Here is a 57,671-nt window from a genome sequence, read left to right as displayed (position 1 = left end):
TGATTGTATTTTCTATCTCATATATAAAAATTTTCCCATCCCCTGGTTCGCCTGTACGAAGTACCTTTTGAGCTGTTTCAACGACCTGTTCGACAGGTACTTCGCTTAGGACGATTTCAATCTTTAATCGTTCGTACACATTATTTTCCTTTTTGACGCCGCGGTATAGCTCTGTATGTCCCTTTTGTAAACCGCAGCCGTGTACATTCGAAAAGGTAATGGAAGTGACACCAATCTTTCCAAGCTCCACCTTTAATGTTTCAAAATTGGCTGGACGTGTGACAATCTCCACTTTATACATTTTGCTCATAGAGACACCCCTTTTTCATTAATCTTGATAAGCTTTTTCCCCATGCATGGTTAAATCAAGACCCACTGATTCTTCTTCTTCAGTTGCGCGAATTTTAAAGAAGAGATTGACCACTTTGATGATCACGTATGTCACAACAGCTACAAAGGCATAGGTGGCTACAATAGCAACAACTTGCTTCCAAAGTAAGCTGGGATCTCCGTAAAATAAGCCATTGGCTCCGCCGTCATTGACAGAGGTTGTTGCGAAAAGCCCTGTTGCAATTCCTCCCCAAGTCCCGCCAATTCCGTGAAGCCCGAATGCATCTAGTGCATCATCATAGCCAAATTTGGCTTTGAGTGAGAAGACTCCCCAGAAACACACGATGCCGCCGATGATTCCGATGATAATAGAAGCAAAAGGTGTGACAAAACCTGCGGCAGGTGTAATTGCCACAAGACCTGCGATGGCTCCAGAAATCGCGCCGAGCATGGTCGGTTTTTTGTTGATCATCCACTCGACTAACAGCCAGCCAATGATTCCCGCAGCAGCAGCTGTATTGGTGTTAATAAAGGCATACATTGCGACACTGTCTAAGGTAAGAGCACTTCCAACGTTAAAGCCAAACCATCCAAACCAAATGACAGCTCCGCCAAGAAGGGTATAAATCAAATTGTGAGGAGAAGAGCTTGCTGCTTCTTTACGCTTCCCGAGCACAATCGCTACGACTAGACCTGCAACACCTGATGAAATGTGAACCACGTTTCCTCCAGCGAAGTCGAGTGCACCCATTTCGCCAATCCAACCGCCGCCCCATACCCAGTGTGCGACTGGCGCGTATACAAATGTGACCCAAAGGAGTGTAAACACGACGACCGCTGAGTAACGAATTCGTTCAGCAAAGGCACCTGAGATGATGGCTGTTGTTAAGACGGCAAAGGTCATTTGGAACATCATGAACAATGAATGTGGAATGGTCTCACTGTAGGAACCAGGTTCAAAGCCAACGCCTTTTAGTCCAATCCAGTCTAAGCCTCCAATCCATGCATTGCCTGGCGCAAAAGCCAAGGAATAGCCGAACATGATCCATACGATAGAGACGATCGCTAGTGAAGTTAAGCTGTGCATGGTTGTACTTAAGACGTTTTTACTTCTCACGAGTCCTCCGTAGAATAAGGCTAAACCCGGTGTCATTAACCACACAAGTAGTGCGCAGAAGAACATAAATACTGTATCACCCATTTGCATGCTGCATTCCCCCTGAATCATTCAGAATTAATTGATTTCTTAATTCTTCATTATAGAGAGAAAAGTCATATATAACATATTCGTGTAAGTTAATCTTACATGGTTTTTGGTTATATTCAATATAAATGGATGAAAAGTTCGTGAAATATGAGAAAAAACGTGCATTGAGCACGAAAAACAAAGGGCGTTTGACCTATAAAATGGAACTGAGAAACAACTTGGTTCGTTCCTCTTGAGGAGAATCGAACAATTTTGATGGCGTGCCTTCTTCGACGATACGGCCTTCGTGCATATAGACGACACGATCGGCGACTTCTTTTGCAAAGCCCATTTCATGTGTGACGATAACCATCGTCATGCCTTCTTTTGCGAGACTTTTCATTGTTTGCAGTACCTCGCCTACAAGCTCTGGATCGAGGGCGGACGTAGGTTCGTCAAATAACATGACATCTGGTTTCATGGCAAGAGCTCTTGCAATAGCCACACGCTGCTTTTGACCGCCTGATAGTTTAGAAGGATATACGTTGGCTTTATCCGCAAGTCCGACCTTTTCTAACAGGACGTTGGCTTCTGATACAGCTTGAGTCTTTTTTGTTTTTTTTACCATAACAGGCGCCTCGATGATGTTTTCAAGCACAGTTTTATGCGGAAAGAGGTTAAAATGCTGAAACACCATGCCTATTTTTTGCCGCATCTCGTTTAATTGATCGCGTTTTGGATGAACAGGGCTGCCATCAATGATGATTTCTCCATCATTTTTGATTTCTAAAAAGTTCATACAGCGGAGCAAGGTGCTTTTTCCAGAGCCGCTGGCTCCAATTAAGACGACTACATCATTTTCATAAACAGTGAGGTCGATATCCTTTAAAACATGCAGTTCTCCGAAGTGTTTGTTTAGTTTTTCAACACGAATGAGTTCCTTTGATTCTGTCATGTTTCTCCTCCTAATGGTCACTGACTGATAGTTTCTTCTCAAAGGTTTGGACAGCGAACGTTAACAGCAGGACAAGAACTAAGTAATAGACGGCTACAACAAGTAAATAGGTCATATTGTCAAAGCTGTTTGAGCCTTGGGTCGTGGCGACGTTAAATAGTTCATTGACGCTAATAAAGGCGGCGAGTGATGAATCTTTTAAGCCGATAATGAACTGGTTGCCAAGAGGGGGGAGGGCGCGTCGCATCGCTTGCGGGAGAATGATGCGTCTCATTGTTAGAAAACGTCCCATGCCAAGAGAGCGTCCTGCCTCTTTTTGCCCCTGATCGATCGATTGGATGGCGCCTCTGAATATTTCTGCTATATACGCTCCATTATGAAAGGCGAGCGCAATGGAAGCGGCCCAGAAGTCGGGGATATTTAATTCTGTCAGTCCAAAATATAGGATGAAAATTTGAACAATCAGTGGTGTGCCGCGTACAAGGAAGATATAGGCGTTGGCGATATAACCGAAGACAGTCACGCGTGATATTTTCAATAAAGCAAAGAAGAGCCCGATGAACATGCCAATAAAGATGCTGATCACAGTGAGCTGTAACGTGAGTAGCATTCCTTCTAAAAAAATACCTCTTGAATCAATCAGCGTCTGAAAAAAATGTGATAGGCTAGGCAAAACAATCATCTCCATTTGAAGAAAGTGCGCCTAAAAAAGGCGCACAATCGTGGTTTTAATTTTGTTTGACCGTGATGTCTTCATCAAAGTATTTCTCGCTAATTTGTTTTAATGTTCCGTCCTTTTTTAATGCGTCAATCGCATCGTTGATCTCTTTTATGAGCTGTTCATTTTCTTTAGATACAGCAATTGCCTGCTCGCTTTGTCCGAGTCTTTCCTGCGCTTCGATCTTTAATTTTTTCTTCATGGCTTCTGCACCTGTGGCGAAATCCGTCACGACTGCATCGTGTTTTCCGTTGGCTAGTGCTTCTAAAGCGACTACATCACTGTCGTAATATTTTGGTTCCTGCCCGCTATGTTCCTTTGCAATATCAGCGTAGGACGAGCCTTTTGAAACAGCAATTTCTTTACCTTTTAAATCATCAGCATGTTGAATGTCTGCTTCAGGTCTTGTGAAAATTTGCGGACCAGAGTAGTAGTAGGGCTTAGAAAGAAGGACGTGTTTTTTTCGTTCCTCATTGATGGTATGACTTGCAACTGCCGCATCAAATTTTCCTGATTTCACACCTTCGACAATGCCTGCGAACTTATATTTCTTCTGTATAGGCTCAAGGCCTAGTTTGTCACTGATCGCATTGCCTACATCGATATCAAAGCCTGACATCTGATTCCCATCCATGTAACTGAACGGGTGAAATTCACCTGATGCTGCAAATATAAATTTTCCATCCTCCAAAATTGGCGACCCTTTCGCTGTAGAATTACGTTTATCTCCGTTCCCATTTGTTTCATTTGAACCACACGAAGACAGAAGTAATACTGCAACCGAGAAAAGGGCTGGGACCCAAAACCGTCTTTTCTTAATAATAAGCTTCTCCTCCTTTTCAGCCGTTCTCCATATAAGGAGAAAGTAGGCTTTTAAATATGTGTAGCATCTTACCATTTGTTCCTCATATTCTCAATTTTATATGTGTTTTTCCAACACTCGCCCTTTTTAAAATGTATGTCTTGCTTTTCCAAGAGAGAACTTGAATTGATCAGGGTAAAAAAGGGAAATGAATCTCATAATAACGGAAGGAAACATGCCAGAACATAAAGAGGGGGTCGGTGTATGAAGAAGTGGAGGGACAACCGAAAAGTCTTTTTAACTGCTATTGCCTTTGGGACGATGTTAAATCCGTTGAATTCCTCAATGATTTCTTTGGCCTTGCATCAAATCCAACATGAATTCGGTTTGTCATTTACGACTGTATCTTGGCTTATTTCGTCTTTTTATTTAGCTAGTGCGGTGACGCAGCCGGTGAGCGGCCGGATTGGGGATCATGTGATGAGCCGGAGAACATTATTTTTATTCGGACTGGGTCTTGTGGCGGTCTCAGCCATCTGTGCGCCGTTTGCCCCGACGTTTGCGGTGCTGATTGTGATCCGGCTATTGCAGGCAATTGGGAGCAGTGCCATTTATCCTTCTGGTGTCGGACTCATTCGGGATCATATTCAAGACAAGCAGGCATCGGCGTTAGCGGTATTGTCCATTTTTGCTTCAGCGATGACGGCGCTTGGACCGACACTTGGCGGCTTTTTGATGACAATCGGTGGCTGGCCGGCTATTTTTTTAGTGAATCTGCCTTTTATTTTGATCAGCTTCTTTCTTGGACTATCTTTGTTTCCAAAGGAGCAGAAAAAGAGAAAGCTACGTATAGGTGAAACGATACGGAAGCTCGATCTGCCAGGCATGCTGCTTTTTACAGTTTGTATTGTCCTTCTGCTTTCGTTTTTATTATCACTAGGTCATGGCATTCAATATGTACAGGGGATTCTTTGTCTCGTGAGTGCAGGCGCTTTTATTTGGTGGGAGTATCAGGTGGATGAACCGTTTATTCAAATTCGGATGTTCAGACAGGAGCAGCGGCTTTCACTCGTGTATGTGCAATTTATCATTTTAAATATCTTTTTCTATTGTCTTTTCTTTGGTTTGCCGAGCTATTTCCAAGATGAATTAGGCTGGCGTGTGGAAATGACGGGTCTTTTTATGCTTTGCATGTCTGGGGTGAGCATCATTATCTCTCCGCTGACGGGAAAGTGGGTGGACCGCGGGGATGAACGCCATCCCGTATTAGCCAGTGCGGTATTAATGCTGGCTGGGGCGTCTGCGATGACCTTCTTTTTTATTCCGGCACCATTATGGGGGAAAGGGCTGGTTCTAGCGCTGCTTGGACTTAGTTACGGGATTGGAAATGTTGCGCTGCAAGCTGCCATGCTCAAGGCAAGCCCTCAGCATATGATTGGCACGTCCTCTGGGCTTTTTCAAACATGCCGCTACCTTGGTTCCATTCTGTCATCTGCTGTTCTCGGTATGCTGTTTGGGGATGAAATTGCTGGTCCTCATTTTGAGCAGTTAGGCTGGACGTTGATCATGATTTCCCTTATCGGCATCGGTGTCAGTCTTTATTTTTCGAACAAGGTCAGAGGAGGACATTCAATAAAAAAAGCGGCGCGATAAGTGGAAGAAGATTCTTCATCACGTTATCGCAAGCCGCTTAAGAGTTAGACAGGTCAGAGCCCTGATCCTTTTGCTTCCTTCTGAATATTTTCCCTACAATTGTCTCATAGAAAGTGACGATGCGATCAATTGGAGAGTCAAAGAACTTCCATAATTTATTCATGATAAACACGACCACAATCGATACGATCAAGCTGCCTAAAACATCTAATGGATAATGGTGACCGACCCAGATGCGGGAGAATCCTGTGAGTAATCCAAAGACGAGCAAGATGTTGCCAAGCTTTTTATTACGAGATCGAATGGCAAGTGAAAGAGCCAGTGCACCTGTTGTATGGTCACTTGGGAAGGAAGCGTCTGCTGAGTGCGGAATGAGTGTGTCGACTTTATGCGCCACAAACGGTCGCTCCTCATAATGAAACAGTGTAATCGCAAAATTGACGATAAGTGCCGCGATGCCCGTTACACCGGAAAAGAAGACATGCTTCTTAAATTTGTGATTACCTAAAAACCAGCAAATCAATAAGACAAGGGCGTACACAAGAATGGCCTTTTTCGTAATGAAAATCATGGCCTGATCTAAAAACTCAGAATGATGAGCCATCCCGTGTATCACTTTAAACAGTTCGTAATTCAAAACATCACCTATACCTTCGCTTAATGCCAACTATTTGTCAAATAATCGTTTATTTGAAACATCCTATATTTTAGCATGTTTCCGTTGAAGTTTAAAATAGAATCCTATTCTGATAGGGAGACCTTCTGTGCTTTTGCTTCTTGGGGCTTTCGTTCGCTCCAATAAAAAACAATCATACTGAGCAAGACAACAATACCTGCAATGAGATATACATTTGAAAAGTCTGTGAAACTGACAAGAAGACCAAATACAAATGAGCCAGCAGCAATACCCGTATCATATAAAGTGAAGAAAGTAGCCGTCGCATAGCCTGTACGGTGAGCTGGTGAGTGCTGAATGGCAAGTGTTTGTAAACATGGTACTAGCGATCCATAGCCAAGTCCAATGACACCACCTGATAGAAGAAGCATTGTAGCTGAATGTGTAGCTGTCAGCATCCATAAACCAATCGCAAAAAGAGCAATCGAAGGATAGATCACAATGTGAGGACCTACTCGGTCAAAAAGTCTGCCTGTAAATGGACGTGATCCAAGCATCGCTGCCGCAAACACAATAAAGAAATAACTGCTTGCCCCCATCAAGTGAAGGGAATTGGCATAGACTGAAATAAATGAAATGATCGGAGAATAACAGAATGAAATAATGATGCCGACCGCCGCTGTTTTTAATGCACCTTTTTCAAACAGATGAGAAAAAGTAAATCGGAAGACGACACTACCCCCATCTTCAAGCTCTGGCTGTCTGATCAGCATCGTAAAAGCGGCACCAATGGTAACGATAATGGAAAAAAGAAGGAATAAGGAATGGGATCCTACTTTTCCTACTTGATTGAGTGCGATAAATGGACCGATAACCACAGCGAGGTTCATGGACATGACAAAGTAGCCGAGTCCTTCCCCGCGTTTATGTTTTGGAATCATATCTGCCGCAATGGCACTGGTTACTGTCGTCAAAATGCTAAAAAAGATGCCTTGCACGAAACGCAGCATGAGAAGCGTTTGGAATTGATCAATTGAGATGTATAAATAAGTGAGTAAGGCAAATGCCGTTGAGGAGAAAATCGCCATCCGTTTTTTACCGAATTTCTCAATAATGGCTCCAGAAAACGGTCTTGTCACAATGGCGGACAATAAGAAGACCGTCACAAGGAGACCGCCCTGTGATTCTGTTCCATTTAGTTCATCCATTGTGTAAATAGGCAGCAAGGTTAAAAGGGCATAAAAAGAGGTGAACGTAAATAAATTCACCAGGACAATCATGATAAAGTCTCTCGTCCAAATGCGTTCGTTCATGATGTATGTCACTTCCTATTCAGTTGATAATTTGTGTAAAAGTGTATGGAGGAGTTGTTTTTCTTCGTGGGTGAAATCTGAAAGACATTCTTCTTCAAATTGTTCCATCGTACGTTTGATTTCTTCAAATCGGGCCTTAGCATCATCTGTCATCACGATCAGATTTTCACGTTTGTCTTTTCCTTGTACACGTTGCACCCAGCCATTTGCTTCTAGACGGGTTACGGTTCGGGTAATGGTTGGGGCTTCGACGTTCAAATATGTCCAAATGTCTTTTTGGGTTTTCGGGCCGAATGTATCCAAACAAAAAAGTACAGTCCATTGGGACATGTACAAGTCATAAGCAGCAAGCGCTTCGTTCGCCTTTTTAGACAGCAGGCGTGCGCTTTGGTGTATTTGATGTAAACACTCTCTATTTAACGTATCCATATGCTCACCTTTATTCAATATTTAGCTAGGTAAATAAAATCACCTTTTCTATTTTACGTGCTCGACCCATTCTTGTAAAGTGAAAATTTTCGCCACTCGAAATGATTGCATTTTCTGATAAATCCCTTGTCCTATCTTCATTTTTAGCATATTCCCTATGCAATGCTAATACACTGTTACAAACCTGACAAAGAGAGTGTTTGAGGTGAGGGATCGTGTTTGGCATTTACTACCTAATGGATGAGAAATTAAGACGAACAAGCGCCTCTGAAAATGGATAATATTGATACGAATCTCATTTCACACTTCTCACATCCATTTTAGGGAGGTCGAGTGGTGTGCACGATTACATCAAAGAGCGAACAATCAAGATAGGAAAGTATATCGTGGAGACAAAGAAAACCGTTCGTGTAATTGCGAAAGAATTTGGAGTCTCTAAAAGTACTGTACACAAGGATCTAACAGAAAGACTGCCAGAAATTAATCCAGATCTGGCTAATGAAGTGAAGGAGATACTGGATTATCATAAATCAATCCGCCACTTGCGAGGGGGAGAAGCCACTAAATTAAAGTATAAAAAAGAAGAAATTTTAGAAGGCGAGCCTGTGAAACAATAAGCTTAGTTCTTTGTTCATAAACATGATATATATATCTTCCTCATATCGGTAGTTTCTAACCACAAAATTTGTAAAGACTTTTGTAAAGAAATATCTTTTTTTCTGCAAATTATGATAGAATATATAATTAGGGCAGAATGTGGTATTTGCTATGGAAACAGATTTTCAAGGAGGATATATATAGATGTTTGCTAGGGATATTGGAATTGATCTTGGTACTGCCAATGTACTGATTCATGTCAAAGGAAAAGGAATTGTGTTAAATGAACCATCTGTTGTAGCTCTTGACAAAAACAGCGGGAAAGTTTTGGCTGTTGGAGAAGAGGCTAGACGTATGGTTGGACGTACGCCTGGGAATATTGTTGCGATTCGTCCATTAAAAGATGGCGTAATTGCTGATTTTGAAGTAACTGAAGCGATGCTCAAGCATTTTATTAACTCATTAAATGTGAAAGGGCTATTCTCTAAGCCGCGTATGCTCATCTGCTGCCCAACAAACATTACATCTGTTGAGCAGAAGGCGATCAAAGAAGCTGCTGAAAAAAGCGGCGGTAAGCATGTATTTCTTGAAGAAGAGCCAAAAGTAGCAGCTATTGGTGCTGGTATGGATATTTTTCAGCCAAGTGGAAACATGGTCGTAGATATTGGAGGCGGAACGACAGATATCGCTGTCATCTCAATGGGTGACATTGTAACCGCCTCTTCTATTAAAATGGCTGGAGACAAATTTGATCTGGAAATTCTCAACTACATTAAAAAAGAGTACAAGCTGTTGATCGGTGAACGCACGGCTGAGGATATTAAGATCCAAGTTGCAACGGTATTCCCAGACGCACGTCACGAAGAGATTTCAATTCGTGGACGAGACATGGTGACAGGATTACCAAGAACGATTACCGTCACAAGCAAAGAAGTAGAAGAAGCATTGCGTGAATCTGTATCTGCGATTGTTCAGGCTGCGAAGCAAGTTCTTGAGAGAACACCGCCTGAATTATCAGCTGATATTATTGATCGCGGCGTCATCATTACAGGTGGCGGAGCTCTTCTAAACGGGCTTGATCAATTGCTTGCAGAAGAGCTGAAAGTACCAGTTTTCGTTGCTGAGAATCCGATGGATTGTGTAGCTGTTGGTACTGGCGTCATGCTTGATAATATGGACAAGCTGCCAAAGCGTAAACTCAGCTAATGATGTCCCTCATTCTTTTTCGAAAGAATGGGGGATTTTTATTAAAGAACCCTGCAAATATGCCGATATATTTCATAGAAGATTGTGTTTAGGTCATGTGAAAGAATTTTAATGAGGTGAGCACGTGTTAAAAGGACTATATACCGCAACATCTGCCATGATCGCTCAAGAGCGGCGGACAGAAATGCTTTCAAATAATATCGCAAATGCGAATACGCCAGGATATAAAGCGGATGAGGGGACCATGCGGGCATTTCCAGAAATGCTGCTAAGCCGAATGGAGTCAGGACGTTTCCAAACTTCCTCAGGCAAAGGTTTTAGTGTTCCGCAGCAAACGCCGATTGGCGGCATAAATACGGGGACCTATATGCAGGAACTGATCCCTCAATTTACACAAGGAACTTTAAAAACAACAGATCAAACAACGGATGTCGCACTAGTCGAAAATAATGTGCCGATCAACCCGGAGACCAATCAGAAATCAGCGCTCTTTTATGCGGTCAATACCCCAGAAGGCGTTCGTTATACGAAAAGCAGCTCGATTACAATGAACGCACAAAATCAGTTGACTATCAATGGACGTGCCCTTCTTTCTGTCACAGGTCAGCCAATTACGGTTCAGAGTGAGAATTTCAAAGTGAATGCAGATGGAACTGTGAGTGAAAATGGACAAAATCTCGGGCAAATTGATGTACGTGTTGCGATGGATACAAGGAATTTAGCGAGAGAAGGAAATGATTTATACCGTACAGCTGATAACCAGCCCCTGCCAAGCGCAGTCAATAACGGTCAAATGTCCTATACGTTAAGTCAAGGTGTATCGGAGCTATCGAACGTGGATGTGACGAAATCATATACAGAAATGACAACCGCCTATCGAGCATTTGAAACAAACCAAAAAGTGGTTCAGGCGTATGATAAAAGCTTAGAAAAAGCAGTGAATGAAATCGGCAGAGTGTACTAATCAAGAAATGAAAAAGAAAGGAGGATTCTCATGCTTAGAACGATGATCAATGCAGCTGTATCAATGAACGAAGTACAAAAGCAGCTTGATATTATCAGTAATAACATCGCGAACAGTGAAACAACAGGGTACCGTGCGAAAAATACCCGTTTCTCAGAGCTGATCAGACAACAGTTCAACCAAGTGGATGAAAAAAATGAGCAGGTGGCAAACAGTCGTCTGACACCTGATGGGCTAAGGCTTGGTACGGGTACGATGGTCAATGCGTCCATTAACTCGCTGCAAGGCTCGATTAAAGAAACAGGTCGTGATCTTGATGTTGCATTTGGAGCGCCATCTCAGTATATGCAGGTCAATGTCGGCGGTAATATTCGTTATACAAGAGACGGTTCTCTTTACTTACAGCCAGGCAATAATCGTAATCAAGTGCAGCTTGTCACTAGCGAAGGCCATCCGATTCTTGATGAAAACGGAAATGAAATCGTCTTAAATGCGAATTTCCGTGATATTTCAATTGATAAAAATGGACGTCTAACAGCCATTTCAAGAGACAATCAACCGAATCAGCAAGTGAATTTAGGGGTTGTACAAGTCAATAACTCTTCAGCACTTGTCTCTGAAGGAGATAATTTGTTCTCAGTTGACGGTACTTATCAAGGTGCATTAACGGCACTAAATGGAGCAAACCGCCAAGCGATTCAGCTTCAGCAAGGTGCACTTGAAACGTCGAATGTGGACATGTCTAAAGAATTAACGGATCTCATGACAACACAGCGCTCCTATCAGATGAATTCAAGAACGATTACGATGGGTGATCAAATGCTTGGATTAGTGAATACAATTCGATAACGAGCAGGCTGACATCAGCCTCTCATGATAAAAAAGGCGGCTCGCTCAAAGTCGCCCTTTTTTTTATAAAAATCTGAGACATCGGCAAGCAGATCCTCAAGATCAATCCAAGCTTCTTTTCGTTCAAGGCATGTGACGAGCCTTGCAATCTGCTCATCTGCCTTTGGCGTTTGGCTGTAGAGAAGAAATAAGATTTGGAACTTGATTCTTAATATATCAAATTGTGAAGCAACGGCTTCTTTTAATCCTTTTTGAATATACTTCATTCCTTCATCGGTTAAATTTTCTTTATAACAGGAACGCACAGTTTCATAGAGGCACGATACATAGGAGTGTGCGGACTTCCGGTATGCTGGGAGATGAAGTGCTTTTTTAAAGTATTCCAGCGCTTTCTTGTGACGGTTTTGTCTCGACTGAATAAAGCCAGCGTCATAATAAACGATACCGAGCAGTTCTTGATCATCAATGATTTTCACGTATTCGATGATCTCAATAAAAAGAGCTTCTGCTTCTTCATATTTTTTTTGATCGCTAAAGTTAAGTGCGAGGACAATTTTGCACCGATAAATGCTATGGATATCCCCGTGCTTTGCAAAGATATCCATGGCTTTTTCAACATGACGAATCGATAACAACGAATAGCGGTTGTTATAATAAACACCACTTGTACGAAAATGGAACTCGGCTTCCTCTAGCTCATCGTCTAGCAGCGGCAGTTTTTCTTCTGCTTTTTCAAGATAATGAATGGCATCATTTTGATCGCTTTTTAAAGATTCGTATAAACCGAGAAAGAAGTTAAAATAATATTGCAGTTGATCGTTCATTTGGTCTTTGTACTGCATCAGTTCATGTTTAATTTTTTCTAAGTCCTCTGTCTGATTCATCCAGAGCTGATGCCGAAAAAGCATCAGCTGATAATGTAAATAGAGTTCCTGTTTTTTTGATATTTTACGTTGATGTTTTAATAGAGTTATTTTGATTTCTTCAGCCTTCGAAAAATGTCGATGCTTTAGCATTGTATACCACGAATGGAGAAGTTTTTTAATGGATTTATCACTTATAAAATTCATTTTTACCCTCTTATTCAATCAATGATGTAATATATATTACCATATTTGTGAAAAAACAATGAGTGTAGTGTGGATTATATTTGATGACAATAGGTAATAGTAGATTCTATTTTTTACCATATATGTGGAGCGGACGTTGAAAAATACGAGCATTCATAATATACTTCTATAGGAATCAAATGAAGATCATCGATATAGAAAAAAGGAGAGATCAAGATATGCTTGATGCTCAGCAAATTCAAGACATTATTCCACACCGTTATCCATTCTTATTGGTCGACCGTATTTTAGAGGTTGAAGGAGAGAAGAGAGCGGTTGGGATTAAAAATGTCACAGTGAACGAAGAATTTTTTAATGGTCATTTCCCAGGATACCCAGTCATGCCGGGTGTGCTTATTGTAGAAGCACTTGCGCAGGTGTTTGGGGTCATTATGTTAGGCAAAGAAGAAAACAAAGGGAAAATTGGTTTGTTTGCAGGAATTGACGGATGCCGTTTCAAAAGACAGGTGAAGCCTGGCGATCAGCTTCGTTTAGAGGTGGAAGTGACGCGCCTTAGGGGTCCAGTTGCAAAAGGAAAAGCAGTAGCCACAGTAGATGGCGAAGTGGCATGTGAAGCAGAACTCACATTTTCTATAGGTCCTAAAGTATCATGATTTGCCTGGCGGTTCATCAAGGATGAATCGCTTTTTATATGGAAACAACTAGTCTGAACGGATCAGGACTTGCATTTTTGACAAAAAAACGTCATATTAGACAAAAAAGATGAAGGTGATAAAAGATGCTGAAAGAATTTAGAGAATTTGCAGTCAAGGGAAATGTCATTGACTTGGCTGTAGGTGTCATCATTGGGGGAGCATTTGGCAAAATTGTCACTTCTCTTGTGAATGATTTGATCATGCCGCTCGTCGGTATTATTATTGGCGGACATGATTTTAGCGGTCTATCTATTAAGATCGGATCTGCTCAAATTTTATATGGAAGCTTCATACAAACAGTGATTGATTTCTTGATTATCTCGTTTTCCATTTTTATCTTTATTCGTTATTTGAATAAATTAAAACGGAAAAAGGTAGAGGAAGAAGAGGTTGTAGAAACGCCGGATCAAACGGAAGTTTTACTAACTGAAATTAGAGATCTCTTGAAAAATCAAAGCCAATCGAAAGATGTGCAATAAAAAAAGAGCGGCTAACTCCGCTCTCAGCGTGTAGGCAAACCCTCGCATTCGTTGTCAGGTCTGTGCTCTGGTGCTCACGAATATTCAATTCGTTCCGCTCCAGTGCCCGCCCTTTCTGGACTGCAAAGGTTTTCTATCACGCTGAAAGGAAGACAAAGGGCTAAAATAAGATTCATTTTAGCCCTTCGTCAACTATCTAAGAGCGGCTAATCCCGCTCTTTTTATGTGTTTTGTTTAAATGCATCCAGCAGTTTTTCTCCGGAAAGCCCCTCTTTGACGAGGTCTTTAAGTACTTCTTCGGTTTCTGTTCTGTAACGATTTGTAATCATCTTACCATCGAGCAGCACAGAAATGTTTTCTTCTAAAGCAACAATGTTTTTGACTTGGACAGATAGATGAACAGGGCGGTTGTTTTCTTTTGTGATCGTCACAAGAATCTTCACTTCAGTGTGCTGCTGAAAGAGCACCTCAAACACCTGTCTATGTTTCTTTGGAATGAGTGCCTCGATCATCCAGTGATTTTCGCCATCTTCTTTATTAATGATTAAACCGTCACGAAGGGGAATGCTGGACATTTTATCTTGCTTTGGATCAAGTTCGATTTTTAAATCAATCAGCCTAAAGGTTTTCATATTTTTCACCTCACAAGCGTTCATTATTCGTAAGTATCATTATAGCATACAACATCTGTATAAATGAAACCGCTGCCTGCTTAAAGCGAGCTGCATATGAGTGAAAGGAGATGTTTTATGGAGTCTTATCAATTGCGAAACATACATATTGGCGAGGAGAAGGCAAAGAGCACAATGCGCGTTTATTCGTGGGGAGACATTCTTTCATTTTGTGATGTGTACATGGAAGAAGGTGAGTCACTCACGTTTCAATACGTCACCGAGGATCAAATGGACTACTTTGAATTTCAATTGTCGATTCATGACGGACAGCTTTGTTTTTATTGGTTTGCGTGGGACGGATCTGATTATATTCACATGCCTTCTAGTAATTGGATTCATTCAGACGTTTTTTATCAATTTATGAAAAATAAGTTTTTCATTAAACAAAACAAGATGATGTATTATACTCAAGCGGTAAAAAGCAGAAATTAAAGAGGTAATAGAGAATTTGAGGGGGGGATTTTGTCATTTTCATGTTTTGTCACATACAACCTTTCTCGGTAGACTAAGGGCAGTTGAAAGGAAAGGAGGTACGGTCTGAATCAAAAGGTAACGTCTAGCATCTGACAGCCCCCCTCTAGCTAAAGCTGATAGACGCTGCCTTGAGCATAAGAACACTGCGTAATAGAACCATCGCTTCTTTGTATAGGTCATGTGTCCCCTTAAATCCCCTTGTGTGTATCCGGTCATGTAGCGTGGCCGGGTACCCTTTTATTCAATGATAAACCGATCACCTCTTGATGATGGATTTTATCAGCGGTATGATAGCCAAAATGGAGACAAAAAGGAGAGAACGATGACAAACATTCAATTGATTGCAACGGATTTAGACGGAACGTTATTGAATAGTGAGCACAAAGTGAGTCGGGAAAATGAGCAGGCATTAAAGGAAGCAGTGGCGAATGGATTGGAAGTTGTCGTTTCAACAGGAAGAGCGTATTTTGATGTGAGGTCTATTTTTGATGGGCTTGGGATGAATACATGGGTGATTAGTGCCAATGGAGCTGTAATTCATGATCCGGCTGGACAAGTATATCATTCAGCTACTTTACAAGAAGAAAAGGCCAAACGCATATTGAAATGGCTTGAAGAACGTGATTATTATTATGAAGTTTTTACAAACGAAGCCATTTTCACACCGAATCGTGGTAGAGAGCTTCTTGCGATTGAAATGGATCGCTTAAAAAGTGCAAATCCAGAAGCGGACTTGAGTGTTTTAAAACAAGCGGCAGAAGTTCAATACAGTCAGTCGGGTTTTTCTTATATTGATACATATAAAGAGTTGTTTCGTGAGGATCGAAAGCTTTCATTCTACAACATCTTAGGTTTCTCTTTCTTTGAAGACAGATTGAAGGCAGGTTGGAATATGTTTGGTGATGATTCAGATGTCACAATGGTCAGTTCAGCCGATCATAACTTTGAAATTGGTTCAAAGGATGCATCTAAAGGCCAGGCATTAACAAGGCTGGCAGAACGACTTGGTATTCCTTTAAGCCAGACAGCGGCTGTAGGAGACAGTTTAAATGACGAATCGATGCTTCGAGCAGCTGGTGTTGGGGTTGCGATGGGCAATGCGAGACAGGATATGAAAGAAATCGCTGATCATGTCACGTTAACAAATGATGAACATGGTGTGGCGTATATGATTCGGCACCTGTTGAAATAGATGCATCGAATGTCGTTGTATAATCCACATAGGATAAAGCGCATTCTACAAAAGAGGAATTCAGAACTACTTCTATTTACACATGATGTGGAACATCATATAATTTAATGATGAACATAACCCGCTTGTAAGGAAATTAAGGAGAGTAAACGAATGGCGCTGGAATCTTATAAGTCCGAAAATCTGCATTTAATCAAGGAAGCCTTAGATTATACTCAGGTTGGCCTGACGGTGACGGACCCGTCTTTACCTGATAATCCTTTAATATATGTGAACAAGGGCTTTTTAGATATGACAGGCTATCAAGAACCCGAAGTATTGGGGAAGAATTGTCGTTTCCTTCAAGGAAATGAAACAGAGCCAATCTCTCTCCAACAAATTAGAACAGCTATTGAGAACAAAGAGGCTGTCACTGTTCAGCTGAAAAATTATAAAAAATCTGGACAGGTGTTTTGGAATGAGTTAAGTGTAGCTCCTCTTTGGATTGATGAAAATGAAGGGAAACGTCTTTATTTCGTTGGTCTGCAAAAAGATGTCACGAAAGAGAAGGAACAGCAGGAGCTTCTTGAGCAATCAATTGATGAAGTGCTGAACATTTCTGTTCCCATTGTTCCTGTGAAAGATGGTATTTCTGTGTTACCGATCATTGGTACGTTAACAGCGCCAAGATTTGATAAGATTATCTCCACAGTCTCCACCTATATCTCTCAATCCAAGGACGATTATTTTATTGTCGATCTGTCTGGTTTATTAGAAGTCGATTCATTTGTGGCAGATGCGATCTTTAAGCTGAATGATTTGATTTTAATGACAGGTACGGAACTCATCGTGACAGGAATTAAACCGAACCTTGCGATGAAAATGGGAGAAATGAGAGAAGACTTCCGTGAATTGAATACGTATATGAACGTGAAATCTGCATTGAAAAAACTGCACATTTAACCTATGTTCATATGAAATGAAAAAAGAGGACTTTTCATCATGTTGAGAAAGTCCTCTTTTTGCTTGGATTAAGATGATTGAGCGGCGGCACTTAATGTGAATAAATCTTCTAGTTCGTTTGTCGATAGCTCTGTAATCCAGCTTTCACTTTGGATAATTTGATCATTTAACGTTTGCTTTGTTTCGAGCATTTGATCGATTTTTTCCTCGATCGTGCCCGTTGTGATCATCTTATGGACGTGAACAAATCGTTTTTGTCCGATCCGATAAGCACGGTCGGTCGCTTGGTTTTCCACAGCAGGATTCCACCATCTGTCGTAGTGAATGACATGGTTTGCGGCGGTTAGGTTAAGTCCTGTTCCTCCTGCTTTTAAAGAGAGAATTAAGATGTTGAATTCTTTCTTCTGGAAGCGGTCCACCATTTTATCCCGCTCCTGTTTGGACAGACTGCCATTTAAAAATTGAACTGGTTCTCCAAACATCTTTTCCGCCAGCTGCTTGATCATGTTCCCCATTCCAATATACTGCGTAAAGATGAGGCAGCTTTCTCCTTGCTCGTGTATTGCTTTTAACAGCTCTGCAAGTTTATCCATTTTTAATGAACGTTTCAGCAGTTTCACATCGGTTCCACTCTCTTTTAAATAGAGAGCCGGGTGATCGCAAATCTGTTTGAGTCTGCCGAGCATACTTAAAATAATGGCTTTCCGCTGCATTCCTGTTAACGAAGCCATGTGTTCGAATGTATCCTTCACGAGCTGTTCATATAAAGAAGCCTGCTCAGCGGATAGCGGAATGAATTCTTTTTCTTCGAGTTTCTCAGGCAGGTTCAGGGCGACCTCTTCATCTTGCTTTGTTCGTCTTAATAGGAAAGGCTTAATCAGTTGCTGTAGCTGTTCAATTCTTTTTTCATCACGGTCTTTTTCAATCGGCAGAACGAATTTCTTATGAAAGCTCGTTAAGCTGCCGAGATATCCTTTGTTGACGAAGTCAAAAATGGACCAAAGCTCTGTTAAACGGTTTTCCATAGGTGTCCCGCTAAGGGCAATGTGATGCTGCCCTTTGAGCTGTCTGATCGCTCTCGATTGTTTCGTATGGGCATTCTTAATGTTTTGGGCTTCGTCTAAACAAATCGTATCCCACTTTGCTGACGTTAATTCATCACGATCAGAATGTGAGAGTCCATAAGACGTCAGGACAATATCTGTTGACTCGTATGCCTTTGTAAAGTGTTCCCCTTGAGGACGCGATGGCCCGTAATGCAAGGCAACATTCAAGTGTGGTGCGAAGATTTCAAGCTCTCGCTGCCAGTTTCCTAAAACAGAGGTCGGAGCAATGATGAGAGATGGAGCGGAATTTTGCTCCTGCTCCTTCAAATATGTGAAATACGCAATCATTTGAATCGTTTTTCCAAGCCCCATATCGTCTGCTAAACAAGCCCCAAATCCATGAGATCTTAAGAATAACAGCCAGTTGACACCATGCTGCTGATACGGCCTGAGTGTGCCTTTGAAGGACTCACTCATTTCGTATGAAGGCAGTTCATGCGTATCATTTAACTGATGGACAAGCCCTCTTAATTGAGACGAAAGTTCAAATTGAATATGTGCAAATGCTGAGCTTTCTAGCAGCTCTGGAATCGATTCAGAGGATGCTTCTTGATCTGCCAGTTCACGTGACAAAATATCAGACATGTGTAGCCCTTCATTTTCGGCACGCTCCATCCATTTTTTCATTTGCTGGATGAAGGTTGGATCGATTTTGATCCATTGTCCACGAATATTGACAAGGCGCCGTTTACTTTGGACAAGCTCGTTGAACTCATCTTCTGTCAGCTCGATGCCGTTTGTAGCGAAGCGCCAATTAAAGTCCATCAAGGCATCCATTCCGACATGTGACTCGCCTCTTGGGGTAGAGGAAATCCTTGCTTTTAGCATCATGGTGCTTTCTTTGACAATTTGCCACCACGATGGGAGTAGGATCTCAATGCCCATATTCACAAGTGTTTCACTTGCTTCAGATAGGAAGAGCCATGCTTCGTCTTCTGACATGAGCGTGGTGCCAGATGTGAAAGAGAGCCAAGGAACAATTTGACCGAATCGCTCCATCTCTCTTGAGATTTTATCTTGATACGGATGCCAAGACCTTTTCAATGAACGGATGCCTTCAAAAAAAAGAAGGTCGCTGTTTTTCTTATCACGCAAAAACAATTCGATTTTCCAATCATCTCCGTCGAAATCCGGTTCATTTAAACGCAAGCCGACAGTGAAAGGTGTGTCGTCATCAATCCAGCCAATCGTTTCCAAGAAATCCTGCTCATCTAAAAAATGTCCTTGGAAGGATGAGAGCGCAGGCGATTGTTCTGTCATGCGGTTCCATTTGTGCTGTAAGGCATCATCATATTGAATATAATCCTGTACGGCAAAGGAGAACCACTCAGCCGTATAGCCATCTAATAGTCCTTCTTTGTCTTTAAAACGAAGCACACCTTTTGTCCACGCCTCGTAATCGGGAATGAAATCTTCATCCTCGATGAATTCATAAATGGTGGAGGCTGTCTTCATCAGTGGTTCCGTTTCATCGGTTAGTGTCACATGACTAAAGGTATTAAACGAATTTTTTCCTAGCAGTTCGACGGTCATCCAAGGGCTTAGCAGGAAGGCAGGTGTGCCAATAAAGCTTACATCTTCTAAAAATGTTCCGTAAAATGACGATTCGTGCCATTGGAAAAGCTGCCTCTTCATTTCATTAAGCGGAACAGGGTGTCCGTCCTCTGCTTGCGCTGAAATGGTGAAAGAGAAATCTTCTGTTTGTTCTGCATGAATGACAATTTGTTTATGGCGTGTCATCAATTAATTTTCCTTTCTTCATTTCCTCTTGGAACGCACGCAGCCGTTTCGTTGAATCCTGTAGCTGCTTTACATATCTTTCCCAAATCGCAGTTTTTTTCGTTTTATGATAAAGCGTGCGCAGTTTTTTTAGCATTTTCACAGATTCTCGATAAGCACTTCGATTCTTTTGATCGAGAAGCTGTGAGATTTCACGGTGATATGATGGAATGAGCGCTTCAGGCTCCTCTTTTGCAATTTGTTTGATCAGATCCTTCTCCAGTTCACTGATGGAGAAACCAACAAGGCTGTGAATCTCAATCCATTCTGCATAACGCTGCTGTGCATATAAGAACTGACTATATTCAGTAAACGCATAGGGCATGCAGATTTGGAGGTAGCGTTCATATAAATGATGATCCTTTGTCTGCTTAAAGTATGCGTCTAAATAGAAGAAGAAATCACTAACGGCTCCTCGTAGTTCTCTGTAGGAAAGGTCGAGCTGGCAATATTCTTCTAAAATATAGGTGATCTCATGATACCAGAGCTTGAGCCGCTTCCAGTCCTTGCGGTTTGTCAGGTCCTTCAGCCAATTGAGCACATTTGGCAGCATATCTGCATTGAGCAGCTTTAATTGCTGAAAAAGGCTATCGTCTTCTTTCATTAAATAATCCATGTGCATCAGTCCGATGGTATGTTCAACCGTTTGCTCTTGCTGCTGAGCATTCTTTAGTAATTCTGTTTCTTTTTTAACCCATTTCCCTCTATTTAATATGGTGCCCCAAATCTCCATAAAGACCGCTACTCGTTCATGCTGGAAAGGTCCGTTTATTTGAAGAATTGTCCGAACGGCAGTTGGTGTGTTTTCAAGAAACGGATCGAGGGAAAAGGAAAGGGCGTATGTCTTCAAGTGATCCACTGAATCGAAAATGGTGTTCATGAGTTGTTCTACATATGGATTCATGGAATAAAAGTCCTTCTCGGCATCAAGCTGGCCAAGGTCGATTAATTCATGAATCCTTAACCACACATCGATTGACGTATGAATCGCATACAAACTCTTGAATTCAGGAGAATGAGGTGCGTGTTTTTTTAGGATCGATAAATAACCGTAATACAAATGCTGCGGTGTTTGCTGGTGCTTTGGTGTCCGTTTCAGCCAGAGGTTAAATTCCTCTTGGAAAAAATTCAACCAGCTTTGTAGTGATTGTTCGTCTGGGCGCTTCACTTGAAAGTGCTGGCGAATTAATTCTTTGCTGCGCTGTAATTCATCCTTTTCTGACCAATTTTCTGTAAATCCAGTCACACTCTCCACTTGAGCGTATAGCGAAAAGAAGACAGCGAGAATGTGTTTACAAAGTCCATCTGCCGGACATGAGCAGCTGCTTCTCACAGGAAACAGCACATGAAGATGGACTCTTGCTGCCACGACATCATGTACATAAGCTGACCATTCCGTATCAGATTCTTGCTTGAGACGATATACACTGTCCTGTCTATAAGTAATCAATGCTTTTTTGATGAGTTGTTTGTTTTCATCTGTTGCAGGAAGAAGTTCTTTGATCTGTTCGGCTGTTTGTTTGATTTCTTCCTCGTTGATGTTGTGCTGAAGCATTTGATCCGCTCCTAACCAAGTAAAAGATTCCAATTCTTTTATTATAGCTCAATGGTGATTTATAAAAAAGTTTTTCATGAAAATGGTCATAAATTTCAAAAGCTGTCGAATGATGTATTAGAGTATTGCATAAACCAACCATACAACATATAATAATGAAATTAGTGGAATCGAAAGGATACAGACATGGATAATAAGGGTTTGAATCAAGAAGAGTTTTTAAAAATTTTGATGTACGCTCATGATATTGGTGAGAATTCAAATGATGTCACCACAAAAGAAATGCTTGAAAATCTGATTGCTCATATTCGAAATGGTCTTGTTTCATAAAAGTGACCCCCTGCTAGTGATGGCAGGGGGTTTTTGTATGCATTTATGAATGGAACGAAAGCTCCCAGCATACGATGTCATTACAAGCATAAGGCGTATGGGGAGCTGATGGTGTCATGAATATTGCAATTGCAGGCTGTGGATATGTGGGACTGGTCACAGGTGTGTGTTTAGCGGAGTCAGGGCACAATGTAGCGTGTATTGATATTGACCGGAGAAAGGTCATGCAGCTGAAACAGGGACATCCACCAATGTATGAGCCGGGATTAAAAGAACTGCTGAAGCGCAATCTTGAGCAAGGACGAATTCAATTTCACATAAATGGAGCGGCAGCCTATCCGCGGGCTGATGTGTTAATGATTGCGGTCGGCACCCCGCAGCAGGCAGATGGCCAAGCTGATTTACAATATGTGTTTCAAGCTGCAAAGGAAATGGGCACAAAAGCGAAATCAGGTGCGGTTCTTGTGGTGAAAAGTACGGTGCCTGTTGGAACGGGTGATCAAATCGAACAGATGATTCATCAAGAATTAGGACGGAATGAGCCATTATCGATTGCATCTAACCCAGAGTTTTTACGAGAAGGCTCTGCCATTTCAGATACATTGAGGGCAGATCGGCTTGTCGTTGGGGCTGAAACAAAAGGTGTATTAGATCGGCTCGAGGAGATGTATGCTGATTTCCATTTGCCAGTGGTCAAGACAGACCGAAAAAGTGCAGAAATGATCAAGTATGCATCAAATGCTTTCCTTGCGACCAAAATCAGCTTTATGAATGAGATTGCCTCCATTTGTGAAAAAACAGGTGCTGATGTTGAATGGGTAGCGCAGGGAATGGGGCTCGATCAGCGGATCGGTTCTTCATTTCTCAAGGCGGGGATTGGCTACGGGGGCTCTTGTTTTCCAAAGGATACAAATGCACTTGTCCAAATCGCAGGGCATGTGTCGCATGATTTTGAGCTGCTAAAGGCTGTCATCAAAGTAAACAATGAGCAGCGAGCGGGTTTTATCCGAAGTATTCAAGAGAGACTGGGGGCAAATCTTGAAGGAAAGCGAATTGCACTTCTTGGCCTTGCTTTTAAACCGAATACAGACGATATGAGGGAGGCGCCGTCGGTTCCAATCGCTCATGAACTCCATCAATTAGGCGCGGAGCTTGTGGCGTATGATCCTGTTGCCGCACGCCATGCCGCTCGTGAGCTACCTGAAAAAGTCGTGTTTGCTCATACGATTGAAGAAGCGATAAAGGATGTCCATGCAGCTTGTATATTAACAGAGTGGACAGAGATTCAGACGTTTCCGCTCACGTCCTATAAGGAATGGATGAGACAGCCGCTTATTTTCGATGGGCGAAACTGCCATACGCTTGAAGCGGCAGAACAAGCAGGAGTCGAATATCATTCGATTGGGCGCAGACCGGTTTCTCCAATCTATATGTAAAAGAAAACCGATAACAGGTCATGTTATCGGTTTCAGCGTGTAGACAAACCCTCGCATTCGCCCGCAGGTCTGCGCGCTGGTGCTCACGAATGTTCAATTCGCTCCGCAAAAGTAGCTGCCCTTCCTAGACTGCAAAGGTTTTCTATCACGCTGAAAAGAAGACAAAGGGCTAAAATCAAGATCATTTTAGCCCTTTGTCAACAATCTAAAACCGATAACAGGTCATGTTATCGGTTTTTTTAATGCGGCAGGATGAATCCGCCATATAAAAAGGCAGCCACAATGAGAAAGGCGGGGTGCATTTTGAATTTAGTCATAAAGAAAAAGGAGATCGCGGCAATGGCGAGCGACTGCGCCCAGCCAATGGCTTTTACTGCATCTCCTCCGATTTCCCATGTTAATAAAAGCATCATCATCGCAATGACAGGCTGGACGGATAAGGTCATGCCTTTGACGACAGGGGATTGACGAAAGCGGTCAATCAGCTTGAGCAATAAAATCAATCCAATGGCTGATGGCAGTACAGTTGCAAGCAGTGCCACAATAAAGCCTGGCCAGCCCATGACGTCATAGCCGACATATGCCGCGATTTTCGTCGCAATTGGTCCCGGCAGTGCATTGGCTAAAGCAAGCATATTGGAAAATCCTTCGTTTGTCATCCAATGAAAATGGTTGACGATTTCTTCATAATTCAGCGGAATTGATGCAGGTCCTCCGCCATATCCTAATAGATTGGACAAGAAGAATGCCCAGAATAAAAAGAGAATCAGCATCATGAAGACACTCCTTTCTCTTTATTTGGTCGGTTCCAGCGTTGTTTCAGTTTGAAATGAAAAGCGCCATAGCATAAAAAGATGATAACAATGATTCCTGGATGAATGGACAGCACCTGCAGTCCGATAAAGGCCAGAAGGAACAGAGCGATCCCGAAGATCATTCCGAAGCCTTTCAGCGTTTTTTGTCCAAACTCGTATGCCATGATCCCGAGCAGCACGGCAATGACTGGTGTCACGGCGCCAATCATATTTTGAATGATTTGTGAGGAGCTTAAGACGCTGACAAGTGTGACGAGTGCCACCATGGCGAGACATGTCGGTAAAATATGGGCAACTGTTGAGACAATTGCGCCGGATACGCCCTTCAATCGATAGCCGAGATATGCTGACATTTTGGTCGCGATCGGACCTGGTAATGCGTTGGCGATGGCGAGTGTTTCTCCAAATTCGTCATCATTGATCCATTGATATTTCACTACCGCTTCATGGCGAATGAGTGGTATGACGGAAGGACCTCCGCCAAAACCGAGAATACCGGTTCGCACCATAGCGATGATGAGTTCGATATATGATTGCAAGTGCTTCAACTCCTGTCTACAATTTCATGCCCATTCGGCTTTTGTATCGTTTAATGAGCATTTGGCAGTCCACACTCACGACGCCTTCTAGCGGGTACAGTTTTTTTGTCAAGAATGTCTCCATTTCCTGTTCATTTTGAAAAATGCCATGCATATGTAGCTTGCTTGGCCCTGTCATGTGATAAAGGCTTGTGACAGCTGTTTCCTGCTCAAGCTGAAGGGCGACTGCTTCTAAAAATTTCGGCTCAACCTCTACATTAAAGAAGACAGAAACATGAATGCCGATCTTAGCAGGATTGATGACCGTTGTGAATCGTTCGATGACACCTGCTTCAATTAGCTGCTGAATACGGGCTTGCACAGCAACACGTGAAAGACCGACTTGTTTCCCGAGATCTGTATAGGACATACGCCCGTCCTCATGTAATAGGGATAAAATTTGTTTATCTCGTTCGTCTAATGTTAGGTTCGGAATGCTATAGTCGTTTGCCACCGTATGACCACCTTTCTTTTGTTGATATTTTAACATATTTTATTACGAATAGAATGAGTGAATCTCAATTTTATAACGAAATGAAATGTAATGAGGTGATGAGTGTTCTTTTTGCATAAAAAGACACCCCGGAAGCACCGGGGTGTCTTTATTTTATTGATCTGGGCTGCTTTCTGCACTGGCAATTTGCTGTGCGAGGTCAGCTCGATCAATGTCTGCTTGGAAGAATTCCTGCGTATTTGGCAGATGTAAATTCATATGACGTTTTTGAGAAATTCGGATGGTCACTTGATCAACGGTGTAATCAAATACGTGTCCGCCGACACTTCGATCGTCATCAATGAAATGAAGATGATATCCACTCACCGCAATGCCATGTGCGTACTGTGGTGTACGGAAACCGGCGATCGTTCCTTGAATATCCTCGAAATCGAAGATGGGCTGTGACTTGACAGCTTCCACCATCGGAACGTAAGGTTTTTCCTGTTTTTCAACCGTACGTGTTTGAACCTTTTTGAATGATCCATCAATGCGGATTGCATAAAACACATTCTTACTCGGTAAAATGCGGTCGATTTCTTCTTCTAGCTCTTTGCTCGTCATGGATGCATCAATTCGATGAACGATATCTGTTTCAAAGAATGCTAGAGAGCAGAAGGGTGAATAATCTTGATCTGTTACCGGTGTCGCTGTTCCATCTGAGCGCAGTCGATAAAATGCGCCGTCAAAGCCGATCAGCTCTCCATCTAATTGATTGAATGTACCAATGCCGAAATCACCGTGCTCGGGAATTTGTGAAAGGGAGAAATCTCCATCATATACGGCTTCCAGCAAAGAGGTCATCGTCGATACTTGATAGACCTCTTGCTGTTTGTCATGTTGTCTTGTGTCGTTTTGTTGATTCATTGGGTGCATCATACCCATATCCGCTCACTCCTTTGGTGTAATGTATGGACATCTTATCAGACGTTCAATGTGTGTTTTTCACGAAAGACTTCTGGCCATTTTTGACTGGCGAGGTCTGGGTTGTCTTGATAGTCAATCGGAATATCAATAATAACGGGTCCTTCTATGTTTATACCCTTTTGGAGGACAGTTGAAAGCTCTTCAGGTGAGTTAACCCGTAATCCAGTCGCTCCAAAGCTTTCCGCATATTTCACTAAGTCGATCTGTCCGAATTCAACGCAGGATGTGCGGTCATATTTCATTTCCTGCTGAAATGCCACCATGTCGTATGTGCTGTCATTCCAAACAAGGTGAACAAGATTTGTTTTCATGCGGACGGCTGTTTCTAGCTCCATTGCAGAGAAGAGAAAACCGCCATCACCAGAGACCGAAATGATCTTTTCATCTGGATTCAATATGGAAGCCGCAATGGCCCATGGTAATGCGACGCCTAATGTTTGCATTCCGTTGCTCACGAGGAATGTGTTCGGCTCATAGACGCGGAAGTGACGCGACATCCAAATCGCGTGAGACCCGATATCACATGTGACCTTCGTGTCATCAGGAATCAGGCGTCTTAATGTATGAATGACATCCAGCGGGTGAGATAGATGACTTTCTCTTTCTGGTGCTTTTTCAATGTCGCTTAACAGCTCCTGCAATTCAGTGACGAATTCAATTTGTTCTTTGCATAGAGAAAGTGGAACACTGTCATGGGCTAAATGTTTAACGGTTTCAGCTATATTGCCAACAAGCTCAAGCGCCGGCTCATAAAAATGGTCAATATCTGCCTGGATGTCATCGACATGGATGATCTGTCGCTGCTTCGGCTGAATATTCCAATGCTTCGGATCGTATTCAATTGGATCAAAGCCGATGGTTAAAAGGACATCTGCTTGTTCAATGAGAAGATCCCCCGGCTGATTTCGGAATAAACCGATTCTGCCTACATATTGAGACTCAAGCTCTCTTGAGAGAACGCCGGCTCCTTGGTACGTTTCGACAAATGGAATTCCAAGTGTTTTCAATAATGTTCTTGTAGCCTTTGCAGCAGCTGGACGACTTGCTTTCATTCCCACAATGGCAACAGGTAAGTGTGCATTTTGAATTTTGGCGATAGCCGAGCTGATGAGAGCATCCGGTGCAGGACCTAGTTCTGGAGAAGGGTGAGCAGACACTGGTATTTGTGTGGTGTGTTCGGTCACGACATCTTGTGGAAAGCTGATAAATGCTGCTCCAGCCTGCCCCTTTTGTGCCGCGCGAAAAGCATTTGTTAAGGCTTCGGGTATATTATGAACGTCTTGTACTTCAACACTGTATTTTGTGACTGGTTTGAATAATGCCGCATTGTCGAGTGATTGATGTGTTCGTTTCAGCCGATCCGCACGAATGACGTTTCCAGCGATTGCGACAACAGGATCACCTTCTGTATTGGCTGTTAATAGACCTGTTGCTAAATTAGATGCGCCAGGACCTGATGTGACGAGACAAACACCTGGTTTGCCGGTTAAGCGGCCGACAGCAGCTGCCATAAAGGCGGCATTTTGTTCGTGTCTGCATAGGACAAGCTCTGGACCTCTGTCTTTTAATACATCAAATACGGCGTCAATTTTGGCACCTGGAATTGCAAAAACATGGGTCACACCTTGAGCAATCAGCGTATCAACAATCAATTCTGCTCCTCGTCTTGTTAGGGGTTGTGCTTGAGAATTCATTTACCCCGCACTCCTTTCGGCAAGTAAAATTTTTTATGAAAATATATTTTCATGATATGATTTACTATACATTTCAAAATGGAAAATTTCCAATATCTGTTTAACGTGGTTTTAATATGTTTCACGAATAAGTGTGCGAGGGGTGAAAGGATGGAACTGAGACATTTGCAATACTTTGTCACAGTAGCAGAGGAGCTGCATTTTGGCAGAGCAGCCGCACGATTGAATATGACACAGCCTCCACTTAGTCAGCAAATTAAGCAATTTGAAGAAGAATTGGGGTTTCCTTTGTTTCACCGGTCGAAGCGAGTGGTGGAGCTAACAGCTGCTGGAAAGGTCTTTTTACATGAGGTGCGGGGTGTGCTGCATCAGCTTGATAAAGCCGTTGATCATGCCCGGCATACAGCAAGAGGAGAGCTGGGAAAAATCATCATAGGGTTTGTTGGAACAGCGACGTATGATATTCTGCCGCCAGTTGTACGCGAATTCAGAGAGCTGTATCCCTCTGTCAGTATTGAGCTGGAGCAGCTTTCTGTTCCGCAGCAGCTAGGAGCGCTTTTAAATGGGGAGATTGATATCGGTTTTTTACATCCTACATCTCCTCATGAAGAACTGGTCAGCCGTTTGATGAAGCAAAGTGAATGTATTTTTGCGATTCCGAAAAATCATCCGCTGGCGAAAAAAGAGGCGGTCACGATCGAAGATATTCGTCATGAGCCGATTATTTCTTTATCACAGGAATCATGGCCGTCCCTTTATCAACACTTTGTCCTGCTATGTGAAAAGTACGGGTTTTCTCCTAATATTGTGCAGGAAGCGGCGGAATATCAAATGGTGATTGGCCTTGTCACAGCTGGTATCGGCATTGCGGTCATTCCGAAATCAGCCCGGCGTTTATTTAATCTAGATGTTGTGTATCGGTCCATTGAAGGTGAACAGCTTCTGGCAGAATGGACGATTTCCTATAGACGAGAAAATCATAATCCTGCTTTATTTCATCTTGTCCACCATATCCTGCATCGCACCGAGCCTGAATCAGAGGCATAGAAAAAGAGGTATGGTATGATGTCGATACACCAAAAGGAGGCGTGTCTGAATTGATTACGTTGCAAATGGATCAGCTATCAAGAAAAGAAGCATATAAATTATTATCGGGTTCTATTGTTCCACGACCGATTGCGTTTATTACAAGTCTGTCTAAAGACGATGTTGTCAATGCCGCACCATTTAGTTTCTTTAATGTCATCAGCGGACACCCGCCGCTCCTTGCAGTTTCTATCGGACGACGCGAAGGTCAGTTGAAAGACACAGCGCAGCATATGATTGACAGGGGAGAATTTGTGGTCCATGTGAGTGATGAAGCGATAATAGAAGATATTAACGAAACAGCTGCTACGCTGCCACAGGATGAGAGTGAGCTGGATCGAACCGGTCTTCATCAAGTAAAGAGTCATGTCGTGTCAGTGCCGGGCATTCAGGAAGCGCGTATTCGCTTTGAATGTCAGCTTGAAAAGCATCTCACCTTTCAAAATGATGAAGGGGAGATCACGGTCGATCATATCATTGGCCGGGTTGTGTGTGCGCATTTAGATGAGGCTGTTTATGATGCGGAAAAAGGATATGTTTCGACTCATGAACTAAAGCCAGTCGCACGTTTAGCGGGAAATGATTATGCCCATTTAGGGACGTCATTTGTGCTAAAAAGACCAGAATGAAATGAAAAGAAGACAAAGGACTAAAGCCCTTTGTCAATAATCTGTACCCCCGAGGGAAATCGGGGGTTTTGTGTTTATTTTTTCTGTTCTAGTTTCAGTGGAGCTGCGATGTTCTTTTCTACTTTCTTCCCTTTTAAGACGTCGCTTGCAGCGCCGACTGCCAGTTTCCCGATCAGCTCTGGCTGCTGGGCGACTGTTGCGGATAGTTTTCCTGCTTTGATTGAGTTGAGAGCATCTTCATTTCCGTCAAAGCCAACGACGAGAATATCTTTTCCAGAGCTTTGAATCGCCTCTAAAGCGCCAAGTGCCATTTCATCATTGTGGGCAAAAACGGCTTTGATGTCAGGGTTTCCTTGAAGGAGGTTTTCCATGACGTTCAACCCTTTTGTTCGGTCGAAGTCAGCCGCTTGTTTTGCAGTCACTTTTAGATCTTTATCTGCTATTTGATGGAATCCTTTTCCGCGCTCACGTGTAGCGGAAGCGCCTGGTACACCTTCTAATTCAGCGACTTTTGCTCCTTTACCAACCTTGTCGATAATAAAGTTAGCTGCCATTTCGCCGCCTTTGACGTTATCTGAAGCAACCAGTGCTTCTACTTTTCCGCTTTCAGCTGAGCGGTCTAATGTGATGACAGGAATATCAGAAGCATTCGCTGATTCAACAGCAGTCGATATAGCAGACGAATCAGCTGGGTTGATGAGTAATGCGTCGACCCCTTGCTGAATTAAATCTTCTACGTCACTTGTTTGTTTCGCTGAATCATTTTGTGCATCTGCAATGACGACTTCGATGCCAAGCTTTTTCGCTTCTTTCGTCACCCCGTTTTTGAGAGAAACGAAGAATGGGTTGTTTAAAGTTGAGATCGAGAGACCGATTTTGATGTCTTTTTTCTTCCCATCTTTTGTTGATTTGGCCCACTCTGGCGGTTCTAGCGAGCAGGCAGAAAGCATGAATAATGAGAGAGTCAGAATGAGAATGAGATATTTTTTCATAGCAGCTGCCTCCTTAAGCAGATTTCTTTCTGTCTAGTAGGACTGCAATCAAGATGACAATCCCTTTCACAACAGATTGATAGAATGATGATACACCAAGTAAGTTCATACCATTGTTCAGGACACCGATGATGAGCACCCCGATCAGTGTGCCGACAATTCGTCCTCTTCCGCCAGACAGGCTTGTCCCGCCAAGTACAACAGCAGCAATCGCATCAAGCTCATAGGACGTACCAGCTGTTGGCTGAGCTGAGTTTAGGCGAGAGGTTAAAATGGCACCTGCTAAAGCAGACATGAAACCTGCCAATGAATAAATCATAATTTTTACGCGTGGTACTTTGATTCCTGAAATGAACGCAGCTTTTTCATTTCCGCCGATGGCATACGTTCTTCTGCCAAAAGGAGTTTTATGAAGAAGCACCCAAAGTACGATAAAGGTGAGAAGCATCGTGATCGCTGGAACAGGAATGCCTAAGAAATACCCGCGGCCGAATAACTGAAAGGCATAGTTAGAACCGAGTCCTGTAATCGGGTTTCCATCTGTATAAACAAGTGTTAACCCTCTGAAAATCGTCATCGTGGCAAGTGTTGCGATAAAAGGAGCCATTTTTCCTTTTGTGATTAAAAGACCGTTGACCATCCCAAGAATAGCGCCGATGATACAGCCAACGATAATAGCTAAAATCGGGTCCATACCAGACACGATAAATCCGGCAGTCAGTGCACTAGAAAGTGCTAAAATGGCCCCGACAGACAAATCAATTCCTCCGGTTAAAATAACAAACGTCATACCAAAGGCAATGAGGGCATTAATGGAGATTTGTCTCAGTAAGTTTAAGATGTTTAATGGCTCTAAAAAGGCCGGGTTTAAAATAGAAACAATGGCAACAAGGATGATGAGCCCTAAGAATGGCCCAAGCTTTTGCATGATGTTGTCAAATCGTCCATTTGAAGTAAGTGGTTTCATGTTACTTCCCTCCTGTAGCTAGTGTCATAATTCGTTCTTGTGTTGCGTCTGCTTTATTTAATTCGCCGCTGATGGTTCCTTCATGAATGACAAGCACTCGATCGCTCATCCCTAGAACTTCTGGGAGCTCAGAGGAGACCATTAAAATGGCGACACCTCGATCAGTCAGTTCATTCATTAACTGGTAGATTTCTCGTTTCGCTCCGACGTCGACACCTCTTGTCGGTTCATCTAAAATCAAGACCTTTGGCTGGATGCCGATCCATTTGGCGATGACGACTTTTTGCTGATTTCCACCAGAGAGACTTCGAGCAGAGATTTCAGAGGAAGCCGTTTTAATCGTCAATCTTTTGATGAGCAGGTCAACAAAATCCTGTTCGTTTTTCTTATCGATCAGTCCTTTTGGAGAGAAGCTTTCTAAGTTTGGCAGACCAATGTTTTCTCGAATGGATGCATCCAGCATAAGTCCTTCATCTTTGCGATCCTCTGTGATAAAGCCGATGCCAAGCTTGACGGCATCACTTGGTTTTTTAATGATAGCCTTTTTTCCATGAACCCAGATTTCACCTTGATCAAGAGGATCAAGACCAAACAGCGATCGCATCATTTCGGTCCTGCCAGCGCCCATTAAGCCTGCAACACCGACGATTTCTCCAGCTTTAACGGAGAAATTGATATCTTGAAATTGTCCTTTTCTTGTCGCTTGCTTCACCTCAAGGATAGTATCTCCTAGAGAAGGCGTTCTCTCAGGGTATCGATCTGTTAATTCGCGGCCGACCATTTTTTTGACCACCTCATGGAAATTCGTTTCAGGTATGGCTTTCGTATCGACCGTTTTCCCATCGCGCATGATGGTAATCCGGTCACAAATCGCAAAGATTTCCTCCATACGGTGAGAAATATAGACGATGGATACGCCTTCCTTTTTGAGAGATTCAATGACCTGAAAGAGCTTTTCAATCTCACGGTCCGTTAGAGCTGCTGTTGGCTCATCCATGATGATGACCTTCGCTTCCGTCATTAATGCCTTTGCAATCTCAATCATCTGTTTTTGTCCAACAGAGCAGCTGCCTGCCTCTTGATCAAGCGAGAGGTTCACAGACAATCGGTCCAGCTGGCTTTGGGCAAGAACCTTCATTTTCTTTGTGTCTAGCAATCCAAATTTCGTATTGATTTCTTTCCCGATGAATAGGTTTTCCAAGACGGTCATATCTGGCCATATGTTGAGCTCTTGATGAATAAAGGCGATACCGTGTTGTTCCGCTTCCTTCGGATTTTTGAAAGCGGTTTCTTTCCCGTCGATATGAATCGTTCCCTGGTCTAATGAATAAAGACCTGTGAGCAGGTTCATTAAAGTTGATTTTCCTGCGCCATTTTCACCCATGAGCGCGTGAACCTCACCTGTGACGAGGTCAAAGGAGACCCCGGAAAGAACGGTGTTTTTTCCAAAGGCCTTATGGATGTTATGCATCTCAATGTTCATATCTGGCTCCTCCTTTTAAAAGATGACACCGGCATGAAGAATGCAGTTTGCGTATGGGGTGGCTTCACCCGTGCGAATGACTGCTTTTGCCTGTTTGGTCATGTCTTTGAACGTCTCGTGGTCTACATCATGTAATGGGTGTGAGAACGCTTTCTTTAGAAATAGATGATCTCGCTCATTGGCTTCTTTGATTTCACTAGCTACAGTAATGTGTTCAACCGCCATTTCTTGAAGAAGGAGGGAGGTGACCTCCTGAAAGGACGGTGTGCCGATTGATAGTGCCAGGTCGATTTTGACTGGACCTTCTGGAATAGGCAGGCCGCAGTCTGCGATGACGATTGTATCTGTATGACCAAGGTCAGCAAGTACCTTGGCGATATGACTATTTAAGATGCCGTTTTTTTTCATTTTTTTCTCTCCAGTTCTTCTCTTGTTGGCATGCCGCCTTGTGCACCGAACTTGGTGACAGACATTGATGCTGCAAGGTTAGCGAATGCAAGTGCGTCATAGAGAGATTTGCCTTCTGTTAAGGCGACAGCCAAGGCTCCGTTAAAGGTATCGCCTGCTCCTGTTGTATCAACTGCTTCGACTGGAAATCCTGGGACTAGCACTTCTTTCAATCCGTCAAAATATCGAACCCCATTTTTCCCTTCTGTAATCAGTAATTTGTTAGGGTATTGACACAAGGCGTCTTCAATTGGGAGTCCATTAAACATGAGAACAGCCTCGTGCTCATTCGGTGTAATATAGGCAGCCTGGTCTAAAACTTGCTGCGATACTTTGCGGGCAGGTGCAGGGTTTAAAATCACAGGGATTTCTTTTTCACTGCAAATGGCGCAGACAGCTTCGACCGTTTCTTCAGGTATTTCCTGCTGAATGAGCACTATTCCAATATCATCTATTGTAGAAAGTGCTTCTCTTACATAGTTAGGAGTGACCTCGTCATTTGCCCCTTTGACCACGACAATGCTGTTATCACCTTCTGCTAAAATGATATGAGCCGTGCCGCTTTCCATTTCGGTAACCGGTTTCATATATGAGGTGCGAACCCCTTGATCTTGTAGATTGCTGAGAATATCTTGACCATAAGCGTCATCACCGACTCGGCCGACCATGTATACATCAGCACCGAGTCTGGCACTGGCGACTGCTTGATTGGCGCCTTTTCCGCCTGGGACGGTTTTAAATGATTCGCCTAACACTGTTTCACCGGCATTTGGTCTTTTATTCGAAGTGACGACTAAATCCATTGAACAGCTTCCTACTACGACAATATGACTCATTGTGAATCCACCTTTCTTGTGGTCTCTCGTTCAATAAAAGAGACGGGCATTTGGATAACTGGTTGATCTATAGGTTGTTTCTGAATCGCTTTGATTAACAGCTGTGCCGCTTCTTTTCCCATCTCATAGGCAGGCTGCCTAATCGTCGATAGGGAAGGGAAGAGCAGCTCGCTTTGCGGAATATCATCAAACCCAATGATTTGAACATCCTCTGGAACGGCTTTTCCGATCCGAAGTGCTTCGTGAATGACCGCTGTTGCGACGATGTCGTTACTGGCAATGATGCCATCTGTTTCAGGGTACAGCTGGAAAAGAGCCTTGGCACTCTTACGGGCTTCTTGAAAAGAAAATGAAGCATTAGACATCACATGGAAGTCGACACCCTTTTCGGTCAGTACATCGAGTGCACCCTTGAATCTCTGCCTCGCTGTTTGAAGGTGGGCAGGTCCTTTCAGCAGTGTGATCTGCCGGCTGCCGCGCCTGATTAATTCCATTGCAGCCATTTTCCCGCCAGCTGCAGTATCTGCAGATACAGAAGGTGCATGTGGAACGGTTCGATCTAAGAACACAACCGGCAATTCATCATCATTGTATATATCTGATTCAGGTTCGTTTGTGACAGCGATGACACCGACTACTTGATTTTGTTTAAATGTTTGTAAATAAGCCAATTCCTTTTCTCGATCTTCATCACTGTTTCCGAATAATAACCGAAAACCTTGCGCATGAATCTCATCCTCTACGCCTCTAGCAAGCTGAGGAAAGAAGGGGTTTGTGATATCAGGCAAGATCAAACCGATTAAGCGGGATTCTCTTTTGAAAAGGGATCTAGCCACTTCATTGGGAAAGTAGTTCAGCTCCTGCATCGCTTGTGTCACGCGGATTTTCGTATCTGAATGGACATATCCAGTATCGTTCAATACGCGTGAAACAGTGGCAACAGACACTTGTGCAGCTTTTGCAACATCTTTAATTGTAGCCAATGGAGTGCCTCCCTTCGTGAATGTGTAACCGTTTACACAAATAGATTATCATGAAAGCTTTTAAATGACAATCTTAAAAAAATAAAAAAAGAAAAGAAAGATGACATCTTCCTTTTCTTAACTAATAATCCCTGTTTCTGTAATATTCACTTTGATTTTTGGGATAATTTTTACATTTGGATAATCGGTTTTCCAATTCATTTTTACATACTCATCGTAATGTTGGACTCGATATTTTCTTCCAAGACTTAACACGTCAGAGTTTGATTGCTGTAAGACAGAGATTACTTTTTCTGCTTCCTTTGTGAAAATAGCTGATAATCGTTTGTTTAGTTCATCGATCTTTTTCGTACTATCTAAATTGTCTTTCGGATATTCAATGACAGCTGTGTTGAATTCGAAATCGAGACCAATTGTCACGTTTCGATGATCAGAATTAAGAATACGAATATCTCGTTTTGAGTCAGTGACTTGGATGGTAATGTAGTTATTTCCCTTCAACTTCATATCATTTCTGATTTTTTTAGTGAAATTTGCATATTTTCCGATTTTATTATTCATGAGATTGAGAAGCATGGCATCTTGACCATAAAGCTCGCCTGTTTTTTTCTCATTATCGAATAAAGCCACACCTGCTACTTTGATTAGTTGTTTAGACTGATCAAATAAAATTAAGGGCAGGGTAAAATCTTCGCCAGCCTGGAGCATCTTTGATCGTATGCTTTGAATATTTTCAGCAGTTACCTGTGAACCTCTTGATGCAGTTGTAATGAGATTGTTTAAATAGTCACTGACAATGAGCTGTTCTTTTAGTAGTTTGTTGATCACATCAATAGTTGAACCACCTTTCACAATGGCTAAATTGGCAAGTAAAGGACTTTTCGGATCGCGATAGTACATGTCTAAGTAGGGAAGAAGTTGATTTTGAGAGAATTCATCACTGATCAGTAAAACCCTCATTTTTGACATATCAATCTTTTGGTCAACCATTCGGCCGAAGTCTGTTCCTGCTTTACGTAAAGTGGGAGCATTGGTTGTCAGTACAGTGGTTGAATAAGTACCTGAACTTCCTTGCTGCATACTTTGAGACTGTTGTACTTTCCGGTAGGTAATCGATACTTTTGCGTTATCATCTTCCCCTTGATCAATGGTGGAAGTAAGGACAAGGGAGATGTTTTTTAATAGGTTTTGATCCCAGCAGCCAGGCATCATGGTGAGAGACACGCACATGAGGAGAGTCAGCACATATTTATGACGCATGTGATTTCACCTTCTTTTTGCGTTGTTTGATAAAGATAACGATCGCCATGAATGCTGGAAGTGTGTAAATGAACGAGTACTGAGCAATCGTTGTAAAATCATTGAAACGCTGAATGCGAAAGTTATCGACTGCCAAAAAACAGCTAGACGCATATATCAGAATGGCGAAACAATAAACATACTTTTTGTGATCCTTTTTCTTCAGTAGACTGGAAATGCCATTTGCACAAAAGTACAGATAGTTACTTAATGTGGCAAGAATAACAAACACCCAGAAACTCAGAAAAATTAAATCTGTCCGCTCAATGATACCGAAGGAGATGGTTTTTAATAAGTAAAGGACAGGGTTGGGAATCACATTAAGCTCAATTGGACTAAAAAACATAAAACAAATCAATGTAATAAATAGGTAGTAAAGCGTTGTGCATATATTTGAAATGGTCATGACCTTATAGCGTTCCTTGATGCTGCCCTTCATAAATGGAGAAAGGATCAGAATCATTTCAAATCCATTCATCGATAGGACGACGTCTTTCAGTCCGAGCTGAAATTGAGAAATGTCTGTCTGAAAAAATGGCATCAGATAATCGATATTGGTCCCCTTTAATGAATAAAACATCAGCAAGGAAAGCAAAAGGAGAAATGGAGTTAATATAAAGTTAAACCTGACAATGGCTGTAATTTGCTCCTTCGCAATATAAACAATGGAAGTAATGAGTAATAGATTGATGACCCAGTTTGGCGTCAGCGGCAGAACCCACATACCAATAATTCTTGTGAAAATGGATAAAACGACAATACAGACGGAGGCAAAATACAGTGTATACAGTGCAATCAGTAATTTTCCAATCCATTGTCCAAATACATCAATTAATGCTTGGAAGAATGATGTTTCTGGATATTTATGAATGATGTAAATGAAAATTGTATTAATGATTTGGATAAAAAAACAGGCGACAATGATCGCCATCCACCCATCGTGTCCCATGTCTTTCATCAAAAAGTGGGGAAGCGCTAAAATACCGACACCAATTTGAGATTGAATGAGAAAAAACACAGCTTGAGGTGGAGATATTTTATTTTTCATTTTTCTTTTTCCATCCTCTCAAATGTTCAATTTGTTTTTTCTTTTGCGGATTTAAATAAACAGGGCGATTTTTGTACATCCACATTGGGAGGCGGATTACAGTATCTTTTAAATCCTGCCAGTTAAATGGAGCAACAGGTGATAAGTATGGTACCCCTAGTGATTCAAGGCGGCATAAATTCATGAGAATGATGGATAAACCAAATGAAATGCCTATAAAACCAAACATTGATGCCATGAACATGAGCGGGAAACGCAACATCCTAATGGTGGCCGTCATTTCAAATGATGGGAGGACAAAGGAAGCGACAGCGGTCACGGCGACCACGATGACAAGAACATTTGAGATGAGTCCTGCTTGTACAACGGCATCCCCAATGACCAAACCTCCTACGATCCCAATGGTTTGCCCGATTGGTTTTGGCAGACGCACCCCGGCTTCCCGTATGAGTTCAATGGTAATTTCCATCAGCATGGCTTCGATTAAAGGAGGGAAGGGAATCCCAATAATAGAATTCTTCATGGTCACGGCGAGTTCATCAGGGACCACCTCATAATGAAACCCAATCACGGCGATATAAAAAGATGGTAGTATGACTGCGATGATGCAGGCGAGATAACGCAAAATACGGATAAATGTAGCTGGAATCCAGCGGCTATTATAATCATCTGGTGATTGAAAGAAACTAAAAAAGGTGACAGGAAGAATAATTGCCATAGGGCTCCCGTCCATCAGCACTACAATACGACCTTCAAGAATGGCAGATCTCACCTTATCAGGACGTTCTGTATCAATCAGCTGCGGAAAAATAGAAAATGAATCATCTTCGATCGCCTCAACAATAGAACCAGGACTAATCAGCGTGTCTACTTTAATAGAAGAGATCCGTCTGTTTACCTCTTCTACCTTTTCCTGATTCGCTACATCAGAAATATAAACAATCGCAAGCTTTGTTTCTGATTTTGTACCGACCTTATGGTACTGAATGGCGAGCTTCCGATCATTTAAGTGAGAACGCAGTAAATATATATTCGTATCCAAACTTTCCACAAATCCATCATGAGCACCCGCAATGATGCTTTCTGAAGAAGGCTCAGAAATAGAGCGAAGCGGCGGCTGCCCGACAGCAAATAATTTGATCTGCGAGGAATTTTCATCAAGAAAGGCAATGCTTCCTGCAATAATACTGTCAGTGATCAGAGTCAAGTCGCCTGTTTCAAGCGTACTAAGAGACTTTGTATAATCTTGTTTTCCAGGAGGACCTAACAAGTTACCGATAATAAAGTTGTTCAGTTTGCCTTCATCAATTCTTGTTTTAATAAAAAACAGGACAGATTTCGTTTCATTCACCATTAACTCTCGGTATTCAAAATCGCCGCTTTGCTGAAATGTTTTTTTCAGAATCCGGATTTTTTCCTCGAAGCTGCCTGATAAAAAATGCAACCGTGTTTGCTCATTGCTGTTTGGCATCTTTAGCCTCCTCTCACAGATTTTTTAACCTTAGTGTAAGCGGGGAAGCTGATTTTATTCGTCGCCTTTGGGGAAAGCATGACATGAATTGACAACTTTCAACTAAAATCATATTAAAAATGTTAAGAAATGATGAATCTTGATAAAAACAAATGAATAATGTTTCATTGTGTAGGTCATAAGGATCGAATATCGTAAAAAGCAGGCATTTCGAAATGATCAATAGTTGACATATTATCCCAATTTTTCGTGACCCGAAAATAAGCATATGACTTGATTTTTTATGAGGTGACCTTTGTCATAGGTCAACGTGTAGCGTTCTGACCGATGAAGATGACTTTCTAACCTGTTCCTTCAAAAATCGAAAACATTCCAAAACACGCACTATTCATTTAAAGCGCTGATACGACTGATGTTATAGAGTTTAAAGGGCTTTAAAACATTGATTCAAAATACATCTTAACAATTGTCAAAAAATTTAGGGAGAAAAGGACAAAAGATTTTTCGATGCTTGATGGTAACGCTTACTCTTGATTGAAGCCGAAATTCAGGCTGATTTTTGTCCGTCTTTTGGCCTTTTCATTTAAAGAGGAGCTAGGTCAATCCACCTTCTGATTAGAGGATTTTGGCATACGAGGAAGTGAAAGATTATGTTACATAATACCGATTGTGATTTTATGCTGAACCTATATACTGTTGATTGAATTTACATATCACACTCATAAAAAAAGGAGATGTAGATAAGCGATGTGGTTAATCGTTATAGCCTGTGTCATCATGTTAGGGATTGGCTTTATTGAAAAGAAGCGTCACCAGAAAAATATCGATGCCCTACCGGTGCGCGTCAATATTAATGGTATTCGCGGAAAGTCTACCGTTACAAGATTGACAACCGGTATCTTAATGGAGGCAGGTTATAAAACTGTCGGCAAAACAACGGGAACAGATGCAAGAATGATTTATTGGGATACGCCAGAGGAGAAACCGATTAAAAGGAAACCGCAAGGACCGAATATCGGTGAGCAGAAGGAAGTTATGAGAGAAACCGTTGAAAGAGGAGCAAATGCCATCGTCAGTGAATGTATGGCGGTAAATCCAGATTACCAAATCATCTTTCAGGAAGAGCTGCTTCAAGCGAATATTGGCGTGATCGTAAACGTTCTTGAAGATCATATGGACGTCATGGGGCCGACACTTGATGAAATAGCAGAAGCCTTTACAGCGACAATTCCTTACAATGGACACTTGGTTATTACGGATAGTGAATATACGGATTTCTTTAAAGAGATTGCGAAAAAACGCAATACAGAAGTCATTGTTGCAGATAATTCCAAGATTTCTGATGAGTATTTACGGAAATTTGAGTACATGGTCTTCCCAGATAATGCCTCACTTGCACTTGGTGTTGCACAGGCATTAGGAATTGATGAAGATACGGCATTCCGAGGAATGTTAAATGCGCCACCTGATCCAGGAGCGATGAGAATTCTTCCATTAATGGATGCGAAAACACCTGGACACTTTGTAAATGGTTTTGCGGCAAATGACGCATCATCTACATTGAACATTTGGAAGCGTGTGAAAGAAATTGGATATCCAACAGATGAACCGATTATTATCATGAACTGCCGTGCGGATCGTGTAGATCGAACGATCCAGTTTGCGGAGGATGTACTTCCTTATATTGAAGCAAGTGATCTCGTCTTAATTGGTGAAACAACAGATCCAATTGTAAAGGCATATGAGGATGGAAAAATTCCGGCTGACCACTTACACAACCTTGAATATCAATCTACAGAAGACATTATGAACATGCTTGAGAAAAAGCTTCATAATCGAGTGGTTTATGGAGTCGGCAATATTCATGGTGCCGCTGAACCGTTAATCGAAAAAATTCAAGAATACAAAATTAAGCAGCTTGTCAGCTAGGAGGAAATATAGAAAATGTTCGGATCAGATCTTTATATCTCGTTAATTTTAGGTGTTCTACTTAGTTTAATCTTTGCAGAAAAAACAGGAATCGTACCAGCTGGACTTGTTGTCCCAGGTTATCTGGCGCTTGTATTTAACCAGCCAGTCTTCATTTTAGTTGTCTTATCTGTCAGCTTGCTTACGTATGTCATCGTTCGCTTTGGTCTATCGAAATTTATGATTTTATACGGACGCAGAAAGTTTGCTGCGATGCTGATTACAGGGATTGCCTTAAAGCTAGTCTTTGATTTCTTCTATCCAGTGGTCCCATTTGAAATAGCAGAATTCCGCGGAATCGGTATTATCGTTCCTGGATTGATTGCAAATACGATTCAAAAGCAAGGTCTTACGATTACCCTTGGAAGCACGTTACTTCTAAGTGGTGCAACATTTGCCATCATGTATGTTTACTATCTATTTTAAGATAAGGTGTGTCCAATGATGAATAAAAAATTGAGCTTTCAGGAAAAGCTGCTGAAAATCACAAAGAACCAAAAGAAAAAAACGAATAAACATGTACTGATTGCTTTACCGATCGTCATTGCTTGTACATTTCTATTTACGTTTATCGGGCAAGCAAAAGTGCCAACTGTACAAAAGAATCCAGAAAACATCCTGACCGCTTCGTTTGTCGGTGACATTATGTTTGGAAGAAACGTAGAGAAAGTAACAGACCGTTATGGAAAACAGCATCTCTTTCGCTATGCCAAACCATACTTTGATGTGTCAGATTATGTGACTGGTAACTTTGAGCATCCAGTCGCATCAGACCGGGAACAAGCGGCGCAAAAGAATATTCATTTAAAAACAGATGAGGATTCTGTCAAAGCGTTGAAGGATTTGAATTTCTCTGTATTAAACTTTGCGAATAACCATGCGGCAGACTATGGTGAAAAAGGGCTAAACAAAACGATTGATGCCTTTAAACAAGCTGACATGGATTATACAGGCGCAGGCCATAACCTTCAGGATGCGAAGCAGAACATTTCGTATAAAGAAGTAAATGGTGTCAAAATCGCTACACTTGGTTTTACTGATGTGTATGGGAAAGATTTTAAAGCAACGAATCGCCAGGCGGGTATCTTGCCAGCCGATCCATCTATCTTTATTCCGATGATTTCGCAGGCTGCTGAAAAGGCAGATATCGTCGTTGTTCATGCTCACTGGGGACAGGAGTACAACAATGAGGTAAACGATAGACAAAGAGAATTGGCAAGAGCGATGTCTAAGGCTGGTGCTGATATCATTATCGGTGCTCATCCGCACGTTCTTGAGCCAATGGAAGTCTATAACGGCACGGCGATCTTCTATAGCTTAGGAAACTTTATTTTTGACCAAGGCTGGTCAAGAACACGTGATTCTGCACTTGTTCAGTATCATCTGAATGAAGATGGAAAAGCGACATTTGAAGTTGTCCCAATGTACATCAAAGAAGCAACACCTGCTCCGGTTAAAGCAGGATCATTTGAATCAAAATCCATTATCCGTATGCTGACAAATGGTACGAATGCGGATTGGAAAGAAAAAGACGGACACATTTTCTTTGAAGTAGATCACGCTGATAAAGTTAAACACTTAAAAGAAAACGGAGGGAAAGAGAAGAAATGAAATTCCTAAAAGCAAGCTGGCCGTTTGTTGCATTAATTTTAGTCTTTGTCTTTATGTCTGCTTTTAAATTTAGTGACAGCCTCACAGATCATGAAAAACAAAAGATCTCGGTTGAAATGCAGAAAATCGAACAACAAAAACAGTCAAAAACGGAAGCAAGTAAATAACTCTAACGAGCATAGAGGGCACGCATTGCGTGCTCTTTTTTGTCGAAAAAAGGTGTAAAAAGTTAGGTGTCATGCCGAAACTATAGAAGAAAGGAGGGAGAAAGATCATGAAATGGAAAGGAATAGTGATTGCTGGATGCGCGCTCGTAGGGCTGATGTTCATGTCTCAATCAGAAATATCTGCTCAAACAGTGTCTCCTTTGCAGCAAGCGGAAAAGCTGATTGGAACACCTTATCATAAAGGAGGAACCGATCCAAAAACGGGCTTTGACGCATCAGGGTTTACGCAATATGTGTACAAGACATCAGGAGTATTTGATTTACCGCGGAAGGTAATCGACCAGTATCAGATTGGAAAAAAGGTATCATGGGACAAAGCCCAGCCAGGTGACCTTGTATATTTTCGCAGTCTTGAAGAAACAAAGGATATCCCGACACATGTAGCGTTGTACGCTGGTAACGATCAGGTCATTCACATCACGCTTAGTCAAGGTGTCGTGAAAACAGACGTCAGCAAAAGCAAATACTGGACGGATCGATTTTATGCAGTCAAACGACTTCCCGGCACACCGGCAATCTCGGATAATCGTCTTGTGAAAGATGCGATGAAATATTTAGGTATTCCTTATGTATTTGGTGCAGCAGACCCTAAGATTGGCTTTGATTGTTCAGGCTTTTTACAATATGTATTTGAAAAATCACTAGGGATTTATTTGCCTCGAAGTGCTGAACAGCAGTGGATGGTTGGAGAAAAAGTAGCATTAAATGATATACGTCCTGGGGATTTTGTCTTTTTTAGCAACACATATAAGCCAGACATTTCTCATGTAGGGATGTATATTGGGGGCGACCGTTTTATTCATGCGAGCCGTTCGGAAAGTGTCACGATTTCTTATTTGTCTGAATCGTATTGGCGCGAAAAATGGACAGGTGCGAAACGATTAACGGAGCTGAAATTAGCAAAAGAAGACCCGATTGTCTCAAAAGCCGCTACGTATATTGGAGAAGTTCCTTATGTCAAAGGTGGGACGAATCCAAAGCAAGGCTTTGACACAGCAGGGTTCACACAGTATGTGTATCGAGAAGTACTTGGTATTGAACTGCCTCGTTATGCGTCAGGTCAAGTCAAGGCAGGTACGCCTGTGAAACGGTCGGAGCTGAAGCCGGGAGATCTCGTTTTCTTTAGTGGAACGTCATTGATACCGGCCATTTATGCAGGATCAAATCAAGTCATTCATATGACCGTCTCAAATGGTGTCGTGCTTATGAATATGAAAACAAGTACGTACTGGAAGGATAAGTATGAGACGGCAGTTCGAATTAAAAAATAAAGAAAAAGCCCGATCTACGTTCGTATCGGACTTTTAGACTTCTCTCTAGGCGCTGATCAGACAAGCGTCTTTTTTTCGTGGAATTGATTTTGTAAAAGCAGATCAATAAAGTAAGCAACACCGTCTTCATGATTACCTTTTGTAATGTAGGTGCTCTTTTCTTTAATGACATCGACTGCATTCCCCATTGCAATGCGGTGGCCTGCTTCCTCAAACATGGATAGATCGTTGGGGCTGTCGCCGATCGCATAAATATGTGAGCGGTCTACGCCATAATGAGCTGCGAGCTTTTTGAGGGCATGTCCTTTTCCAGACTCTTTTGGAAGAACCTCAATGATATGTTTTCCAGAAGAGGTCAATGAAAGCTCAGGCATTTCCGCGAGGAGATCTCGTGCTTCCTGTAGTTTATTCATATCAAACGAGAAGCAGAGTAATTTATAGGTCGCTTCATTCAACTCAAAAATCTGACGAATATCATCCACTGGTTTGATGCCAAATTGTTTGAATTGAGTCATTGCCCCTTCCCATAAATCAGCTACATCTTCATTTGGATTCGCGCTTTTGATCACATCGAATTCTGCTTTCAGCTTCTCTTTTCCATCAAAAGGAGAGAGGAGCGCATCGTCCGTGTAGACCTCAAAGTAAATGTTTCGTTCTACTAATGCCTGAGCCGCTCGTTTTCCTGCTTCTTGGTCAAGTGTGATACGGCTGAAAAGTTCGTAACCTTCTGTATGAACGGTTCCGCCGTTTGCTGCAATAATAGGGATATCCAAATCGCCAAGCAGTTCCTTCACATCAAAAGTCGCCCGCCCTGTACAGATGGTGACAATATATCCCGCTTCCTTCGCGCGGATCAATGCCTCCCTGTTTTGAGCAGATATTTCACTTTTTGTATTTAAAAGTGTACCGTCTAAATCAATCGCAATCATTTTTTTCATCGCTGTCAAATCCTCCTTCATGCATGCAATAGCCTCTTCAAAGTATGTACGATTTCGTTCCTTCTCATGAGCAATACGATGCTTGTTCCTCTCTATCAAGGCTAAACAAAAATGATTGAATGATCAAGGAAATAAGCCAAAGGGGAAAAATCTGCATCATCGTTAGCAAGTAAAAAAGCGCCCCTTAGGGACGCTTTCAGCGTGTAGACAAACCCTCGCATTCGGTGTCAGTCCTGTGCTCGTCCTTCCTAGAGTTCTATCGCGCTGAAAAGAAGACAAAGAGCTAAAATAAAAACCATTTTAGCCCTTTGTCAACAATCAAAAAGCGCCCTTTGGGGACGCTTTCTGTTTTATGATAATTCAAGCTGCTTCTTCAATTCAGTCTTCACTTCGTTTAGCTGGTTTTGATCCAATTGGTAATAATAAACCCCGTTTGGCTGGTAATCAGAGCCTTTAAGCTGAATGGTATCAACCGATTTCAATGACGTCAGAAGTGGGAAAAGCCCGACTAGCTCTTTCATTGAAAGGTTGGTCGCGACATTATCACCAAGCGTATCAATGATATTGTCATATGACGGAATTGATGTTAACGATTTTGATTTATCAAAAATGGCTTTTAATACTTCCATTTGACGCTGCCCGCGCATTAAATCACTATCTGCTTTTCTAGTTCTCACATATGCGAGAGCTTGATCACCGTCTAGCGTATGAGTTCCTGTTTGAAGCTGTACCTTTCCCTTTGTATCTTTTAGAACCTGTTTGACCACATATTCATCCTTGACGTTAATAGAGACCCCATTTAGTTCATTGACGATCTCTTTAAATGCTTTGAAATTACTTTGGATCATAAAATCAACCGGAATATCTAGTAAATCTTCGACTGTACTCAAGGTTAAATCTGCACCGCCAAATGCGTGTGCATGTGTAATTTTGTCATAGCCATGCCCTGGAATATTTACATATGAGTCCCTTGGAATGCTTAATAATTTCACGGTTTTACTTGTACGATTGACGGTTGCTAAGACCATCGCATCGCTTCGTGCTTGTTTCACTGTTTCGCCCGGTCTGCTGTCAATACCAAGCAGCAAGACAGAAAAGCTGTCTTTACCAGGATCAAATGCTTCAATCCGTTTGACAGATTGAGCGCCGCGATCTAAAGATACTTGTGCTTTTTTTGCAGCGCTTGTCACTTTATAGTAGGCATAGCCTGTGACAGAAGCGGTTGTCAGTAAAAGGATACCGACTATAAATAGAGTGACTTTCACCCATGGTTTTAAACGCTTTTTTCCTTTGCGTTTGCTTCTTGATTGATCCATATATTTTAAACCCTCGCTATGATTTTTATAGTAAAGATGTCCCTCTTTTTACTTACAAACTAAAACAAATATACCTTAGAACGGGATATAGTGCGATGTTTTTTTCACTAACGCTTAATTGACGTTTCCTTATCGTAAAAAGTTTCAATGATACGCAAATGAAATATATTTGTCATAAAACATCGAAATGTTTGAAGTGACAGAAAGTGAGGAAAATGATTTTCCATAGAGAAACATCCAGTACATACAGAACAAAAGAGGGGTTATGAACATGAAAAATCGGAATGGATGGCTTTATTTTTTCGGCGCACTTGGCGGCGCCTTATATGGTTATGATACAGGTGTCATTTCTGGCGCCATCTTATTTATGAAAGAGGATTTAGGGTTAAACGCATTTACAGAGGGACTTGTTGTCAGCTCGATTTTAATCGGAGCGATGCTCGGTTCCTCTTTATCTGGAAAGCTGACAGATCAATTTGGGCGGAAAAAAGCCATCATCGCCGCAGCGATTTTATTTATTATCGGCGGATTTGGTACAGCCCTTGCTCCGAATACGGAAGTGATGGTCTTATTCCGAATTGTGCTAGGACTTGCTGTCGGGTGCTCGACCACGATTGTTCCATTATATTTATCTGAACTTGCTCCAAAGGAATCGAGAGGTGCACTGTCCTCATTAAACCAGCTCATGATCACATTTGGTATTCTTCTCGCCTATATTGTGAATTACGCTTTAGCGGATGCAGAGGCATGGCGCCTGATGCTTGGAATTGCGGTCGTGCCTTCTGTGCTTTTATTATGTGGGATTATGTTTATGCCAGAAAGCCCCCGCTGGCTGTTTGTCCATGGACAAGCAGACCGTGCGAAAGAGATATTATCTAAACTCAGAAAGAGTAAGCAAGAAGTGGAAGAAGAAATTTCAGACATTCAACAGGCGGAAAGTGAAGAAAAAGGCGGTTTTAAGGAATTATTTGAGCCGTGGGTACGCCCAGCATTAATCGCTGGTGTCGGTCTTGCCTTTCTGCAGCAGTTTATCGGTACCAATACGATTATTTACTATGCACCAAAAACATTCACAAGCGTTGGCTTTGGTAATTCAGCGGCCATTTTAGGAACCGTCGGAATTGGGGCAGTGAATGTCGTCATGACGTTTGTGGCGATTAAAATCATTGACCGTGTAGGGCGTAAAGCGCTGCTCTTATTTGGGAATGCTGGCATGGTCCTAAGTTTAATTGTCCTGTCAGTGGTTAATCGATTTTTCGAGGGGTCAACAGCTGCAGGATGGACAACCATTATTTGTTTAGGACTCTTCATCGTCATCTTTGCTGTCAGCTGGGGTCCAGTCGTTTGGGTGATGCTTCCTGAGCTGTTCCCAGTACATGTCCGAGGAATCGGTACGGGCGTCTCTACCTTCCTCCTTCATACAGGGAATTTAATCATCTCGCTTACATTCCCAACTTTACTAAGCGCGATGGGTATCAGTAATCTCTTCCTCATTTATGCGGTCATTGGCGTAGGTGCCTTCTTATTTGTGAAATATATGGTGGCTGAAACGAAAGGGAAAAGTCTTGAAGAAATTGAAGAAGATTTAAAAAAGAGAAACCGTGCCGTCACAGGTGAAGAAGGAAAAACGGTGTAAACAATGACCAGCTGCACGCATGCAGCTGGTTTTTCTTTGTTAAACAAACGTTTAATTAAGAAAGGACAATCTCTCATCTTCTGAACGTGCTGCATATGACATACATATGAAACAGACGGGCGAAAGGTGGAAATGAGATGAAAGGGAAAACGAGCATTGTCATCCTGACATACAATGAACTGCATTTAACGAAAAAATGTATCGACAGCATTAAGCAGCATACCCGAAGTGAGCAATATGAACTCATCATCGTTGATAATGCGTCAACCGACGGGACGAAGGAATATGTGAGAGAGTTGAAAGATGTGATTTTCATAGAAAATGCAGAAAATCGAGGCTTTGCAAAGGGCTGTAATCAAGGAGCGAAAAAAGCGACAGGAGATAGCATTCTCTTTTTAAATAACGATACGATCGTGACGGAAAACTGGCTTTCTCCATTAAGAGAGGCGTTATTTGCATCAGAACGTATTGGGATGGTAGGACCAGTCTCCAATTATGTGAGTGGTCCTCAAATGGTCGAGCCATCGTATACAGATGTGAAGGAGCTCCCAGCTTTTGCGAAGAATTATACGGCTGCGAAAAAAGGTCAGAGAACTTATGTACATCGGCTTGTGGGATTTTGTCTGCTTGTGAAAAGAGAGCTTATTGAAGAGGTGGGTTTATTTGATGAACGGTTCGTGTATGGATCATTTGAGGATGACGACCTTTGTTTGAGATCCTTGCTCAAGGGATATCAGCTGCAAATCGTTCACGATTCATTTGTGCATCATCACGGTCATGCAACCTTTCGAGCAAATCAAGAAACGAACATCTCTACACTGTTTGCAGAGAACAGGCTTCGGTTTTTAGATAAATGGGGCATTGACCTCAATCTGATGGCTCCTCATCCGTACTTTGCGGCTCTGCTGCCTGAAGACGCTGTTTGTGTACTGGATGCGGGATGCGGCGCAGGGGCAACAGGGCTTGAACTAATGAATCGGCAGTCTGTTGACATGTACGGAGTAGAGGCTGATCCATTAAAAGCAGCCATCGCAAAGGCATATTACAAAGAAGTCATCGAGGCAAAAGCAGATGAGTACCCGTGGTTAGAGAAAGAGGCTTTTTTTGATGCGATCATTTTTTCGGATGTTTTAGAGCATGTGTCAGATCCTTGGCACATCATTGAACAAGCGCACGCATCTTTAAAGCCAGGCGGCGTGATCATTTGCTGCCTGCCCAACATGATGCATGCAGAGGTGCTTCTCCCGTTAATGACAGGGGATTTTACGTATCAAGATGTAGGAATTTTAGACCGAGGTCACCTGAGGTTCTTCACACCAAATACAATGCGTGCGCTTTTCCCAGACCATTTGTTTGAACGGGTGATCGAGCAGCGGATCAATGTTCCGATTGATCAAAACGTCCAATTGTTTTTTGACGAGGTGGCGAGAGTAGGAGTGTCACTTGGCTTTCAAACAAAAGCGTTGACTGATCAAGTGACTCTATATCAGCTTTTACTTGTCGTGCGTAAAAAAGGCGGCTCCCCTTCGGGATAACCGCCTTTTTGCTTTACCATTTAAAGCTTTTTGTTGCACCTTCTGCACCAAAGTTCAAGATGCTGACTTTGACATCGTAATCAATGGCTGCTTCTTGGAAGAGCCTATCCCACTCGGTACCATGCCGATCCCAATAGTCAGGATATTTCATACGGAACTGCTTGTTAAACAATATGGGATCAACGCCCACTTCTTTTTGCACATGATGGACCGCTTTTTGAATGCGTTCTTTAATTTTATGAGCAAAGATCCGCTCAAATCGTTTGATATACTGCTCATCGAATGAGTTTTCAGGAGGATATTGATCCTCAGACAATTTTCCATTAGTTTGTACGCTAATTTTAAAGGATACCTTTCCATTTTTCAGATAGGGCTCGACCTTCGTCTTTGCTTTTTTGATTTCATACGTTATCGGATAACCTTTGTAGGTGGCAGGTACAACGCCACCTGAAATTCGGTCCATCACCCAGTTTAAAGATTGGACATCCTTCGCAGGGATGAAACCGATCAGCTTACGTGTTTTTCCGTGAATGATGCCTGCTCCATCATAAATAAGTTCACCGTCTATCGCATCTACACTTTGCACAAGGAAGCTAACGCCCATCTGAAAGTAATCAGACGCCCGGCCAATACGTGTTGGCGGTGCGATCTTTCCGTTAAAGCTTCGATTTTTGGATGTTTCGAAGATATGCTCAACTGGGACCTTTTGCTGTGATTTCAATTTTTGGTTGATGATTTTTGACGCATCTCCTCGTGTCACGAGGAGATAGCTGCTTCGCCGAACCTCATCATCTCGAATAAAATGATTGAGTGTTCCTTGAATATCGTGTTGCTCCGCCTGGGTTTTACCAAACAAAAAGATTTTCAGGTGATCACTATAGATCGGCGGGTCCTTCAAGGCGACATTACTGACAGCCTCCAGCACATTTTTTCCCTTCGAGACAACATTCACATAGCCGGGAGAATCGGCTTCTTGTGTTCCGCCTGTTTTCGGTACAAGGTTTTGGTAGGTCAGCTTAACGCCATCCTCATCTTCCTCATCAATACCAACACCGCGTACAAACGATAGTTTTTCAATATCCTTTAAATCCCAGCATCCCGCTGATAGAAGGAAAAGACAGCAGGACAAAAAGATGAACATTACACGTCTTCCTCTCATGCAGAACGACCTCCCCATTTTTTGCGTATCATCAGCAGAACAGCTGTAATAAAAGGAATGGCTAAAACCGCGAACAATGCGTAGCCGAGTAAAGTAGAGTAGTAAAAGACTTCATTGATATTTCTCGGAAATAAAGAGAGGGCAGAGGTAATCAAAAACAGCAGCCATAGCAGTCTCGTTACATTGGTCGTCTTAAAGACCGTGTGACAGCCTTTAATCGCAAATTGGAAAAAGCCAAGCATACAAATAAACTGCTGGCACGTCCAGATCGTCAGCAAAAAAATGTCAAATCTTTCAATGAAGACCCCTTCAAGTTCTAGTGCTTGAATGAGGGAGACAGTGGGCCAGGTGAGGGATTTCGTTTCTCCAACGGTCATGGAACCAATCACAATAAAGAGCGTGAGAGAGTAGATAAGTGAGGTAATTCCGACCCCGATCGCAGCGGCCCATTTTGCCTTCGACCATTTGTCTTTATAAATGAGTGGTACAACAAACAAAATGACCTCAAAGCCTGTAAATTGAATAAATGTTTGAGAGAACAAATTACTGAAATCTTTAAACCCGTGCGCCATCACTGGGCGTAAGTAATCAAAGTTGAATATTTTCAAACTAAACAGCATGAGCCCAATATAAATAATCATCGTCATCGGATATATGTATGTCACCATTTTTACTATTGGAAAAATACCACTTTTCAAATGATAGATCGCCACGAGAAGAAAAATCATCACAATCACTGCCATGGGAGTCGATTCCAGCAGGAAAAATTGGACCACTTCCCCGAGTACACGCGCTTCAAAGCCGACAATGCCTAGTAAATAGGCAATCAGCATTAAATTAAAGAACGTGCCAATGATGGCACCGGCTCCTTTTCTATTTGAGTCAAAAATGGTATCCGGCGCATTTTTTTCAGCAATCCATCCTAACAAAAAAGCAACGAAAGCAAAGATGACTCCCTGTATTAATACAATGATCCAGCCATCAGGGAATCCTGAATTGGCAGAACTGCGAGGAATGGTTAAAATTCCAGCGCCTATCATTGTAGAGCTGCACAGAATGGTGACTTGTAACAATGATAGCTTCTCAGCTCTGTACATCGTTTAATCTCCTTGTCTTTTGAGATTTTTTATTTTTGCTGTTTTCGGTCTCGATTTAAATAGCCCAATTGGTAAACGTACGTACGTATCCTTTAAATCTGAAAACGGTGAAGACAAAACAGGTGTGAAATAGTCAAAACCAAAGGTCTTTAATTGCATCAGGTGACAAAGCACAAATAAATAACACATGATTAAGCCATATAACCCCAACATCGCTGAACTGAAAATAGCCATAAACCGCAAGATACGCAGCGGGAAACTAAAGTCATAGGACGGTGCCGTAAAGTCAGCTAGTGCGGTCAGCGACACAATAATCACCATTAAGGCACTGACGATATTGGCTTGGACAGCCGCCTGACCAATGATGACGCCGCCAATGAGCCCAATTGTCTGCCCGATGGCTCTAGGAAGCCGAAGTCCAGCTTCTCGCAGCAGCTCTATCGTAAAAGACATAAGAATCGCCTCAACAACAGGAGGGAACGGAACATTCTGCCGGCTGCCTGCGATGGTGAGCGCCATCCGTGTGGGTAATAAGCCTGGATGATAAGAAACTAGTCCATCTCTGATAATAATCTTCAGGTGATTGCATCAAGGCTGTAAAGGTCATCGGTAAAATGAGCGCAAAAGGAGTGCCATCGAGTAAAATTGACACTTTTCCTTCAAGCACAGATGCAATCACCCGGTCAGGACGTTCTGTATTTTGAATCTGCGGGAAAATGGAGATGTGGCTGTCCTCAATTAGCTGTTCAATATAGCCGGTTTCAGGGATGTCATCCATTTTGATTTCGGTCATGCGTGATAAAACATCTTCTACTAATTTAGGGTCAACAATATCACGAACGTACACAAGGGCTGCGGACTTTTTATTGCGAGTACCTACATTCACCTTTTGAATGACAAGGTTTGGGTCATTTGCCCGCTCACGGATTAAAGCCGTGTTTTTTTCAAGATTTTCAATAAAGCCGATCCGAGGCCCTCTTACAAGGACTTCCGATTGCGGCTCTTCTACTTCTCTAAATTGAAAAAGGTTCGTTTGGAGCACAAGTGCTTGAGCCGCGCCATCTACAAATAAAATAGCCCTGCCGTTATATAACTGCTCGATGGCAAGGTTCATATCCTCGAGCACGTCATTTTGGATGCCAAAGAACGTTTTAGACAGGGCTGGAAGCGTACTAGAATCAACCTCGGTGATATCCAGTTCCTTTTGCATGGGTGAAATGATTTGTTTGGAAAGCATCTCAAATTCTGTGAGTCCTTCAACGTACATGAGACATGCAGAGATAGCAGAAGGGCCAAATGAAAATGAGTGGAACACGATATCATCACTTTTCCCGGCAAAGCTTTTGACGCGCTTGATGACGGACGCTATATCTTGTTCAATACGACTTTTCATAATACCTCACCCTCATGTCATGTTTTTTATAGAGTGACTCGGATGGTGGAGAATTATGCAAATAGAAAAAAGAGAATCCCTGCAAATAGGAATTCTCTCGTCTGTTTATCTCGCAAGCCAACCGCCATCAACTGCTAAAATATGACCGTTCAAATAATCAGAGGCTGGTGAGCTAAGGAAAACAGCCGCACCGGCTAGATCCTCAGGCTTTCCCCAGCGCCCGGCAGGAATTCGTTTGAGAATCTCTTCATTTCGATTCTCATCGTCCCGAATGGCTTGCGTGTTATTGGTCGCAATGTAACCAGGAGCGATCGCATTCACTTGTATATGCTGGTTCGCCCATTCGTTTGCAAAAGCCTTCGTCAGCCCTGCGACTGCGTGTTTACTTGCTGTATAAGCGGGGACAAAGACACCGCCTTGAAACGATAGAAGGGAGGCGATATTGACGATTTTCCCTTGCCTATTTTTCAGCATCTGTCGCCCAACCCTTTGGGTGAGGAAAAAGAGACTATTGATATTCACATCCATGACCGTATGCCAATCTTCCTCCGAATAATGAGCGGCCTGCTCTCTTTTAATGGTGCCAGCATTATTGATTAAAATATCGATCGTATGCTTTTGTAACATGGCATCGACAGCCTGCTTTGCAGTTTGAGGGTCGGAAAAGTCAACCTGAACCGCATGAAACGAGCGGCCCGCCTGTTCGACTAGTGTTTTCGTTTCCTCAAGCGGTGTGTGGTGGTATGTGCCGATAATATCTGCGCCTGACCTGGCAAGCGCCACAGCAATGCCCTGCCCAATGCCGGTTCCAGGACCTGTCACAAGGGCTGTTTTGCCTTCAAGAGAAAAGAGGGACGCTACATAGGATGCTGTCGTCATCACATTACCTCAGCTGGTCCATTGGGACAAAGTCCATATCTTTAAACGTATAGTTCTCGCCCGCCATCGCCCAAATAAATGAATAATTCGATGTACCCGAGCCTGAATGAATGGACCAGGCAGGAGAAATGACCGCTTCCTCATTGGCCACAACGAGGTGTCTTGTTTCAGATGGCTCCCCCATAAAATGAAAGACACGAGCATCTTCTTCGATATCAAGATATAAGTACACTTCCATACGCCGATCATGAATATGAGCGGGCATCGTATTCCACGTGTTATTGGTTTCAAGCTGAGTGATTCCCATCATGAGCTGACAGCTTTGGATACCGTTTGCGTGGATGACTTGATACAGGTTTCGTACGTTTGAAGCAGACGCTTCCCCTAAGTGATTCGGTGTTAATTCAGCGATGGCTGCTTTTTGCGTAGGGTACGCTTGATGAGCTGTGGCTGATACAAGATAGAACTTGGCTCCCTCGCCTGATGAACTAGCAAACTGTACATCTTCGTGTCCAAGCCCAATATATAAGAAATCTTTGTGCTCCAGTACAAAGGCTTCACCATCAACAGTGACTGTTCCTTGACCGCCGACATTTACAATGCCGATTTCTCGTCTTTCAAGGAAATATTCCGTACGTAGAAAGTCGCCCGCATCTAATTTGAGCGGCTCTGCAGATGGCATGACTCCGCCAATCACCACGCGGTCCTCATGTGAATAGTAGAGCTTTAATTCACCGCTGACGAATAGTGTAGGAATATGAAAATGACGACGAAGTTCCTCTGTTGTAAAACGTTTGACCTGCTCAGGGTGTACAGCATAACGATTTTCCATTTGAAATAAGCCTCCCTTTCCATCTGAAACAAAGTATGGGTATTTTATTTGGTATCGGTTTCAAGGGAAATTTTAGAGGAAAAAGAGAGTGCCGTCAACTGTTATTTTGAAATCGCTTTCTTTTTGTTTATTTAAATGGTTTTTTGTCATCTCCAATCAAAAAAATCTTCTGGAATTTAAGAAATTATGATATGCTCTTTTTAAGTTATTTGAAATCGGTTTCGAAACAAATGAGAAGATATTGATTGTGGGAGTTTTTTGAATGAAAGAGAAAAAGCAAACGAAAGTGACCATCAACGAAGTGGCCGCTTATGCAGGTGTTTCAAAATCAACTGTATCCAGATATATCAATGGCAGAACAAATGAAATTTCTACTGAAAAGGTCAAAAAAATTAAAAAAGCCATTGAGGAACTGCATTATCGTCCGAGTCAGCTCGCTCAAGGTTTGAAAGTAAGAAAAAGCAAGGTCATTGGGTTTATTGTAGCCGACATTACGAATCCATTCTCTGTAGCGACACTTCGCGGAGTCGAAGAAATTTGTGATGAATATGGATACAGCATCATGGTATGCAACACAGATAACCGGCCAGAAAAAGAACGAGAAATGCTCCTCAAGCTGAATGCGCATTATATTGAAGGGCTCATCATCAATACGACCGGCCAGAACAATGACATTTTGCAGGATTTTAAGAAAGACGGTTTGCCGATTGTTCTTGTTGACCGGAAATTATCTGAACTAAAAGTCGACACAGTGACAACGAATAACCGTGATATCACGATCCAGTTGCTTCAACAAATGTATGAGAGAGGCTATGAACACATCGCCTTTTTTACTGAGCCGGTCGATGGGATCAGTCCTCGTGAAGAACGAAAAGAAGCATATGAACAGACAGCCATGAGTAAACATAAGAAGCCTATCATTGCAGAAATTGATTTGAAACAAAAGGAACAACTGCGAGAAGAGCTTGTCCATTTTGTCCAATTAAGCCAGCAGAAAAAAGCAATTTTAGCAGCCAATGGATTACTTATGCTGAAGCTGATCAGTGAGCTTGTAGAACTCGGGTTAAAGATTCCAGAAGATATAGGCATCGCAGGCTTTGATGATACAGAATGGTATAAGCTGATTGGGCCTGGAATCACAACGGTTGCCCAGCCATCTCATGAAATGGGGAAAGCCGCCATGCAAAAAATCAAGACTCGGCTTGAAGGGGATGAAAGTGCGCCCCAAACCATTCAGCTTGATGGAGAAATCATCGTAAGAAAATCCTTATAAACAACAGACAGAGAAGAGTATACATACGTGCATGCTCTCTCTTTTTCAACTAATTTGAAACCGGTACCGAGAAAGGGGAGAAATGAGTGAAAGCATTGGATGCGGTCACATTTGGGGAATCAATGGCGATGTTTTACGCAAAAGAAGCCGGAGAGCTTCATCAAGTGCATACATTTCAAAAGGCGCTTGCTGGTGCCGAAAGTAACGTAGCAGTCGGTTTGGCGAGGCTAGGTTTTGATGTGGGATGGATGAGCAAAGTCGGAGCAGATTCACTTGGCACATTTATTTTAGAAGAGCTTCAAAAAGAAGGAGTCGATACAAGTGCAGTGATCCGTTCAAATGATGGGTCTCAAACAGGGATTTTACTTAAATCCAAAGTGATAGATGGAGACCCTGATGTCACGTATTATCGTAAAGGCTCTGCTGCGAGCACAATGAGTCCAAGCGACTTTCCCGCGAATTATTTCAAACAGGCAGGACATCTCCATATGACAGGTATTCCGCCTGCATTATCCAGTGAAATGAGAGCGTTTTCTTTTCATGCTCTTCAAAAGATGAAAGAAGCAGGCAAAACCATTTCATTTGATCCAAACCTTCGGCTGCAGCTATGGGAAGAGGAGGAAGATATGATCCATACAGTGAATCAGATGGCTTTTCAAGTGGATTGGTTTTTTCCGGGGCTTGCAGAAGGGCAAAGGCTCACAGGCTGTCACGAGCCGGAAGAGATTGCAGATGTTTATTTGCAAAAAGGCGTCAAGCTTGTGGTCATTAAGCTCGGTGCAGAAGGTGCTTTTTATAAAAGTGCATCCAGTCAGGGGATTGTGAGCGGCTTTTATGTGTCAGATGTCGTGGATACAGTCGGTGCCGGTGATGGGTTTGCCGTGGGGGTTATCAGCGGGTTACTGGACGGTTTATCATATGAAAAATCTGTGACAAGAGGCAATGCTGTAGGGGCTCTTGCGGTGATGTCTCCAGGCGATAAGGACGGCCTGCCTACTCGGGAAGAGCTTCAGGCCTTTATGAAAGAAGCCAAGCGATATCACAGACGGGAATATATGAAGGAGGATGAAGGATATGGGAAAGTCAGCAAGTTTGAGCGTTAAAGAACGTCTCGTGGCTTGTAAGCTGATCGCAGTGGTGAGAGCGGAGAGCGAAGCAGAAGGCATTGAGATCATTGAGCGTTTAAAGAAAAAAGGCGTTCGTGCCATTGAAGTGACGTATACCACGCCCAATGCTGAACACATCATCGCATCCTTTCAGCATGAGCAAGATCTGATTGTAGGAGCAGGCACAATCACCACCCTTCAGCAGGCGCAGTCAGCCATTGACGCAGGCTCGCAATTTATTGTTAGTCCAGGGTATCTCCCTGTCATTGGAGAGCATCTCTCATTTCACGACACACTCTATGTACCAGGTGTCCTCACCCCAAGTGAAATCA

56 protein-coding genes and 1 pseudogene (2 of these 57 only partly in view) are annotated in these 57,671 nt (G+C 42.4%); 24 read left to right on the top strand and 33 right to left on the bottom strand.

Going from position 1 to position 57,671, the window contains the following annotated elements; genetic code table 11:
* The 5 genes from MKY18_RS16690 to MKY18_RS16670 form a co-directional block, all read right to left on the bottom strand.
* Positions 1-310: the 5' portion of a P-II family nitrogen regulator gene (locus MKY18_RS16690; RefSeq protein WP_335351368.1), read on the bottom strand. It extends 38 nt beyond the left edge of the window; 310 of the gene's 348 nt are visible here — the first part of the coding sequence; it begins with the start codon at positions 308-310; the stop codon falls past the left edge of the window.
* A gap of 18 nt (positions 311-328) precedes the next feature.
* Positions 329-1,537 (bottom strand): ammonium transporter, encoded by a 1,209-nt coding sequence (locus MKY18_RS16685; protein WP_044140123.1) that lies wholly within the window; start codon positions 1,535-1,537, stop codon positions 329-331.
* A gap of 193 nt (positions 1,538-1,730) precedes the next feature.
* On the bottom strand, positions 1,731-2,471 hold the full coding sequence (locus MKY18_RS16680) for an amino acid ABC transporter ATP-binding protein (protein WP_113767789.1): 741 nt from the start codon (positions 2,469-2,471) through the stop codon (positions 1,731-1,733).
* A 10-nt stretch (positions 2,472-2,481) separates the two neighbouring features.
* A complete protein-coding gene (locus MKY18_RS16675) occupies positions 2,482-3,159 on the bottom strand; it encodes an amino acid ABC transporter permease (RefSeq protein ID WP_080772963.1) in 678 nt (225 codons plus the stop codon).
* A gap of 40 nt (positions 3,160-3,199) precedes the next feature.
* On the bottom strand, positions 3,200-4,087 hold the full coding sequence (locus MKY18_RS16670) for a transporter substrate-binding domain-containing protein (RefSeq protein WP_044140120.1): 888 nt from the start codon (positions 4,085-4,087) through the stop codon (positions 3,200-3,202).
* 168 nt (positions 4,088-4,255) lie between these two features.
* Here MKY18_RS16670 and MKY18_RS16665 point away from each other — a divergent pair, with 168 nt between their 5' ends.
* Positions 4,256-5,644 (top strand): MFS transporter, encoded by a 1,389-nt coding sequence (locus MKY18_RS16665; RefSeq protein WP_044140118.1) that lies wholly within the window; start codon positions 4,256-4,258, stop codon positions 5,642-5,644.
* 37 nt (positions 5,645-5,681) lie between these two features.
* Here the strand turns inward: MKY18_RS16665 and MKY18_RS16660 are convergent, their stop codons facing one another.
* The 3 genes from MKY18_RS16660 to MKY18_RS16650 form a co-directional block, all read right to left on the bottom strand.
* Positions 5,682-6,281, bottom strand: coding sequence for an undecaprenyl-diphosphatase (locus MKY18_RS16660; RefSeq protein WP_044140370.1), 600 nt, complete (start codon positions 6,279-6,281; stop codon positions 5,682-5,684).
* Between the two features lie 104 nt (positions 6,282-6,385).
* Positions 6,386-7,573: an MFS transporter gene (locus MKY18_RS16655; RefSeq protein WP_342497590.1), complete on the bottom strand. Its 1,188-nt coding sequence runs from the start codon at positions 7,571-7,573 to the stop codon at positions 6,386-6,388.
* A 15-nt stretch (positions 7,574-7,588) separates the two neighbouring features.
* Positions 7,589-8,002: a MarR family transcriptional regulator gene (locus MKY18_RS16650; RefSeq protein WP_044140115.1), complete on the bottom strand. Its 414-nt coding sequence runs from the start codon at positions 8,000-8,002 to the stop codon at positions 7,589-7,591.
* A gap of 338 nt (positions 8,003-8,340) precedes the next feature.
* Here MKY18_RS16650 and spoIIID point away from each other — a divergent pair, with 338 nt between their 5' ends.
* The 4 genes from spoIIID (at position 8,341) to MKY18_RS16630 (ending at position 11,618) form a co-directional block, all read left to right on the top strand.
* Complete coding sequence (gene spoIIID, locus MKY18_RS16645) at positions 8,341-8,619, top strand: sporulation transcriptional regulator SpoIIID (RefSeq protein ID WP_008343327.1); 279 nt, start codon at positions 8,341-8,343, stop codon at positions 8,617-8,619.
* Between the two features lie 184 nt (positions 8,620-8,803).
* A complete protein-coding gene (gene mbl / locus MKY18_RS16640; RefSeq protein ID WP_012011515.1) occupies positions 8,804-9,805 on the top strand; it encodes a cell shape-determining protein Mbl in 1,002 nt (333 codons plus the stop codon).
* A 124-nt stretch (positions 9,806-9,929) separates the two neighbouring features.
* Positions 9,930-10,769: a flagellar hook-basal body protein gene (locus tag MKY18_RS16635; protein WP_003215293.1), complete on the top strand. Its 840-nt coding sequence runs from the start codon at positions 9,930-9,932 to the stop codon at positions 10,767-10,769.
* 30 nt (positions 10,770-10,799) lie between these two features.
* The gene (locus MKY18_RS16630) at positions 10,800-11,618 is read left to right on the top strand and encodes a flagellar hook-basal body protein (RefSeq protein WP_044140113.1); all 819 of its coding nucleotides are present in this window, start codon (positions 10,800-10,802) and stop codon (positions 11,616-11,618) included.
* 14 nt (positions 11,619-11,632) lie between these two features.
* On the opposite strand, the gene MKY18_RS16625 is transcribed toward MKY18_RS16630, so the two are convergent.
* Positions 11,633-12,688, bottom strand: coding sequence for a tetratricopeptide repeat protein (locus MKY18_RS16625; RefSeq protein ID WP_065097884.1), 1,056 nt, complete (start codon positions 12,686-12,688; stop codon positions 11,633-11,635).
* A gap of 218 nt (positions 12,689-12,906) precedes the next feature.
* On the opposite strand from MKY18_RS16625, the gene fabZ reads away from it, so the two are divergent.
* Entirely contained in the window at positions 12,907-13,341 is a 435-nt protein-coding gene (fabZ, locus tag MKY18_RS16620) for a 3-hydroxyacyl-ACP dehydratase FabZ (protein WP_012011512.1), read from the top strand.
* Positions 13,342-13,466: 125 nt separating this feature from the next.
* The gene (gene mscL, locus MKY18_RS16615; RefSeq protein WP_044140111.1) at positions 13,467-13,862 is read left to right on the top strand and encodes a large conductance mechanosensitive channel protein MscL; all 396 of its coding nucleotides are present in this window, start codon (positions 13,467-13,469) and stop codon (positions 13,860-13,862) included.
* A gap of 221 nt (positions 13,863-14,083) precedes the next feature.
* Here the strand turns inward: mscL and MKY18_RS16610 are convergent, their stop codons facing one another.
* Entirely contained in the window at positions 14,084-14,494 is a 411-nt protein-coding gene (locus MKY18_RS16610) for a YwpF-like family protein (RefSeq protein ID WP_003215215.1), read from the bottom strand.
* Positions 14,495-14,611: 117 nt separating this feature from the next.
* Between MKY18_RS16610 and MKY18_RS16605 the strand changes: the two genes are divergently transcribed.
* From MKY18_RS16605 to MKY18_RS16595, 3 genes are all read left to right on the top strand, one after another.
* Positions 14,612-14,968 carry a hypothetical protein gene (locus MKY18_RS16605; protein ID WP_065097885.1) on the top strand — a complete coding sequence of 119 codons (357 nt, stop codon included), beginning with the start codon at positions 14,612-14,614 and terminating at the stop codon, positions 14,966-14,968.
* A 373-nt stretch (positions 14,969-15,341) separates the two neighbouring features.
* Complete coding sequence (locus tag MKY18_RS16600; protein ID WP_044140369.1) at positions 15,342-16,202, top strand: Cof-type HAD-IIB family hydrolase; 861 nt, start codon at positions 15,342-15,344, stop codon at positions 16,200-16,202.
* A 153-nt stretch (positions 16,203-16,355) separates the two neighbouring features.
* Complete coding sequence (locus MKY18_RS16595) at positions 16,356-17,144, top strand: STAS domain-containing protein (protein WP_065097886.1); 789 nt, start codon at positions 16,356-16,358, stop codon at positions 17,142-17,144.
* Between the two features lie 68 nt (positions 17,145-17,212).
* Here MKY18_RS16595 and MKY18_RS16590 read toward each other — a convergent pair whose 3' ends face one another.
* Together MKY18_RS16590 and MKY18_RS16585 are read right to left on the bottom strand one after the other, a co-directional pair.
* A complete protein-coding gene (locus MKY18_RS16590) occupies positions 17,213-19,990 on the bottom strand; it encodes a DEAD/DEAH box helicase (protein WP_106067017.1) in 2,778 nt (925 codons plus the stop codon).
* Positions 19,977-21,584, bottom strand: a complete 1,608-nt coding sequence (locus MKY18_RS16585) for an SWIM zinc finger family protein (RefSeq protein WP_065097888.1) — start codon at positions 21,582-21,584, stop codon at positions 19,977-19,979. Before MKY18_RS16585 ends, MKY18_RS16590 begins: the two co-directional genes overlap by 14 nt.
* 186 nt (positions 21,585-21,770) lie before the next feature.
* Between MKY18_RS16585 and MKY18_RS16580 the strand changes: the two genes are divergently transcribed.
* Together MKY18_RS16580 and MKY18_RS16575 are read left to right on the top strand one after the other, a co-directional pair.
* A complete protein-coding gene (locus tag MKY18_RS16580; protein ID WP_003214884.1) occupies positions 21,771-21,914 on the top strand; it encodes a hypothetical protein in 144 nt (47 codons plus the stop codon).
* A gap of 116 nt (positions 21,915-22,030) precedes the next feature.
* Entirely contained in the window at positions 22,031-23,350 is a 1,320-nt protein-coding gene (locus tag MKY18_RS16575) for a UDP-glucose/GDP-mannose dehydrogenase family protein (RefSeq protein WP_106067018.1), read from the top strand.
* A gap of 239 nt (positions 23,351-23,589) precedes the next feature.
* Here the strand turns inward: MKY18_RS16575 and MKY18_RS16570 are convergent, their stop codons facing one another.
* The 5 genes from MKY18_RS16570 to alsS form a co-directional block, all read right to left on the bottom strand.
* Positions 23,590-24,123 carry a chromate transporter gene (locus MKY18_RS16570; protein WP_106067059.1) on the bottom strand — a complete coding sequence of 178 codons (534 nt, stop codon included), beginning with the start codon at positions 24,121-24,123 and terminating at the stop codon, positions 23,590-23,592.
* The gene (locus MKY18_RS16565; RefSeq protein WP_185107741.1) at positions 24,123-24,713 is read right to left on the bottom strand and encodes a chromate transporter; all 591 of its coding nucleotides are present in this window, start codon (positions 24,711-24,713) and stop codon (positions 24,123-24,125) included. Before MKY18_RS16565 ends, MKY18_RS16570 begins: the two co-directional genes overlap by 1 nt.
* 7 nt (positions 24,714-24,720) lie before the next feature.
* Positions 24,721-25,197: an Lrp/AsnC family transcriptional regulator gene (locus tag MKY18_RS16560; protein ID WP_044140105.1), complete on the bottom strand. Its 477-nt coding sequence runs from the start codon at positions 25,195-25,197 to the stop codon at positions 24,721-24,723.
* Between the two features lie 153 nt (positions 25,198-25,350).
* Positions 25,351-26,121, bottom strand: coding sequence for an acetolactate decarboxylase (gene budA, locus MKY18_RS16555; protein WP_106067020.1), 771 nt, complete (start codon positions 26,119-26,121; stop codon positions 25,351-25,353).
* A gap of 38 nt (positions 26,122-26,159) precedes the next feature.
* Entirely contained in the window at positions 26,160-27,857 is a 1,698-nt protein-coding gene (gene alsS / locus MKY18_RS16550; protein WP_065097892.1) for an acetolactate synthase AlsS, read from the bottom strand.
* A 150-nt stretch (positions 27,858-28,007) separates the two neighbouring features.
* Between alsS and alsR the strand changes: the two genes are divergently transcribed.
* Both alsR and MKY18_RS16540 read left to right on the top strand, forming a co-directional pair.
* Positions 28,008-28,904, top strand: coding sequence for an acetoin biosynthesis transcriptional regulator AlsR (gene alsR, locus MKY18_RS16545; RefSeq protein WP_065097893.1), 897 nt, complete (start codon positions 28,008-28,010; stop codon positions 28,902-28,904).
* A 50-nt stretch (positions 28,905-28,954) separates the two neighbouring features.
* Positions 28,955-29,572 carry a flavin reductase family protein gene (locus MKY18_RS16540; protein ID WP_342497836.1) on the top strand — a complete coding sequence of 206 codons (618 nt, stop codon included), beginning with the start codon at positions 28,955-28,957 and terminating at the stop codon, positions 29,570-29,572.
* A 74-nt stretch (positions 29,573-29,646) separates the two neighbouring features.
* Here MKY18_RS16540 and rbsB read toward each other — a convergent pair whose 3' ends face one another.
* From rbsB to MKY18_RS16495, 9 genes are all read right to left on the bottom strand, one after another.
* Positions 29,647-30,564, bottom strand: a complete 918-nt coding sequence (gene rbsB, locus MKY18_RS16535; RefSeq protein WP_012011498.1) for a ribose ABC transporter substrate-binding protein RbsB — start codon at positions 30,562-30,564, stop codon at positions 29,647-29,649.
* A 13-nt stretch (positions 30,565-30,577) separates the two neighbouring features.
* Positions 30,578-31,531: a ribose ABC transporter permease RbsC gene (gene rbsC / locus MKY18_RS16530; RefSeq protein ID WP_044140093.1), complete on the bottom strand. Its 954-nt coding sequence runs from the start codon at positions 31,529-31,531 to the stop codon at positions 30,578-30,580.
* A gap of 1 nt (position 31,532) precedes the next feature.
* Positions 31,533-33,014, bottom strand: a complete 1,482-nt coding sequence (locus tag MKY18_RS16525) for a sugar ABC transporter ATP-binding protein (protein ID WP_106067022.1) — start codon at positions 33,012-33,014, stop codon at positions 31,533-31,535.
* A 15-nt stretch (positions 33,015-33,029) separates the two neighbouring features.
* Positions 33,030-33,422 (bottom strand): D-ribose pyranase, encoded by a 393-nt coding sequence (gene rbsD / locus MKY18_RS16520; RefSeq protein ID WP_065097896.1) that lies wholly within the window; start codon positions 33,420-33,422, stop codon positions 33,030-33,032.
* A complete protein-coding gene (gene rbsK, locus MKY18_RS16515) occupies positions 33,419-34,297 on the bottom strand; it encodes a ribokinase (protein ID WP_185107745.1) in 879 nt (292 codons plus the stop codon). Before rbsK ends, rbsD begins: the two co-directional genes overlap by 4 nt.
* The gene (locus MKY18_RS16510) at positions 34,294-35,280 is read right to left on the bottom strand and encodes a LacI family DNA-binding transcriptional regulator (RefSeq protein ID WP_044140089.1); all 987 of its coding nucleotides are present in this window, start codon (positions 35,278-35,280) and stop codon (positions 34,294-34,296) included. Before MKY18_RS16510 ends, rbsK begins: the two co-directional genes overlap by 4 nt.
* Before the next feature lie 117 nt (positions 35,281-35,397).
* Complete coding sequence (locus MKY18_RS16505) at positions 35,398-36,540, bottom strand: Ger(x)C family spore germination protein (protein WP_065097898.1); 1,143 nt, start codon at positions 36,538-36,540, stop codon at positions 35,398-35,400.
* Entirely contained in the window at positions 36,530-37,627 is a 1,098-nt protein-coding gene (locus tag MKY18_RS16500) for a GerAB/ArcD/ProY family transporter (RefSeq protein ID WP_065097899.1), read from the bottom strand. The genes MKY18_RS16505 and MKY18_RS16500 overlap by 11 nt, the downstream gene beginning before the upstream one ends.
* Positions 37,617-39,098, bottom strand: a complete 1,482-nt coding sequence (locus MKY18_RS16495) for a spore germination protein (protein ID WP_065097900.1) — start codon at positions 39,096-39,098, stop codon at positions 37,617-37,619. Before MKY18_RS16495 ends, MKY18_RS16500 begins: the two co-directional genes overlap by 11 nt.
* Before the next feature lie 747 nt (positions 39,099-39,845).
* Between MKY18_RS16495 and pgsB the strand changes: the two genes are divergently transcribed.
* From pgsB to MKY18_RS16470, 5 genes are all read left to right on the top strand, one after another.
* Positions 39,846-41,027 carry a poly-gamma-glutamate synthase PgsB gene (gene pgsB / locus MKY18_RS16490; RefSeq protein ID WP_268453655.1) on the top strand — a complete coding sequence of 394 codons (1,182 nt, stop codon included), beginning with the start codon at positions 39,846-39,848 and terminating at the stop codon, positions 41,025-41,027.
* Between the two features lie 15 nt (positions 41,028-41,042).
* Entirely contained in the window at positions 41,043-41,492 is a 450-nt protein-coding gene (gene pgsC / locus MKY18_RS16485) for a poly-gamma-glutamate biosynthesis protein PgsC (protein WP_012011488.1), read from the top strand.
* An 18-nt stretch (positions 41,493-41,510) separates the two neighbouring features.
* Positions 41,511-42,677 (top strand): CapA family protein, encoded by a 1,167-nt coding sequence (locus MKY18_RS16480; protein WP_044140085.1) that lies wholly within the window; start codon positions 41,511-41,513, stop codon positions 42,675-42,677.
* The gene (locus MKY18_RS16475; protein ID WP_003213661.1) at positions 42,674-42,844 is read left to right on the top strand and encodes a hypothetical protein; all 171 of its coding nucleotides are present in this window, start codon (positions 42,674-42,676) and stop codon (positions 42,842-42,844) included. Before MKY18_RS16480 ends, MKY18_RS16475 begins: the two co-directional genes overlap by 4 nt.
* A gap of 107 nt (positions 42,845-42,951) precedes the next feature.
* A complete protein-coding gene (locus tag MKY18_RS16470) occupies positions 42,952-44,175 on the top strand; it encodes a C40 family peptidase (RefSeq protein WP_342497589.1) in 1,224 nt (407 codons plus the stop codon).
* Positions 44,176-44,231: 56 nt separating this feature from the next.
* On the opposite strand, the gene MKY18_RS16465 is transcribed toward MKY18_RS16470, so the two are convergent.
* Together MKY18_RS16465 and MKY18_RS16460 are read right to left on the bottom strand one after the other, a co-directional pair.
* Positions 44,232-45,113 carry a Cof-type HAD-IIB family hydrolase gene (locus MKY18_RS16465; RefSeq protein WP_181462007.1) on the bottom strand — a complete coding sequence of 294 codons (882 nt, stop codon included), beginning with the start codon at positions 45,111-45,113 and terminating at the stop codon, positions 44,232-44,234.
* Between the two features lie 350 nt (positions 45,114-45,463).
* Positions 45,464-46,429 (bottom strand): LCP family protein, encoded by a 966-nt coding sequence (locus MKY18_RS16460; RefSeq protein ID WP_044140082.1) that lies wholly within the window; start codon positions 46,427-46,429, stop codon positions 45,464-45,466.
* Positions 46,430-46,700: 271 nt separating this feature from the next.
* Between MKY18_RS16460 and MKY18_RS16455 the strand changes: the two genes are divergently transcribed.
* A complete protein-coding gene (locus MKY18_RS16455; RefSeq protein WP_095117897.1) occupies positions 46,701-48,065 on the top strand; it encodes a sugar porter family MFS transporter in 1,365 nt (454 codons plus the stop codon).
* A 137-nt stretch (positions 48,066-48,202) separates the two neighbouring features.
* Entirely contained in the window at positions 48,203-49,600 is a 1,398-nt protein-coding gene (locus MKY18_RS16450) for a bifunctional glycosyltransferase family 2 protein/class I SAM-dependent methyltransferase (RefSeq protein WP_342497588.1), read from the top strand.
* A gap of 13 nt (positions 49,601-49,613) precedes the next feature.
* On the opposite strand, the gene MKY18_RS16445 is transcribed toward MKY18_RS16450, so the two are convergent.
* The 5 genes and pseudogenes from MKY18_RS16445 to kduI all read right to left on the bottom strand — a co-directional run bounded on the left by MKY18_RS16445 (position 49,614) and on the right by kduI (position 54,960).
* A complete protein-coding gene (locus MKY18_RS16445) occupies positions 49,614-50,759 on the bottom strand; it encodes a Ger(x)C family spore germination protein (protein ID WP_106067030.1) in 1,146 nt (381 codons plus the stop codon).
* Entirely contained in the window at positions 50,756-51,856 is a 1,101-nt protein-coding gene (locus MKY18_RS16440; protein WP_342497587.1) for a GerAB/ArcD/ProY family transporter, read from the bottom strand. Before MKY18_RS16440 ends, MKY18_RS16445 begins: the two co-directional genes overlap by 4 nt.
* Positions 51,857-51,859: 3 nt before the next feature.
* Positions 51,860-53,249: pseudogene (locus tag MKY18_RS16435) on the bottom strand (spore germination protein).
* Between the two features lie 105 nt (positions 53,250-53,354).
* The gene (gene kduD, locus MKY18_RS16430) at positions 53,355-54,128 is read right to left on the bottom strand and encodes a 2-dehydro-3-deoxy-D-gluconate 5-dehydrogenase KduD (RefSeq protein ID WP_113767776.1); all 774 of its coding nucleotides are present in this window, start codon (positions 54,126-54,128) and stop codon (positions 53,355-53,357) included.
* Positions 54,129-54,132: 4 nt separating this feature from the next.
* Complete coding sequence (kduI, locus tag MKY18_RS16425; RefSeq protein WP_106067034.1) at positions 54,133-54,960, bottom strand: 5-dehydro-4-deoxy-D-glucuronate isomerase; 828 nt, start codon at positions 54,958-54,960, stop codon at positions 54,133-54,135.
* 262 nt (positions 54,961-55,222) lie between these two features.
* On the opposite strand from kduI, the gene MKY18_RS16420 reads away from it, so the two are divergent.
* From MKY18_RS16420 to MKY18_RS16410, 3 genes are all read left to right on the top strand, one after another.
* Positions 55,223-56,233: a LacI family DNA-binding transcriptional regulator gene (locus MKY18_RS16420; protein ID WP_065097909.1), complete on the top strand. Its 1,011-nt coding sequence runs from the start codon at positions 55,223-55,225 to the stop codon at positions 56,231-56,233.
* 86 nt (positions 56,234-56,319) lie between these two features.
* Positions 56,320-57,336: a sugar kinase gene (locus MKY18_RS16415; RefSeq protein WP_065097910.1), complete on the top strand. Its 1,017-nt coding sequence runs from the start codon at positions 56,320-56,322 to the stop codon at positions 57,334-57,336.
* Positions 57,308-57,671 carry the 5' portion of a bifunctional 4-hydroxy-2-oxoglutarate aldolase/2-dehydro-3-deoxy-phosphogluconate aldolase gene (locus MKY18_RS16410; RefSeq protein WP_065097911.1) on the top strand. It continues 236 nt past the right edge of the window, so only the first 364 of its 600 coding nucleotides appear in the window; its start codon is at positions 57,308-57,310; the stop codon falls past the right edge of the window. The genes MKY18_RS16415 and MKY18_RS16410 overlap by 29 nt, the downstream gene beginning before the upstream one ends.

It is taken from the genome of Bacillus sp. FSL R7-0672 (genome assembly GCF_038601465.1).
In the GTDB taxonomy this organism is placed as follows: domain Bacteria; phylum Bacillota; class Bacilli; order Bacillales; family Bacillaceae; genus Bacillus; species Bacillus pumilus.
The sequence above is the reverse complement of the archived record's forward strand: the minus strand, read 5'-3'. Positions and strand labels throughout refer to the sequence as shown.

Bases quoted from the DNA above. Each gene is read 5' to 3' on its own strand.
- MKY18_RS16585 (WP_065097888.1), bottom strand. From the start codon at position 21,584: ATGCTTCAGCACAACATCAACGAGGAAGAAATCAAACAAACAGCCGAA.
- kduD (WP_113767776.1), bottom strand. From the start codon at position 54,128: ATGACGACAGCATCCTATGTAGCGTCCCTCTTTTCTCTTGAAGGCAAA.
- kduI (WP_106067034.1), bottom strand. From the start codon at position 54,960: ATGGAAAATCGTTATGCTGTACACCCTGAGCAGGTCAAACGTTTTACA.
- MKY18_RS16625 (WP_065097884.1), bottom strand. From the start codon at position 12,688: ATGAATTTTATAAGTGATAAATCCATTAAAAAACTTCTCCATTCGTGG.
- MKY18_RS16670 (WP_044140120.1), bottom strand. From the start codon at position 4,087: ATGGTAAGATGCTACACATATTTAAAAGCCTACTTTCTCCTTATATGG.
- MKY18_RS16480 (WP_044140085.1), top strand. From the start codon at position 41,511: ATGAATAAAAAATTGAGCTTTCAGGAAAAGCTGCTGAAAATCACAAAG.
- MKY18_RS16440 (WP_342497587.1), bottom strand. From the start codon at position 51,856: ATGTACAGAGCTGAGAAGCTATCATTGTTACAAGTCACCATTCTGTGC.
- MKY18_RS16680 (WP_113767789.1), bottom strand. From the start codon at position 2,471: ATGACAGAATCAAAGGAACTCATTCGTGTTGAAAAACTAAACAAACAC.
- rbsC (WP_044140093.1), bottom strand. From the start codon at position 31,531: ATGAAACCACTTACTTCAAATGGACGATTTGACAACATCATGCAAAAG.
- MKY18_RS16655 (WP_342497590.1), bottom strand. From the start codon at position 7,573: ATGAACGAACGCATTTGGACGAGAGACTTTATCATGATTGTCCTGGTG.
- MKY18_RS16605 (WP_065097885.1), top strand. From the start codon at position 14,612: ATGGAGTCTTATCAATTGCGAAACATACATATTGGCGAGGAGAAGGCA.
- MKY18_RS16685 (WP_044140123.1), bottom strand. From the start codon at position 1,537: ATGCAAATGGGTGATACAGTATTTATGTTCTTCTGCGCACTACTTGTG.
- alsR (WP_065097893.1), top strand. From the start codon at position 28,008: ATGGAACTGAGACATTTGCAATACTTTGTCACAGTAGCAGAGGAGCTG.
- MKY18_RS16580 (WP_003214884.1), top strand. From the start codon at position 21,771: ATGGATAATAAGGGTTTGAATCAAGAAGAGTTTTTAAAAATTTTGATG.
- fabZ (WP_012011512.1), top strand. From the start codon at position 12,907: ATGCTTGATGCTCAGCAAATTCAAGACATTATTCCACACCGTTATCCA.
- MKY18_RS16500 (WP_065097899.1), bottom strand. From the start codon at position 37,627: ATGAAAAATAAAATATCTCCACCTCAAGCTGTGTTTTTTCTCATTCAA.
- MKY18_RS16475 (WP_003213661.1), top strand. From the start codon at position 42,674: ATGAAATTCCTAAAAGCAAGCTGGCCGTTTGTTGCATTAATTTTAGTC.
- MKY18_RS16525 (WP_106067022.1), bottom strand. From the start codon at position 33,014: ATGAACATTGAGATGCATAACATCCATAAGGCCTTTGGAAAAAACACC.
- MKY18_RS16595 (WP_065097886.1), top strand. From the start codon at position 16,356: ATGGCGCTGGAATCTTATAAGTCCGAAAATCTGCATTTAATCAAGGAA.
- MKY18_RS16575 (WP_106067018.1), top strand. From the start codon at position 22,031: ATGAATATTGCAATTGCAGGCTGTGGATATGTGGGACTGGTCACAGGT.
- rbsD (WP_065097896.1), bottom strand. From the start codon at position 33,422: ATGAAAAAAAACGGCATCTTAAATAGTCATATCGCCAAGGTACTTGCT.
- mscL (WP_044140111.1), top strand. From the start codon at position 13,467: ATGCTGAAAGAATTTAGAGAATTTGCAGTCAAGGGAAATGTCATTGAC.
- MKY18_RS16465 (WP_181462007.1), bottom strand. From the start codon at position 45,113: ATGAAAAAAATGATTGCGATTGATTTAGACGGTACACTTTTAAATACA.
- mbl (WP_012011515.1), top strand. From the start codon at position 8,804: ATGTTTGCTAGGGATATTGGAATTGATCTTGGTACTGCCAATGTACTG.
- MKY18_RS16420 (WP_065097909.1), top strand. From the start codon at position 55,223: ATGAAAGAGAAAAAGCAAACGAAAGTGACCATCAACGAAGTGGCCGCT.
- MKY18_RS16630 (WP_044140113.1), top strand. From the start codon at position 10,800: ATGCTTAGAACGATGATCAATGCAGCTGTATCAATGAACGAAGTACAA.
- MKY18_RS16610 (WP_003215215.1), bottom strand. From the start codon at position 14,494: ATGAAAACCTTTAGGCTGATTGATTTAAAAATCGAACTTGATCCAAAG.
- MKY18_RS16450 (WP_342497588.1), top strand. From the start codon at position 48,203: ATGAAAGGGAAAACGAGCATTGTCATCCTGACATACAATGAACTGCAT.
- pgsC (WP_012011488.1), top strand. From the start codon at position 41,043: ATGTTCGGATCAGATCTTTATATCTCGTTAATTTTAGGTGTTCTACTT.
- MKY18_RS16675 (WP_080772963.1), bottom strand. From the start codon at position 3,159: ATGGAGATGATTGTTTTGCCTAGCCTATCACATTTTTTTCAGACGCTG.
- MKY18_RS16495 (WP_065097900.1), bottom strand. From the start codon at position 39,098: ATGCCAAACAGCAATGAGCAAACACGGTTGCATTTTTTATCAGGCAGC.
- MKY18_RS16650 (WP_044140115.1), bottom strand. From the start codon at position 8,002: ATGGATACGTTAAATAGAGAGTGTTTACATCAAATACACCAAAGCGCA.
- MKY18_RS16455 (WP_095117897.1), top strand. From the start codon at position 46,701: ATGAAAAATCGGAATGGATGGCTTTATTTTTTCGGCGCACTTGGCGGC.
- MKY18_RS16570 (WP_106067059.1), bottom strand. From the start codon at position 24,123: ATGCTGATTCTCTTTTTATTCTGGGCATTCTTCTTGTCCAATCTATTA.
- budA (WP_106067020.1), bottom strand. From the start codon at position 26,121: ATGGGTATGATGCACCCAATGAATCAACAAAACGACACAAGACAACAT.
- MKY18_RS16460 (WP_044140082.1), bottom strand. From the start codon at position 46,429: ATGGATCAATCAAGAAGCAAACGCAAAGGAAAAAAGCGTTTAAAACCA.
- MKY18_RS16445 (WP_106067030.1), bottom strand. From the start codon at position 50,759: ATGAGAGGAAGACGTGTAATGTTCATCTTTTTGTCCTGCTGTCTTTTC.
- MKY18_RS16590 (WP_106067017.1), bottom strand. From the start codon at position 19,990: ATGACACGCCATAAACAAATTGTCATTCATGCAGAACAAACAGAAGAT.
- MKY18_RS16505 (WP_065097898.1), bottom strand. From the start codon at position 36,540: ATGCGTCATAAATATGTGCTGACTCTCCTCATGTGCGTGTCTCTCACC.
- MKY18_RS16665 (WP_044140118.1), top strand. From the start codon at position 4,256: ATGAAGAAGTGGAGGGACAACCGAAAAGTCTTTTTAACTGCTATTGCC.
- MKY18_RS16470 (WP_342497589.1), top strand. From the start codon at position 42,952: ATGAAATGGAAAGGAATAGTGATTGCTGGATGCGCGCTCGTAGGGCTG.
- rbsK (WP_185107745.1), bottom strand. From the start codon at position 34,297: ATGAGTCATATTGTCGTAGTAGGAAGCTGTTCAATGGATTTAGTCGTC.
- pgsB (WP_268453655.1), top strand. From the start codon at position 39,846: ATGTGGTTAATCGTTATAGCCTGTGTCATCATGTTAGGGATTGGCTTT.
- alsS (WP_065097892.1), bottom strand. From the start codon at position 27,857: ATGAATTCTCAAGCACAACCCCTAACAAGACGAGGAGCAGAATTGATT.
- rbsB (WP_012011498.1), bottom strand. From the start codon at position 30,564: ATGAAAAAATATCTCATTCTCATTCTGACTCTCTCATTATTCATGCTT.